This window comes from Flavobacterium sp. (assembly GCF_041392085.1).
Lineage (GTDB): Bacteria > Bacteroidota > Bacteroidia > Flavobacteriales > Flavobacteriaceae > Flavobacterium.
The window spans coordinates 288356-333288 of record NZ_JAWKMW010000006.1; the positions used below are offsets into that span (position 1 = coordinate 288356).

At 35.9% G+C, this 44933-nt stretch carries 43 protein-coding genes (1 of these 43 cut by a window edge); 18 read left to right on the forward strand and 25 right to left on the reverse strand.

The window, feature by feature from the left end; all coding sequences use genetic code 11:
- Nucleotides 1-56: the 3' portion of an acyl-CoA-binding protein gene (locus tag R2782_RS06135; RefSeq protein WP_371267204.1), read on the forward strand. 217 nt of this gene lie to the left of the window's left edge; 56 of the gene's 273 nt are visible here — the last part of the coding sequence; its start codon lies beyond the left edge, outside the window; its stop codon occupies nucleotides 54-56.
- Between the two features lie 121 nt (nucleotides 57-177).
- A complete protein-coding gene (locus R2782_RS06140) occupies nucleotides 178-831 on the forward strand; it encodes a superoxide dismutase (RefSeq protein ID WP_371267248.1) in 654 nt (217 codons plus the stop codon).
- A 54-nt stretch (nucleotides 832-885) separates the two neighbouring features.
- Here the strand turns inward: R2782_RS06140 and R2782_RS06145 are convergent, their stop codons facing one another.
- Together R2782_RS06145 and hisS are read right to left on the reverse strand one after the other, a co-directional pair.
- Nucleotides 886-1440 carry a hypothetical protein gene (locus tag R2782_RS06145; RefSeq protein ID WP_371267205.1) on the reverse strand — a complete coding sequence of 185 codons (555 nt, stop codon included), beginning with the start codon at nucleotides 1438-1440 and terminating at the stop codon, nucleotides 886-888.
- Nucleotides 1441-1514: 74 nt separating this feature from the next.
- Complete coding sequence (hisS, locus tag R2782_RS06150) at nucleotides 1515-2882, reverse strand: histidine--tRNA ligase (RefSeq protein WP_371267206.1); 1368 nt, start codon at nucleotides 2880-2882, stop codon at nucleotides 1515-1517.
- Nucleotides 2883-3033: 151 nt separating this feature from the next.
- On the opposite strand from hisS, the gene R2782_RS06155 reads away from it, so the two are divergent.
- Nucleotides 3034-4281: an ABC transporter permease gene (locus R2782_RS06155; RefSeq protein WP_371267207.1), complete on the forward strand. Its 1248-nt coding sequence runs from the start codon at nucleotides 3034-3036 to the stop codon at nucleotides 4279-4281.
- Between the two features lie 44 nt (nucleotides 4282-4325).
- On the opposite strand, the gene prmC is transcribed toward R2782_RS06155, so the two are convergent.
- Both prmC and R2782_RS06165 read right to left on the reverse strand, forming a co-directional pair.
- A complete protein-coding gene (gene prmC, locus R2782_RS06160) occupies nucleotides 4326-5180 on the reverse strand; it encodes a peptide chain release factor N(5)-glutamine methyltransferase (RefSeq protein ID WP_371267208.1) in 855 nt (284 codons plus the stop codon).
- 9 nt (nucleotides 5181-5189) lie between these two features.
- Nucleotides 5190-5666, reverse strand: a complete 477-nt coding sequence (locus R2782_RS06165) for a GNAT family N-acetyltransferase (protein WP_371267209.1) — start codon at nucleotides 5664-5666, stop codon at nucleotides 5190-5192.
- An 83-nt stretch (nucleotides 5667-5749) separates the two neighbouring features.
- Between R2782_RS06165 and ribD the strand changes: the two genes are divergently transcribed.
- From ribD to R2782_RS06185, 4 genes are read left to right on the forward strand one after another with little or no spacing between them, the layout of a single operon-like run.
- On the forward strand, nucleotides 5750-6790 hold the full coding sequence (gene ribD, locus R2782_RS06170) for a bifunctional diaminohydroxyphosphoribosylaminopyrimidine deaminase/5-amino-6-(5-phosphoribosylamino)uracil reductase RibD (protein ID WP_371267210.1): 1041 nt from the start codon (nucleotides 5750-5752) through the stop codon (nucleotides 6788-6790).
- Nucleotides 6783-7391 carry an HAD family hydrolase gene (locus tag R2782_RS06175; RefSeq protein WP_371267211.1) on the forward strand — a complete coding sequence of 203 codons (609 nt, stop codon included), beginning with the start codon at nucleotides 6783-6785 and terminating at the stop codon, nucleotides 7389-7391. Before ribD ends, R2782_RS06175 begins: the two co-directional genes overlap by 8 nt.
- Entirely contained in the window at nucleotides 7388-8248 is an 861-nt protein-coding gene (locus tag R2782_RS06180; RefSeq protein WP_371267212.1) for an EamA family transporter, read from the forward strand. Before R2782_RS06175 ends, R2782_RS06180 begins: the two co-directional genes overlap by 4 nt.
- Before the next feature lies 1 nt (nucleotide 8249).
- The gene (locus R2782_RS06185) at nucleotides 8250-8864 is read left to right on the forward strand and encodes a YigZ family protein (protein WP_371267213.1); all 615 of its coding nucleotides are present in this window, start codon (nucleotides 8250-8252) and stop codon (nucleotides 8862-8864) included.
- On the opposite strand, the gene R2782_RS06190 is transcribed toward R2782_RS06185, so the two are convergent.
- Nucleotides 8861-9277, reverse strand: coding sequence for an acyl-CoA thioesterase (locus tag R2782_RS06190; protein WP_371267214.1), 417 nt, complete (start codon nucleotides 9275-9277; stop codon nucleotides 8861-8863). The genes R2782_RS06185 and R2782_RS06190 overlap by 4 nt on opposite strands.
- Before the next feature lie 198 nt (nucleotides 9278-9475).
- Here R2782_RS06190 and dnaA point away from each other — a divergent pair, with 198 nt between their 5' ends.
- The 3 genes from dnaA to R2782_RS06205 are packed head-to-tail and all read left to right on the forward strand — an operon-like array spanning nucleotide 9476 to nucleotide 12152.
- The gene (gene dnaA, locus R2782_RS06195) at nucleotides 9476-10903 is read left to right on the forward strand and encodes a chromosomal replication initiator protein DnaA (protein WP_371267215.1); all 1428 of its coding nucleotides are present in this window, start codon (nucleotides 9476-9478) and stop codon (nucleotides 10901-10903) included.
- A 60-nt stretch (nucleotides 10904-10963) separates the two neighbouring features.
- On the forward strand, nucleotides 10964-11428 hold the full coding sequence (locus R2782_RS06200; protein WP_371267216.1) for a low molecular weight protein-tyrosine-phosphatase: 465 nt from the start codon (nucleotides 10964-10966) through the stop codon (nucleotides 11426-11428).
- A 1-nt stretch (nucleotide 11429) separates the two neighbouring features.
- Nucleotides 11430-12152 (forward strand): SAM-dependent methyltransferase, encoded by a 723-nt coding sequence (locus R2782_RS06205; RefSeq protein WP_371267217.1) that lies wholly within the window; start codon nucleotides 11430-11432, stop codon nucleotides 12150-12152.
- 1 nt (nucleotide 12153) lies between these two features.
- Here R2782_RS06205 and R2782_RS06210 read toward each other — a convergent pair whose 3' ends face one another.
- From R2782_RS06210 to dapF, 5 genes are all read right to left on the reverse strand, one after another.
- Nucleotides 12154-12792 carry a peptidoglycan-binding protein LysM gene (locus R2782_RS06210; RefSeq protein WP_371267218.1) on the reverse strand — a complete coding sequence of 213 codons (639 nt, stop codon included), beginning with the start codon at nucleotides 12790-12792 and terminating at the stop codon, nucleotides 12154-12156.
- A 97-nt stretch (nucleotides 12793-12889) separates the two neighbouring features.
- A complete protein-coding gene (locus tag R2782_RS06215) occupies nucleotides 12890-13807 on the reverse strand; it encodes a DUF2279 domain-containing protein (RefSeq protein WP_371267219.1) in 918 nt (305 codons plus the stop codon).
- Nucleotides 13808-14845 (reverse strand): endolytic transglycosylase MltG, encoded by a 1038-nt coding sequence (gene mltG, locus R2782_RS06220; RefSeq protein ID WP_371267220.1) that lies wholly within the window; start codon nucleotides 14843-14845, stop codon nucleotides 13808-13810.
- A gap of 9 nt (nucleotides 14846-14854) precedes the next feature.
- On the reverse strand, nucleotides 14855-15385 hold the full coding sequence (locus R2782_RS06225) for a GNAT family N-acetyltransferase (RefSeq protein WP_371267221.1): 531 nt from the start codon (nucleotides 15383-15385) through the stop codon (nucleotides 14855-14857).
- A gap of 1 nt (nucleotide 15386) precedes the next feature.
- Nucleotides 15387-16178 carry a diaminopimelate epimerase gene (dapF, locus tag R2782_RS06230; RefSeq protein ID WP_371267222.1) on the reverse strand — a complete coding sequence of 264 codons (792 nt, stop codon included), beginning with the start codon at nucleotides 16176-16178 and terminating at the stop codon, nucleotides 15387-15389.
- 133 nt (nucleotides 16179-16311) lie between these two features.
- On the opposite strand from dapF, the gene R2782_RS06235 reads away from it, so the two are divergent.
- The 3 genes from R2782_RS06235 to R2782_RS06245 all read left to right on the forward strand — a co-directional run bounded on the left by R2782_RS06235 (nucleotide 16312) and on the right by R2782_RS06245 (nucleotide 19788).
- Nucleotides 16312-17700, forward strand: coding sequence for a trypsin-like peptidase domain-containing protein (locus R2782_RS06235; RefSeq protein ID WP_371267223.1), 1389 nt, complete (start codon nucleotides 16312-16314; stop codon nucleotides 17698-17700).
- 146 nt (nucleotides 17701-17846) lie between these two features.
- Entirely contained in the window at nucleotides 17847-19298 is a 1452-nt protein-coding gene (locus R2782_RS06240; RefSeq protein ID WP_371267224.1) for a glyceraldehyde-3-phosphate dehydrogenase, read from the forward strand.
- Between the two features lie 130 nt (nucleotides 19299-19428).
- Entirely contained in the window at nucleotides 19429-19788 is a 360-nt protein-coding gene (locus R2782_RS06245) for a hypothetical protein (RefSeq protein WP_371267225.1), read from the forward strand.
- Between the two features lie 75 nt (nucleotides 19789-19863).
- Here R2782_RS06245 and R2782_RS06250 read toward each other — a convergent pair whose 3' ends face one another.
- From R2782_RS06250 to R2782_RS06260, 3 genes are all read right to left on the reverse strand, one after another.
- Nucleotides 19864-22131 carry an aconitate hydratase gene (locus R2782_RS06250; RefSeq protein ID WP_371267226.1) on the reverse strand — a complete coding sequence of 756 codons (2268 nt, stop codon included), beginning with the start codon at nucleotides 22129-22131 and terminating at the stop codon, nucleotides 19864-19866.
- Between the two features lie 238 nt (nucleotides 22132-22369).
- Nucleotides 22370-23488, reverse strand: a complete 1119-nt coding sequence (locus R2782_RS06255; RefSeq protein WP_371267227.1) for an acyltransferase family protein — start codon at nucleotides 23486-23488, stop codon at nucleotides 22370-22372.
- On the reverse strand, nucleotides 23463-24683 hold the full coding sequence (locus tag R2782_RS06260; RefSeq protein WP_371267228.1) for an acyltransferase family protein: 1221 nt from the start codon (nucleotides 24681-24683) through the stop codon (nucleotides 23463-23465). The genes R2782_RS06255 and R2782_RS06260 overlap by 26 nt, the downstream gene beginning before the upstream one ends.
- Between R2782_RS06260 and R2782_RS06265 the strand changes: the two genes are divergently transcribed.
- Nucleotides 24673-25764 (forward strand): hypothetical protein, encoded by a 1092-nt coding sequence (locus tag R2782_RS06265; RefSeq protein WP_371267229.1) that lies wholly within the window; start codon nucleotides 24673-24675, stop codon nucleotides 25762-25764. The two genes, R2782_RS06260 and R2782_RS06265, sit on opposite strands and share 11 nt — an antisense overlap.
- Here the strand turns inward: R2782_RS06265 and R2782_RS06270 are convergent.
- Genes R2782_RS06270 through R2782_RS06290 form a run of 5 tightly spaced genes read right to left on the reverse strand, consistent with a single transcriptional unit; the run spans nucleotide 25761 to nucleotide 32111 of the window.
- On the reverse strand, nucleotides 25761-26888 hold the full coding sequence (locus tag R2782_RS06270; protein ID WP_371267230.1) for an acyltransferase family protein: 1128 nt from the start codon (nucleotides 26886-26888) through the stop codon (nucleotides 25761-25763). The genes R2782_RS06265 and R2782_RS06270 overlap by 4 nt on opposite strands.
- 17 nt (nucleotides 26889-26905) lie before the next feature.
- Nucleotides 26906-27859 (reverse strand): AAA family ATPase, encoded by a 954-nt coding sequence (locus R2782_RS06275; RefSeq protein WP_371267231.1) that lies wholly within the window; start codon nucleotides 27857-27859, stop codon nucleotides 26906-26908.
- A gap of 37 nt (nucleotides 27860-27896) precedes the next feature.
- The gene (locus tag R2782_RS06280) at nucleotides 27897-29309 is read right to left on the reverse strand and encodes a peptidylprolyl isomerase (RefSeq protein WP_371267232.1); all 1413 of its coding nucleotides are present in this window, start codon (nucleotides 29307-29309) and stop codon (nucleotides 27897-27899) included.
- Complete coding sequence (locus tag R2782_RS06285) at nucleotides 29293-30144, reverse strand: hypothetical protein (protein WP_371267233.1); 852 nt, start codon at nucleotides 30142-30144, stop codon at nucleotides 29293-29295. Before R2782_RS06285 ends, R2782_RS06280 begins: the two co-directional genes overlap by 17 nt.
- Nucleotides 30144-32111, reverse strand: coding sequence for a peptidylprolyl isomerase (locus tag R2782_RS06290; protein ID WP_371267234.1), 1968 nt, complete (start codon nucleotides 32109-32111; stop codon nucleotides 30144-30146). The genes R2782_RS06285 and R2782_RS06290 overlap by 1 nt, the downstream gene beginning before the upstream one ends.
- Nucleotides 32112-32297: 186 nt before the next feature.
- On the opposite strand from R2782_RS06290, the gene R2782_RS06295 reads away from it, so the two are divergent.
- From R2782_RS06295 to R2782_RS06305, 3 genes are all read left to right on the forward strand, one after another.
- Nucleotides 32298-33887 carry a peptide chain release factor 3 gene (locus R2782_RS06295; RefSeq protein ID WP_371267235.1) on the forward strand — a complete coding sequence of 530 codons (1590 nt, stop codon included), beginning with the start codon at nucleotides 32298-32300 and terminating at the stop codon, nucleotides 33885-33887.
- A gap of 122 nt (nucleotides 33888-34009) precedes the next feature.
- Entirely contained in the window at nucleotides 34010-34222 is a 213-nt protein-coding gene (locus R2782_RS06300) for a signal peptidase (RefSeq protein ID WP_371267236.1), read from the forward strand.
- A gap of 47 nt (nucleotides 34223-34269) precedes the next feature.
- Complete coding sequence (locus tag R2782_RS06305; RefSeq protein WP_371267237.1) at nucleotides 34270-35007, forward strand: tyrosine-protein phosphatase; 738 nt, start codon at nucleotides 34270-34272, stop codon at nucleotides 35005-35007.
- Here R2782_RS06305 and R2782_RS06310 read toward each other — a convergent pair.
- The 6 genes from R2782_RS06310 to R2782_RS06335 all read right to left on the reverse strand — a co-directional run bounded on the left by R2782_RS06310 (nucleotide 34999) and on the right by R2782_RS06335 (nucleotide 42574).
- On the reverse strand, nucleotides 34999-37380 hold the full coding sequence (locus R2782_RS06310) for a GumC family protein (protein WP_371267238.1): 2382 nt from the start codon (nucleotides 37378-37380) through the stop codon (nucleotides 34999-35001). The genes R2782_RS06305 and R2782_RS06310 overlap by 9 nt on opposite strands.
- A gap of 3 nt (nucleotides 37381-37383) precedes the next feature.
- Complete coding sequence (locus R2782_RS06315; RefSeq protein WP_371267239.1) at nucleotides 37384-38139, reverse strand: polysaccharide biosynthesis/export family protein; 756 nt, start codon at nucleotides 38137-38139, stop codon at nucleotides 37384-37386.
- Between the two features lie 59 nt (nucleotides 38140-38198).
- Nucleotides 38199-40085 carry a polysaccharide biosynthesis protein gene (locus tag R2782_RS06320; protein WP_371267240.1) on the reverse strand — a complete coding sequence of 629 codons (1887 nt, stop codon included), beginning with the start codon at nucleotides 40083-40085 and terminating at the stop codon, nucleotides 38199-38201.
- A gap of 144 nt (nucleotides 40086-40229) precedes the next feature.
- On the reverse strand, nucleotides 40230-41369 hold the full coding sequence (locus R2782_RS06325) for a DegT/DnrJ/EryC1/StrS family aminotransferase (protein WP_371267241.1): 1140 nt from the start codon (nucleotides 41367-41369) through the stop codon (nucleotides 40230-40232).
- Nucleotides 41362-41982 (reverse strand): acetyltransferase, encoded by a 621-nt coding sequence (locus R2782_RS06330; protein ID WP_371267242.1) that lies wholly within the window; start codon nucleotides 41980-41982, stop codon nucleotides 41362-41364. The genes R2782_RS06325 and R2782_RS06330 overlap by 8 nt, the downstream gene beginning before the upstream one ends.
- Nucleotides 41972-42574: a sugar transferase gene (locus R2782_RS06335; RefSeq protein ID WP_371267243.1), complete on the reverse strand. Its 603-nt coding sequence runs from the start codon at nucleotides 42572-42574 to the stop codon at nucleotides 41972-41974. Before R2782_RS06335 ends, R2782_RS06330 begins: the two co-directional genes overlap by 11 nt.
- Before the next feature lie 268 nt (nucleotides 42575-42842).
- On the opposite strand from R2782_RS06335, the gene R2782_RS06340 reads away from it, so the two are divergent.
- Nucleotides 42843-43610 carry a hypothetical protein gene (locus R2782_RS06340; RefSeq protein ID WP_371267244.1) on the forward strand — a complete coding sequence of 256 codons (768 nt, stop codon included), beginning with the start codon at nucleotides 42843-42845 and terminating at the stop codon, nucleotides 43608-43610.
- Between the two features lie 94 nt (nucleotides 43611-43704).
- Here R2782_RS06340 and R2782_RS06345 read toward each other — a convergent pair whose 3' ends face one another.
- Nucleotides 43705-44856: a glycosyltransferase family 4 protein gene (locus R2782_RS06345; protein WP_371267245.1), complete on the reverse strand. Its 1152-nt coding sequence runs from the start codon at nucleotides 44854-44856 to the stop codon at nucleotides 43705-43707.
- Between the last annotated feature and the right edge of the window lie 77 nt (nucleotides 44857-44933).

Below are 44933 nucleotides of genomic sequence, written 5' to 3' on the forward strand. Positions count from 1 at the left end.
AAGCCAAAGAACTCTACATAGAAACTATAAATGAATTAATCAATAAAAAGAAGTAATATGAAAAAAATAAGTTTATCTATTGTATCAGTTGTATTGTTAATAAGTTGCAACAACAACAAAAAATTAGAAGAAGTTGTGGAAGTTCCCTTACCCGAAAAAGAAGAGGTTGTAACCGAAATGGGTAATCCGGCGGATGTAAAAGTAGATGAAGGAGGAGCTTTTGAGATGATTGCTTTACCCTATGCATACAATGCACTAGAACCACATATTGATGCCAAAACAATGGAAATTCACTTTTCTAAACATCATTTAGGGTATGCTAATAAATTGAACAGTGCCATTGCTGGAACTGAAATGGCAAACATGTCTATTGAAGATCTTTTAAAGAAATTAGATCCTGAAAATAAAGCTGTTCGTAATAATGGTGGTGGATATTATAACCATAATTTCTTTTGGGAAATCATGGCTCCTAACAAAGGAGGTGAACCAACCGGAACCTTGGCCGAAGCCATCACTAAGGATTTTGGAAGTTTTGCCGATTTTAAAACACAATTTACTGAAGCTGCAACCAAACAATTTGGTTCAGGTTGGGCTTGGTTAATTGTTGACAAAACCGGAAAATTAGTCATTACTACAACAGCGAATCAAGACAATCCGTTAATGACCAAATTAGGAAATTCTGGAACTCCTGTTTTAGCGGTTGATGTTTGGGAACATGCCTATTATTTAAAACACCAAAACAAAAGAAAAGACTACGTAGAAGGTTTCTTTAATGTGATTAATTGGGATAAAGTTACCGAAAAATATACGGCAGCCACTGCTGCTCAATAATAACTTAAATCAAATATTAAAAAGACTTGTTGGATATTACTCAACAAGTCTTTTTTATTGCTCCTCTTTTCTTTTTAAAATTACCTCTACCGGACGGTTGGTTCGCCGACCGAATTGCTGAGCTTGTCGTTCATTTTCAGATGAACACAAAACATACATATTAAAAGGGTAAAGTGGAATGACTTGAGTTTCAAAATAACCTCCGTTTTCTTCCCCATCTACATCTTCTATTTTAACACTAAAATTGTCTGTAGTAAAAGTATTAACAATAGAAAGCAAGTAATTGTCTTTTGCAAAAGGAAAAAACCATCTTCCGTCTGGATTACTTTCTGCTACCTTTTCTCCTTGGGAATTCAGTTTATAGTTAGGGGTAAACAAAAGCGGTTTGTTGTTATTTACCCAACTCCAGCGATTATTTTTATTGATAACTTCTGTACCTGAACTGTCTACAATCGTGATACGTAAGTTCTTAATGTTTTTTGTTTTTCCTTGCTCATGGACATCAATGACCAAATAAGAAGTAAAATCATACCCGCAATGTTGGGTACTGATAACCTGAGCTTTTACCGGAAAGACCACTATAAAAACAAAAAAAAGAAAAAAACGCATAGCTATTGGATGATATTGTAAAGATACAAAAGCAAAAATTATTCCAATCAATAAACTACACTTCCCGGTAAAACTTACAGTAGTGCTTTCCGCAAGTCCTCAAAATCTAATTTCACCTGTTCACCGGTTGCCAAATTCTTTAATCCAAAACAATTTTGTTCCAATTCTGATTGCCCGGCAATAACGGCATAAGGAATACCTCGTTTATCAGCATGTTGAAATTGCTTGGCTATCTTGCTGGCATCAGGATACAATTCTACTTTTATACCGCTTCGTCGTAATTTTGTGATAGCTGCCATCGCATACAAACTTTCTTGATTACCGTAATTGATAAAAAGAGCTTTGCTTGTAGCTGTAACTGTTTCCGGGAACAAACCTAATTCTTCTAAGACCAGATAAATTCTATCTAAGCCAAATGAGATGCCTACTCCACTCATGTTTTTTAACCCGAAAATCCCTGTCAAATCGTCATAACGACCACCTCCACCAATAGAACCCATAGCCACTTGAGGAGCGACTACCTCAAAAATGGCTCCGGTGTAATAATTCAACCCTCTGGCTAAAGTGACATCCAAATCAATGATGGCAGTTTGTAAACCTAATTTTTCAATCGTTTCGCATATAAATTGCAACTCGGCTACTCCTTTTTTTCCTTCATCGGAAGAAGACAATAATGCGTTCAATTTTTCAATTTTATCCGCAACTGTTCCTGTAAATTGAAACAGCGATTCCACTTTTTCGATGGCGGATGCCGAAATTCCTTTTTCCAGCATTTCTTTTTTCACACCATCCTCGCCTATTTTGTCTAATTTGTCTAACGCAACCGTAAAATCGATTAATTTGTCTTTCGCACCGATTACTTCCGCTATTCCGGACAAAATTTTGCGGTTATTAATTTTGATAGTGGCTCCACCCAAATCCAATTCCGTAAAAACGGCATCGTACAGTTGAACCAATTCCACTTCTTGCCATAAAGACGTAGAACCCACTACATCGGCATCACACTGGTAAAACTCTCTGAAACGTCCTTTTTGAGGTCTATCTGCCCGCCAAACCGGTTGAATTTGGTACCGCTTAAACGGAAATTCAATTTCATTTTGGTGTTGCACTACATAACGTGCGAAGGGAACAGTTAAATCGTAACGAAGGGCTTTTTCGGAGATTTTAGAAGTTAGTTTTTTATAATCAATATTTGATAATTCTTCTTGACTTATTTTATCCAAATAATCCCCCGAATTCAAAATCTTAAAAATCAATCGGTCCCCTTCTTCCCCGTATTTGCCCATCAAGGTTTCTGAATTTTCAAACGAAGGCGTTTCAATCGGCTGAAAACCAAACACCTCAAAATGGTGCTTCATAATCGAACTGATGTAATTGCGTTTCGCCACCTCTGCCGGTGAAAAATCTCTGGTACCTTTTGGAATACTGGGTTTTTGAGCCATTTTTTTATTTGATAAATTTATTTTTTATTAAACTTCTATCAACAGATAACCGAGAACAGTCAACTGACAACTTCTCTGCAAATATCTTACTTTTATAATAATTTTCCTTGTCGCCTGTAACAAAATATAGAAAAATGTGACAAATAATAACATGACCGGATTAGTAAAAGAAAACATCAAAATTGCATTGGGTTCCATCAAAACACAATTGTTGAGAACCATTTTGACGATTATCATCATTGCAATTGGAATTACGGCATTGGTAAGTATTCTAACGGTGGTTTCTGCACTGGAAAATACGCTGTCATCCAATTTTGCCTCCATGGGAGCCAATACCTTTACCATTAGACAATACGAACTGGAAGTACGAATTGGTAATGGCCCGCGAGGAGAACGGGAAAAAATAAACCCAATCATTTCCTATCCGGAAGCCAAAGATTTTCAAGAAAAATACAATTATCCGTTTACGTATTCTTCTCTGTCTTTTTTTGCAACCTCAACAGCCGAAGTAAAATTTGAAAACAAAAAAACCGATCCGGAAATTACTGTAATGGGTGTAGATGAATATTATGCTCCTAATTCAGGTTTAGAAATAGCAAGCGGACGAAATTTTACGGGGTTTGATATTGAAAACAACAATTATGTCTGTGTAGTTGGCTCAGATTTTGAAAAAGGATTATTAAAAGACGTCAATCCGATAGACAAAACAATTTCTATCAGAGGAGCCAAATTCAAAGTCATAGGTGTTTTAAAAGAAAAAGGCTCTACTTTTGGCAATAGCCAGGATTTAAGGGTAATGATTCCGATTCAAGTAGCCCGTTCCCTTTTTACCCAACCAAACATCAATTACAATTTAAGTGTCATGGTTGAAAAAAAAGAGTTGTTAGAAGCAGCAATCGATCAAGCCATTTTAACGATGCGACAAGTACGCAAACAAAATCCGGTGGAGGAAAACAACTTTGGTATCATTCGTAGCGATGAGCTCATTAACCAAATTCTCTCACTGACCTCGGTATTGAGTGCATCGGCATGGGTAATTGGCATCATCACTATATTTGGATCGTCTATTGCTTTAATGAATATTATGCTCGTTTCGGTAACAGAAAGAACCCGAGAAATTGGGGTACGTAAAGCCTTGGGAGCCAAACGTAAAACTATTGCCTTCCAGTTTTTTACAGAAACAATTGTGATTGGTCAATTAGGCGGTTTGGTTGGAATTATATTGGGGATTACCATTGGTTCACTTTTTGCCTCAGTCTTAGAATTTGATTTTATCATCCCTTGGATGGCTATTTTGGCAGCAGTTATTACAAGTTTTGTGGTCGCTTTAGTATCAGGATTGTATCCGGCAATCAAGGCATCTAAACTAGATCCTGTAGAGGCGTTGCGGTATGAGTAATCAATTGATGTTGATAAAAAAGTAAAAACTTCTATCGTTATTCCTTAATCAATTTTAGCTTTAATCATTCTGTCGTTACCGTAAATATCCTTTCGCAATTCAATGGTTGCAAAACCTAAATCATGTAAGAGAGTAACTGTTTCTTTTCCTAAATATTGATTGATTTCAAAAAACAATAAGCCATTAGGTTTTAGCTGTTCTTTTGCCAAAACTGCAATTTTACGATAAAAAATCAGCGGATCTTCATCCGAAACAAAAAGAGCCAAATGGGGCTCAAACACCAAGACGTTAGGACGAATTTCTTTCTTTTCTAATTCCCGAACATAAGGAGGATTTGAAATAATAACATCATATTGATTTTCCAAATCTGAAATTTCTAAAATATTACATTGCCTAAAATGAACTTCAACGTTATTAATCTCAGCATTTTCTTTGGCAACTTTCAGGGTTTCTTCGGATATATCAATAGCAAAAACAGTCGATTCAGGTAAATTCTTCTTTAAGGAAATTGGAATACACCCGGTTCCGGTTCCAATATCCAAAATAGTTGAATTTAATATATTCTGCCTTTTAATCTCGTTTAAAATCCAAGCTACCAATTCTTCCGTTTCATGTCTTGGAATTAAAGTATTCTCATTTACTTTAAACCTTAAATCATAAAAAAATGCTTCTCCTAAAATATACTGAATGGGTTTTTGGGTTTTTAATTGTTCCAACACCAAATGCCAATGTTCCAATTCAATTGTTGGAACGTTTAAATCGGGTTGCAAAGCCAAATCAATTCGCTTCAATTGATGGTGTTTTTCTAAAACCATATAAAAGAAACTATCGATTTCCTGCTCATCATAATAAGACGACAATGTGCTTTGAAAGGATGATTTTAAGTCTTTAAAAGTCATATATCCCATTTATAATTCTTTCAACATCCAAACCGGACACGAAGTATGTCCCGTGCATCCCATTGGGGAATCTAAATAGTGAAATCCATATTTTAAGTATAATTTTTGAGCCGCATGCATATAGGGCATGGTTTCCAAATAACATTTTTCAAACCCAACCGATTGAGCAAAAGCTAAACATTTCTCCATCATAGCTGTACCAACTCCTAATCCTCTGGCTTCCGGCAAAAAATACATTTTTTGCAATTCGCAAATAGTAGCAACTTCATTTTCCAGCGGACTGATTCCGGCTCCACCAATGATTTTACCTTCCTTTTCAACAACAAAATAGCAACTTCTTGGTGCAGTATATGTTTCAAACATGCTATCGAGCGATACATCAGCATAAGCTGTTCCCACTTTGGGCACATTGTGTTCAATTAATACGGAACGAATGACTGTCGCTATCGAGACATTATCAGTTTGTTGAATAGTTCTAATTTGCATCTTAACGATTCCTTGCGAATAATACGTTGTAAAAGTAAAACTATTTCTACTTTTTTAAGCAAAAAGCGTAATTTTGTGTTAAGATGGAACACGAAAAATACATGCAACGTTGCCTTGAATTAGCCGAAAAAGGTTTTGGGAATACTTATCCCAATCCAATGGTAGGCTGTGTAATTGTCTATAAAAATACAATCATCGGAGAAGGTTGGCATCAAAAAGCGGGAGAGCCTCATGCTGAAGTAAACGCAATCAATGCTGTGAAAGACAAATCGCTTCTTGCTCAATCCACTATTTATGTTAGTTTGGAACCTTGCAATCACTATGGAAAGACTCCGCCGTGCAGCGATTTGATCGTTCATCATAAAATTCCAAATGTAGTTGTAGGTATGGTCGATCCAAATGAAAAAGTTGCCGGAAAAGGAATTGAAAAGCTGCGGCAATCCGGAGCTAATGTTACCGTCGGTATTTTAGAATCACAATGTCTTGCACTTAATAAAAGGTTTATTACCTTTCATAACAAAAAAAGACCTTATCTCATTTTAAAATGGGCCGAAAGTGCCGACGGTTTTCTTGCACCGTCAATAAAACAGGAACAAAAACCGGTTTGGATTACCAATGCCTATTCCAGACAATTGGTACATAAATGGCGAACAGAAGAACAAGCAATTTTGGTTGGTACAACAACTGTTTTGGCTGATAATCCTAGATTAGACAGTAGAGATTGGAAAGGTAATAATCCCATACGAATTGTATTGGACCGTACAGGAAAAATTACCCCTGATTTTGAAGTAAAAAACGGAAAACAACCAACAATTTTTATTACCGAAAAAGAAAATTTTATAACCACTGAAAATTGTATTGCTGAAACTATTATCTTTGATAGTCACCTTGCAGAAAATAGTTGTAAAATACTCTTTGAAAAAGGAATTCAATCGGTTATTATCGAGGGCGGACTGCAAACACTACAAACCTTCATTGATGCTGATTTGTGGGATGAAGCTCGAATTTTTAAGGGAGATTTAGTTTTTCAGCAAGGAACAAAAGCCCCTTCCCTTTTTGGCAAAACCGTGAAACGAACAACAATAGTAAATGATGAACTTTTAATTCTTAAACGGTATGATTAATACAATTATTTTCGATTTTGGGGATATTTTTATCAATCTGGATAAATCTGGTGTAGAAGAAGCATTCCGCAACCTTGGCTTAAAGGAATGGTATGCCGATTTAGATGAATTAAACAAACGATTTGAAATAGGTAAAGCAACTGAATTAGAATTCATTCAAGGGTTTCAAAAATACCTTCCCAACGCTACAATAGAAGATATTCGAAAAGCATGGAATGCCGTTTTGGGAGACTTTCCTGAACATCGATTGGAATTTTTACAAAGTTTAAAAGGAAAATACCGCCTGTTTTTACTCACCAATACCGATATGATTCACATTGACCACTTTGAACATAAAGAAGGCATGTCGGTTACAAGAGATTTTTATAATTGTTTCGAAAAAGTATATTATTCTTATGAGTTGGGAATGAGAAAACCCGATGTAAATATTTTTACTTACTTAATCAATAAACACGACTTAAATCCAAAAAGAACTTTGTTTGTAGATGATAAAAAAGAAAATACAGATGCCGCTGCTTCCGTTGGAATTGAAGTTTGGAACTTACAAGTTGGTCAAGAAGATGTAACAGAACTATTCTCTAAAAAAATAATTACGCTTTGATTTACATTTTTTTAAGTGTTTTTTTTAATGCTATTCTTTTTATTATTCTTAAGCTTTTCTCCCGATTTAATATCAATACTCTCCAAGCATTGGTTGTTAACTATATCACTGCTTTTACTGTAGGTTTATTTTTTACTGACGAGACATTTGAATATGCATTACTTATTAAAAAAAAATGGTATTTAGGGAGTGTATTACTCAGTTTTTTGTTTATTACCGTATTTTATGCAACGGCATTAACTTCTCAACGAAACGGACTTTCGGTGGCTTCAGTCGCCTCGAAAATGTCTGTTATCATACCAATCTGTTTTGGAGTTTTACTTTACAATGAAAAATTAGGTATCTTTAAACTATTGGGTATTGTTTTAGCATTATCAGCGGTGTATTTGACCTCAAAAAAAGAAGAAGGAGCTTGGAGTGATTTAAAAAATGTATACTTCCCGATAGTGGTCTTCTTTGGTGCAGGTTCAATAGATACTGGATTGAAGATTTTACAAGCTGATTTTTTACCTGAAAATGAAATTGCGTTATTTTCATCGCATACCTTTTTTATGGCATTTGCCATTGGAGCAATAGTAATAGGAATAAATGTAATTAAGAATAAAACAAAAATATACGGTAAGAATTGTATTGCCGGGATTATTTTAGGGATACCCAATTATTTTTCACTCTATTTTTTAATCAAAATGCTAGATAGTGAAGTCTTTGAAAGCTCAACTATTTTTACAATTCACAACGTAGCAATTGTTACCTTGACAACCTTGGTTGGTATAGTTTTTTTTAATGAAAAAATTTCATTGCGAAACGGCATTGGAATTATGGCAGCATTGATAGCCATTTTACTTGTTACCAATTGATATGACAGAGCAAAAAGATACCTATAAAACCATAACAATACCATCTGAAGAAGTACTGTTTAAAGATAAAAACAGTAAATTTTTTGGTTATGCTTTTCCGGTTTCACAGGAAGAGGAGATAAAAATGCATTTGGAACAACTTAAAAAGAAACATTTCTCAGCCAGACATTGGTGCTATGCTTATCAAATCGGTACGGAAAAAATTAGTTTTAGAGCCAATGATGATGGCGAGCCCAACAATAGTGCCGGAATGCCTATTTATGGGCAAATTCAATCCTTCGAAGTAACTAATATACTTGTTGTCGTGGTTCGCTATTTTGGCGGCACAAAATTGGGTGTAGGCGGACTAATATCGGCTTACAAAAATACAGCTCAATTGGCGTTAGAAAAAGCTACAATAGTAGAAAAAACGCTGGATGTATTTTTCATACTGACATTTGACTACAAAAACATGAATAAAGTAATGCGTGTGATTAAAGAAAAAAATTTGAACATCACTGCACAAAAAATGGAATCGGATTGCAAAATCACCTTCTCTATCCGTAAAAAAAATGCCGAAATGATTTTCGACATCTTTTCTAATTTATTTGAAATAAAAATTGAAAAACTGGATTAGTTTTCCATCGCTTCTATTTCTTGAATTATCGATTTAATGTTTTCGGGAGGCAAAGTTGGTTTTCCGGTCTGAATGTCTACAAAAACCAAAACAAAATCTGCAGTTGTTAATAACTCTCCTTTTTCATTTTCAATTTTACATTCAAATTCTATCTTTACAGAGCTTTGATTTTTGTATTTAGTTTTTACAGTAAGTAAATCATCGTAACGAGCTGGTTTTTTGTAATTTATATTAATATTCACAATAGGAAGTGCTATACCACTCTCCTCCATGCTTTTATAAGAAATCCCTTTATTTCTTAACCATTCCACGCGTCCAATTTCAAAATAAGGCAAATAATTCCCATGATATACCACTCCCATTTGATCAGTTTCTGAATAACGCACTCGAACGTGCAATTGATGTTCTTTCATAATTTTCTGTAATATTTTTCTTTATACGTCTTGGAAGCCTTAAAGCATCTTTACAACATTTTTTTTATAAAATCAATAGCAATTTATTTTTTTTTACGTTTTTTTGTTCACATATTTGTTATCCCGAAAAATTGATAAAGAAACACTCTGTTTTCTTTGTAAGATAACCTTTAGTAAACAAAAAAATTTATAGAATTTATGAGCAAAACTGCGGAATCGGTATGGGAGAACTGTCTATCATTTATAAAAGACAATATTCAGGAGCAAGCTTACAAAACTTGGTTCGAACCGATTAAGTCAGTAGAACTCACAGACAATGCTTTATACATTCAAGTACCCAGCAAATTTTTCTATGAATGGTTAGAAGAACACTATGTAAAATTACTTAAAGTGGCCTTAACCAAAGAACTTGGAAAAAATGCAAAGTTACTGTATAAAATTAAAATGGAAAACACCTATGGCAATAAACAACCGTTCACGGAACAATTGCCTAGTACTCATCGTAGTCCGGTGAAACCTCAAGATGTTGATGCTCCTCTTAAAAACTTAAGCCCTGAGCTAAAAAATCCATTTGTAATTCCCGGAATCAGAAATTTAAAAATCGAATCGCAGTTAAATGCAAATTACAGTTTTGATAATTTTTTAGAAGGCGACTCTAATCGATTAGCTCGTTCGGCCGGGATGGCTGTGGCAAATAAGCCGGGAGGAACCTCCTTTAATCCTTTATTGATCTTTGGTGGAGTTGGACTTGGAAAAACCCATTTGGCTCATGCTATTGGAGTGGAAATCAAAGATAAATACCCGGACAAAACGGTTTTGTATATTTCTGCAGAAGTGTTTACACAACAATATATTGATTCGGTTAAAAAGAATACCCGTAATGATTTTATTCACTTCTATCAATTAATTGATGTATTGATTATTGATGACGTACAATTTTTATCCGGTAAATCGGGAACTCAAGATGTATTTTTCCACATTTTTAACTTCCTACACCAAAACGGCAAACAGGTTATTCTAACTTCTGATAAGGCTCCCGTTGATATGCAGGACATTGAACAACGTTTGTTGTCGCGATTCAAATGGGGTCTATCGGCAGAATTACACCAACCCGATTACGAAACAAGAATTTCTATACTAAAGAACATTTTGTATCGTGATGGAGTTGAAATGCCGGATGAAATTATTGAATACGTTGCCCGAAACATCAAAACTAATGTTCGCGAGTTAGAAGGAGCCATCATTTCGTTAATTGCACAGTCTTCGTTCAATAAAAAAGAAGTAACACTAGAACTGGCAAAAGGGGTAGTTGAGAAATTTGTTAAAAACGTAAAAAGAGAAATTTCGATAGATTATATTCAAAAAGTAGTTTCAGACTATTTCCAATTGGATATTGACACTTTACAATCCAAAACAAGAAAACGTCACGTGGTGCAAGCAAGACAGTTAGCCATGTTTTTTGCGAAAAAATTCACAAAAGCTTCATTAGCCAATATAGGCTCTCAAATTGGTGACCGTGACCATGCCACGGTGCTTCATGCTTGTAAAACCGTAGACAATTTAGTGACTACTGACAAACAATTCAGAAAATTTGTGGAAGACATCAATAAAAAACTTTCTTTATAAAAATAATTTCAGTATTCTTTTTACCTTTGGATACTGAATTTTTTAAAGAATCTACTTGTTATGCCAATCAAAATAATAATGGTTTGTTTAGGGAACATCTGCCGCTCACCCTTAGCAGAAGGTATTTTATCAGCCAAACTTCCTGAAAACGATTTTTTTGTTGATTCCGCCGGAACCGGACATTGGCATGTTGGCAATCCACCCGATAACCGTTCAATACTCACAGCCAAAAAAAATGGTATTGACATTACCCATCAACGAGGCAAATTATTTAAACCTTCTTTTTTTCAAGAATATGATTATATCTACGTGATGGATACCAATAATTATGCTGATGTAATCGCTATGGCCAAAAGCGAAGCCGATAAAAAGAAAGTGCAACTGATTTTAGATGAACTCTTTCCGGGTGAAAATGTAGATGTACCGGATCCTTATAATGGCATGCAAAGTAATTTTGATCAAGTCTTTGAAATGTTAGACGAAGCTTGCGAAAGCATTGCCAACAAGCTCTTAGAAAAAAAATAATATGAAACCCATCACATTTTTAGGAAAATTATACTTAATTCCAACTACTTTAGGTGAAGTTGCTCCCGATGATGTGTTACCACAAACCGTTAAAAGAACAATAGATTTTATCAACGACTATGTAGTTGAGAATGAAAAAACGGCTCGCCGATTTATCAAGTCAATCAATCCAGAAAAAATACAAGCAAATTTACGAATCAGTGTTTTAAACAAGCATACCGATGTCGCAGAACATACTGCCATGATTAAACCCTGTTTAGAAGGCAAAAACCTTGGATTAATGAGTGAGGCCGGTTGCCCCGGTGTTGCCGATCCGGGAGCTGTGATAGTCAAATTGGCTCATGAAAAAGGGATTCAAGTGGTGCCGTTGGTTGGACCATCTTCTATCCTACTCGCCTTAATGGGCTCAGGCATGAATGGTCAAAACTTTGCTTTCAACGGCTACCTACCCATTGATAAAGGAGAAAAAAAAGCGACTTTAAAAAATTTGGAAAGATTATCGTTTGAAAAAAATCAAGCCCAACTATTTATTGAAACGCCCTATCGGAATAACAAACTATTAGAAGATATTTTGCAGTCCCTTCAAAACGCTACACGACTTTGTATAGCAACGGATATTACTTTACCAACCGAATTTATTAAAACACTTACTGTAAACGATTGGAAAAAAACAAAGGTCGATTTACACAACCGACCTACTATTTTTATTATTCAGAAATCATAATTTACTTCACCTTCGCATTTTTATTGGCAACAATTGGCGAAGTATCGTACCCTCCAAATTTTTTGATATAACTTTTGATGGAGGTTCCAAAACCATCTTTAATACTTCGATTTCCGTTACTTTTTAAAAACTTCTTAACCGAACCCGCTCCGCCTAAATGAGCAGCAGCTAACAATCCGGATTCAGTAATGGTAACACCTTTGATTACTTTACCTTCATATTTTTCTATTTCATCGCGAAGAATCCACTTGTTTATAGACAATAAAGCATTAAACGCTTTTTCTTGTAACGGAGGAGATTGAAGAAAATGCAAACTATCCCGCACACCAATCGTTCGTAAAGTTGACATTCCAAACTGGTATTTACCCAAATAACCAAAAGTATTCACCAAATGATACTTTCCTTGCGATTCTTTAAATGCTATAGCTTGTTTAAAACCGGCGTACGTTTTTCCGGTTTGCGGGAATATAATATTTGTATATTCCAATTCTGCTGCAGTGGGAACGGTGTAATGTAAAACCTCATCTGATTCATTTACATAAAACCAATTCAAATTTTCAAATTTATATGGTTTAAAACCTGTACTTATTACGCCTACGATTAAGGCAATACAAGAATAAAAATACCATTTTTTTGTCATAAAAGTTAATTTCTCAAGTGCTGTCACCATCTTGAATTTCACCGGTGCAAAGGTACACTTTTTTTTATATTTATGAAAATCAACAAGTTAAACTTTTCTAAAAGTATAAAATATGGAATTTAGCCTTTCCTAAACCATTGATTTCAAACGTTGGAGAAGGAATCTTAATAGTATTAAAAAGTGAAAAAATGGTCTTTAAAAAGTGTGATTTTGTTTGAATTTTCGACAAATCAACGTCTAAACTCAAATAAAATTGACGAAAACGGTCGTTAGTTGAATGTAAAATTGATTCATTCGTACTTTTCCCGGAAGAAAGCATCCCCTCTGCTCCGTAACCAACAGCTAGATTTAACCAATTTGGTATTTTGGATGATTTAGCAAAAGAGTGAAGATTAACTGACAGCCAATAGGTTTGCCCGTTGTAATCTTTTAAAATTTGCTCACTAACACTTTCCCCTAATAATTCAGGTCGTTGATTGGCATAGTGCGTAGTGTGAAAAGAAAATTTCGGAATAATACGTTGTTCATTCCACAATAATTCCTGTGAAACATATAAGGCAGTTCCGGTTGCATTGGCCGCAACATCTCCCCATGAAAAACCCCACTCTGCCGAGTAACCGTCAAAAACCTCAACGGCTGTGAGAAATACAAAACCATATCCGGCTCCGTAAAGCAATTGGTCTTTCTTTGAAACACCACTCCAAGCTAGCATTTCGGTACTCATCCGACCTAAATGATAGGAGGAAAAAACGTGCCCGCCTTTGTCCATTTGAAGCCAATCGCTATTATCGTTTTTAAATTGAAAGGATGACTTTTCATAATCGGCATACCAAAGTTGATGTAACCCAATCAAGGCGGCTGATGTAAAAACGGCCTCAGAAGTCAGAACTAAATTTCTTCTCTGAATTGATAAGGAATCGGATGGTTTAAAAAATGGATTAAAGGCTGACTGTGCTTGTAAACTATTTGAAAATAGAATGGTTAATATACCGGATATGAACAATAAATACTTCAATTAATTTCCGGTTTGTGCGTTTAACCAAGCTGCATATTTTTTTGCATTCACGTTATGGTCGGCCAAAGTGGTGGCAAATTCGTGATAACCAAATCGTTCAACACTGGCACAGAAATAAATAAAATCATGCTGCTCCGGATTCAAAACAGCATCAATCGCATTAATGTCAGCCATAAAAATTGGACCGGGTGGCAAACCGACTTTTCGGTAGGTATTATAGGGTGATTCAACTTCCAAATGTTTATAATATACACGTTTTATCACTTGATTAAAGTCATTTGAGGCCAATTTATAAGCAAAAATCACGGTTGGATCTGCTTGCAATGGCATACCCATAGCCAATCGATTCAAATAAACTTTTGCTACCTTAGGTCGCTCCTCTATTTTTGAGGTTTCCTTGTGAACGATAGAAGCTAAAATTGAAACTTGAACAGGAGTTAAACCCAATTGTTCTGCTTTGGCTTTGCGTTCATCATTCCAAAAACGGTAGTATTCTTTTACCATTTGATTTCTAAATTTTTCTGCAGAAGTATCCCAATAAAATTCAAATGTATTGGGCAAAAGCAAGGTAAAAACAGTCTCTTCGGTGAATCCATTCTCATCTAAAAATTTTGGATCTTTGAAAGCTTGCAACAAGTGTATACTGTCTGCCTCAATTTGCATAGCAATTCTTCCTGCAAAATTTTCTAACCGTTCTTGATTGTTAAAGGTTACTCTAACAGGAATACTTCTTCGCAAAGCGGAAACAATCGCATTGGAATTCATATTTTTTGTTAATTCGAACTTGCCGGCTTTCACCTGCGAAGAATAACCTCTGCGATTGGCTAAAGTTTCAAACTTATCCATATCATTTATATAAGGAGAAACTATCTTTTTAACTTCCTCAAAATTGGCATTTGTAGGGATAAAAATACTTACTTTATCTTCCGAAAAAGTTGTGTTTGGTGTAAAAACAATTTGATAGACTTGAAACCCAAAATAAGCAATTACCCCTAAAACCAAAAGGGATATAGAAAGTATTATCTTTTTAAAATTCATTTGAATACTTTATTTTTTAATAATTAATTGATAGAAAGCTTCGTCTGTATAGTTCCCATCAGTAAAAATCCAATCTTTTTTTATGCCAATTAACGCAAAGCCAAAGGAAGTAAATAACCTTTTACTAGCCAAATTACTTACAGCAATATTGGCATAAAGTTGATGAATATAGAGGTGCTTTTTTGCGTATGCAATGAGTAATTCCAACGCCTCTTTTCCGTAACCCGAATTTCTGTTTTTCTGATTTTGAATAACTATCCCAATGCCTGCCCGATTATTTTTTGGGTCAAAATCAAATAAGTCAATCAAACCTATGGCTTCAAACGTTTCAATCTTACAAATGGCTAAACGTAATTGCTTGGCTTCGTAAATATCTTTGTGAGCATTTTCCAGATAACTTTTAAGTAAAAACATACTATAGGGTACTTGAGTTTGACTAACTTCCCAAATTGAAGTGTCATTTTCAAGACTATAGATGAAACCCAAATCGTCTGGCTCTAAAGCTCTCAAATAAATATTTTTTCCTTTTAGTGTACTCATGTTAGGTTGTAGCTAATTCAATTTTTCCTTCAAATACAAAGGTAGCCGGCCCAATTAAAAAAACATCCGTATACTTTTTTCCGTCCTTTTTGAAAATGACTTTCAATTCGCCACCTTCAACCAACAGTGAAATTTCATTGGAGGTCGTCTTTCCGATGGCATGCATAGCAATTGCTACGGCTGTAACGCCGGTTCCACAGGATAAAGTTTCATCTTCAACTCCTCTTTCATACGTTCGAACAGCAAAAAGGGAATCTGATACTGCTTCCACAAAATTTATGTTACTTCCTGTCTTTCCATACAAATCACTGTAGCGAATTTGACTGCCAATTTCTTTCACCTTAACCGATTTCACATCGTTAACCAATGTAATATGATGTGGCGAACCGGTATCTAAAAACACATAGTCAGCAGCCATCTTAACCTCATCCACCTCTTTCATTTGTAAAGAGACTATTCCTTCTACTGAAATTTTGGCATAATGTTCTCCGTCAACAGCCATAAAAGTAGTTTCATTTTCAATCACTTGTAACTGTTTAGCAAAGGCAACAATACACCTACCTCCATTTCCACACATCGAACTTTCATGGCCATCCGAATTAAAATAAACCATTTTAAAATCTGAAAATTTGTCATTTTCCAGTAGTATCAATCCGTCAGCACCTATTCCAAATCGTCTGTCACAAAGTTGCTGGATAAGTTTGGTATTATTTTTGGGAAAAATAAGTTGACGGTTATCAAGCAGAATAAAGTCGTTTCCTGTTCCTTGGTATTTATAAAATTGAATATTCATTTGCTTAAGTTATACTATACAAAAGTACAATTATTTTAAAGAAAAGTTAAGAGCTGTTAAAGAGCGTTAAACAATATGAATTGAAATAATAATTCGAATAAATTTACATTGTTAAACTAAATTTAGATGACCTATGAAAAATGTAACCAATTTATTTTTAGTATCCTTATTAAGTGGTGTAACCACCTTGGGAGCGTACAAATTATTTTTTGAAGAGACGTTCGTAAATAAAAAGAACATCGTTACAACCGCTCCCCAAATTCAAACCAGAAATATTGGTTTAACTGCAGAAAATATTGATTTTACTGAAGCCGCTGAATCGGCCATTCATCAAGTAGTTCACGTAAAAAATGTTACTTATCGTACCGTATATAATCCAATTGATTTCTTTTATGGCAACAGAGGCGGACAAGCACAACCGCAAATTGGTACAGGTTCCGGGGTAATTATTTCTGAAGACGGATATGTGGTGACCAACAATCACGTAATTCAAGGGGCAACAGAATTGGAGATTACCCTGAACAATAAAAAATCTTATCCGGCCAAATTAATTGGGTCTGACTCCAAAATGGATATTGCTTTACTGAAAGTAGAAACCGATGAAAAATTACCTTATGCTGTTTTTGCAGATTCTGATCAGGTGAAAATAGGTGAATGGGTTTTGGCTATCGGTAATCCCTATAATTTAAATTCAACGGTAACAGCCGGAATTGTTTCGGCTAAAGCAAGAAATTTAGACACGAGTGGAATACAATCTTTTATACAAACCGATGCCGTTGTGAATCCGGGTAACAGCGGTGGAGCACTCGTCAATACTCGAGGCGAATTAGTAGGCATCAATACGATGATTTCATCCAATACAGGGAGTTATGTAGGGTATTCATTTGCTGTTCCTTCAAATATTACTCGAAAAATTATTGAAGACATCATGGAATATGGAAATGTGCAAAGAGGAATATTGGGTATTGAAGGAAGAGAATTAAACGGTGCTGCTTCCAAAGAACTTAACATCACGGAAACACAAGGGTTTTATGTACACAAAGTAACCAAAAACTCAGGAGCCGAAAAAGCAGGTATCAAATCAGGAGATGTAATTGTAAAACTAGACAATCAAAACGTAACCTCTTTTGCAGAACTCTCCGGTTATGTAAACACCAAACGACCAAACGATGAAATAAACGTAACCGTAAATCGTGACGGAAAACAATTGGTTATTCCGGTTAAACTAACCAAGAAAGAATTATTGAACTATGAATTTTACGGATTAGAGTTAGAAGATTTGGAACCAGCAGATAAGCAACGTTTTAAATTAAAACAAGGGGTTAAAATCAAAGACATTACCAATGAAAAATTAGCTCCCTATGCAGAGGAATTGAAAGGAAGTGTAATATTAAGTATCGATGGAGTAAAAGCTACCGATGTGGAAACTATCTCTAGAGGATTAGGAAGTAAAACCGAAAAAGAAGGTGTTCGTGTAGAATTAATGCTTCGAAACGGGCAAGTAATGCGAATCATACTATAAGTCAGGTTAATAGTAAGTTAGTCCTGCAAAGTCATTTAGATTTTGCAGGATTTTTTTATTTAAAAAAAATAAAAAAAAAGTTTACGAAAACGTTTGAAATCTATACTTTTGCACAAAATTTCACAACACCAACTAATAAATAAAGTATGAGTAACAATCCTTCTTTGTACGAAAAAGAGCTTTCATTTCAAGCAGACCGCAGAAGAGCCGGAGTAGAATTTATTAAAATTATAAGCGATTTATGGTATGATAAATCGATTGAAATGGTTCTCTTCCGCAATCAATTAATTGACAAAAACGTTTCTGAAATTCTAAACCTGCATGAATACGCCGGTGAATTTGTAGGCAAACCCATTTCCATTTTTGATTCGGTTGAAATTGCCAGAGAAATATTGTCATTAGATTTACCTCCATCAAAATTAGACATTGGGAAACTAACATATGAATATCACCTGGAAGATGATAAAAATCACAACACCAAATCTTTTGTGATTGACAAATTGCGAAAAGCCAAAGAGTCAAACTCAATTAAACCAAAAGATGTTGTATTATACGGTTTTGGTAGAATCGGACGATTATTAGCCAGAGAATTAATGTCCAAAACCGGAAAAGGAAATCAACTGCGTTTACGGGCTATTGTTACAAGAGACAAAAACGATGCAACCATTTTAGAAAAAAGAGCTTCTTTGTTACGATTTGATTCAGTCCACGGAGATTTTCAAGGCTCAGTAGTGGCTGATTCAAATAATAACGCTTTACTCATTAATGGAACTACGGTTCACATTATATCAGCTAATTCTCCCGAAGAAATTGATTATACCGCTTATGGTATTGAAGATGCCTTGGTAATTGACAATACAGGTGCTTTTACTACGGAAGAAGCATTAAAAAGACATCTTACCTCAAAAGGAGCAGCAAAGGTTTTACTAACTGCACCCGGTAAAGGCGTTCCTAATATTGTGTATGGTGTAAACCATAAAGACCACAATCCGGATAAAACAGATATTTTTTCAGCGGCATCTTGTACAACCAATGCCATTACTCCTATTCTAAAAGCTGTTGAAGACACTTTAGGTGTGGTAAAAGGTCATTTAGAAACCATTCATGCTTATACGAATGACCAAAACTTAGTGGATAATATGCATAAAAAATACCGAAGAGGTCGTGCTGCCGCTTTGAACATGGTAATTACCGAGACAGGTGCAGGAAGTGCTGTGGCAAAAGCATTACCAAGTTTAGCAGGAAAATTAACCTCCAATGCTATTCGTGTTCCGGTTCCTAATGGTTCCTTAGTTGTTTTAAATTTAGAGGTAGGCAAAGAAACTTCGGTTGAAGAAGTAAATGAAATTATGAAAAAATATGCATTAGAAGGTCAATTAGTGGAGCAGATTAAATATTCACTAAGTAATGAATTAGTATCGTCAGATATTGTGGGAACAAACGCTCCTTCCATTTATGACAGTAACGCCACCATCGTATCAGCAGACGGAAAAAATGTGGTGCTATATGTTTGGTACGACAACGAATTTGGTTACAGTCACCAAGTCATTCGTTTGGCAAAATATATTTCTAAAGTACAACGTTACACCTATTACTAAATTATACATCACTTTAAAAAAATCCGCTTCAGAACTGAAGCGGATTTTTTTTTCAACAAAAAGTTAAAGCTAAACACAATTATTCCAGACATTTACGTTATATTGCAAACGATTTAACCCAAAATCTAATATGAAATACCTACTCATCTTGGTGATATTCACCTTCAATTGGTCGTATGCCCAAAATACATCAATTACTTACCAACACGGTCAAAATGGAATGGAATTAATTGCAACAACCAAAACAGGTACAATCGTTGTAAGTACATTTAATGCCAAAATGGCAATTAGGCAAGATATTGCATACAAAATTTTTAAGCTCTATCAACAAAACAGTATTCAACACAATACCTTGGTAACTGTTTTTGGTAATGAAGCAAAAGTGTTAGGTAAATGTTTTGTAAAAAAAAGAAACAACCTTACCAGTATTGAATTCTATTATAACAAAGTTTTTTGGCATAATGGAATTGTGGAAGTACACGGAAAATAGAAGACAACAACATTGTTTATAACAAAAAACTCCCAATTACATGGGAGTTTTTTGTTATAAACAGAAATCAAAAATTTAAGCTTTTCCGGCGGCGGCTATTAAGTTTAAAGCAGAACCGGCAACAAACCAACCAATTTGACTTTCGTTGTAAGAATGATTGGCCATAATCACATCTTTACTTCCATCCGCATGAACAAATTCTAATGTCAATGGTTTACCGGGTGCAAAATCAACTAAATCTACAAAATTGATTGTGTCATTTTCTTGGATTTTATCATAATCTGCTTCATTCGCAAAGGTTAAGGCTAACATTCCTTGCTTTTTCAAATTCGTTTCGTGAATACGAGCGAACGACTTTACTAAAACAGCCTTTACGCCTAAGAAACGAGGTTCCATAGCCGCATGTTCTCTGGATGAACCTTCCCCATAATTGTGATCGCCCACAACTATTGAAGGAACTCCGGCTGCTTTGTAGGCTCTTTGTACTGCAGGAACAGCATCATAGTCACCGGTTAATTGATTTTTAACGGAATTTGTTTTCTGATTAAAGGCATTCACTGCTCCAATCAACATATTATTAGAAATATTATCCAAATGACCTCGAAAACGCAACCAAGGACCAGCCATCGAAATATGGTCGGTTGTACATTTACCGAATGCTTTGATTAATAATTTTGCCCCCATAATATTTTTTCCGTTCCAAGGAGAAAACGGTTCTAATAATTGTAAGCGTTCTGAGGTTGGGCTTACTGCAACTTGTACATTAGAGCCATCTTCCGCAGGAGCTTGATAGCCGGCATCTTCCGCATCAAAACCTTTTGGAGGCAATTCGTTTCCGGTTGGTTCATCTAACCTAACTTCCTGTCCATCTTCATTAATTAAGGTATCAGTAAGCGGATTAAATCCTAAATCTCCGGCAATGGCCAAGGCAGTTACCAATTCAGGTGAACCCACAAAGGCTAATGTGTTCGGGTTTCCATCTGCACGTTTAGAAAAGTTTCGATTAAAGGAATGAACAATTGTATTGCGTTCTTCTTTCTCTGCCCCTTCTCTATCCCACATCCCGATACATGGTCCACAAGCATTAGCAAAAACAGTAGCTCCAATTTTATCAAACGCATTGATAAATCCATCGCGTTCTATGGTATAACGAACTGTTTCAGAACCTGGTGTGATGGTAAATTGTGCCTTTGTTTTAAGATTTTTATCAGCCACTTGTTTGGCCAGCGAAGCTGCACGAGCAATATCTTCATAAGAAGAGTTAGTACAAGAACCTATCAAACCCACTTCAATTTTTAACGGCCAGTTATTTTTGATGGCTTCTTCCTTCATTTTAGAAATTGGCGTTGCCAAATCCGGTGTAAATGGTCCGTTTAAATGAGGTTCTAATTCTGATAAATTGATTTCAATTACTTGATCAAAATATTTTTCCGGATTAGCATATACTTCCGGGTCTGCTGTTAAATGTTGTGCCACCTTATTAGCTGCATCCGCCACATCAGGTCTTCCGGTGGAACGCAAGTAACGATCCATCGAAGCGTCATAACCAAAGGTTGAAGTAGTAGCTCCAATCTCTGCTCCCATATTACAAATTGTACCTTTTCCGGTACATGACATGGATGTTGCTCCTTCGCCAAAATATTCAACTATTGCTCCCGTTCCACCTTTTACTGTTAGAATACCGGCAACTTTTAGAATAACATCTTTTGGAGCTGTCCAACCCGATAATTTTCCGGTTAATTTAACTCCAATTAATTTGGGGAATTTTAATTCCCAAGCCATTCCCGACATAACATCTACGGCATCGGCTCCTCCAACGCCTATGGCCAACATACCTAAACCTCCTGCGTTAACCGTATGTGAATCGGTTCCAATCATCATTCCTCCCGGAAAAGCATAGTTTTCCAAAACTACTTGATGTATGATTCCGGCTCCCGGTTTCCAAAATCCGATACCATATTTATCGGAGACAGAAGAAAGAAAATCAAAGACCTCATTGCTTTGTTGTTTGGCACGAGCCAAATCAGTCTTTGCATCTACTTTTGCTTGTATCAAGTGATCACAATGTACCGTTGTAGGAACGGCTACTTTGCTTTTTCCGGCATGCATAAATTGCAATAAGGCCATCTGAGCAGTAGCATCTTGGCAAGCCACTCTGTCCGGTGCAAAATCTACATAGTCTTTTCCTCTGGTAAATGCTTGGGTAGGGTTTCCTTCCCAAAGATGTGAATATAAAATCTTTTCTGATAACGTGAGTGGACGACCAACTAACTCGCGAGCTTTTTCAACCCGTTCCGCCATGTTGGCATACACCTTTTGAATCATTTCAATATCAAAAGCCATAAATATGTGTTTTTTTGTTTGTGCTGCGAATTTACGAAAACGTTAGAACATTGTAAAATTATTAGCAAAATATATCTTTTAGAACTCATTTTTTACACAAATTCTATTTTTTAAAAATTATTTTCAATAAAACACAATAATTTGCCATAAAAATACAAAATCAACAAAATTAGAAACCAATATTGCTAATATCGCAAAATGGAATCCCTCTAAATTGTACAGGAAGTACTTCCCAATATTATTTTGGAGTTTTTAAATCCATCAAAGACTTTTCAAAAAACCGGTAAAGCAAGGTGGACGCTAAAATTGTGAGGCTCAAATAAATCACCACACAAAAATGCAATTGAAAAGTCGATAAGGAGTTGGTTGGAAAATAATAAACCAATAATTGCAGTATAACACTGTAATGCAATAAATAAACAGCATAAGCAATCTTACCGGTAAATGAAAACAGTTTGGGGATAAAACTAATGTTAACCTGATTCCATTGCGATAAAAAAGGCAAAAACAACATACAGGTAAATGAAGTAAGCGGCAGGTAGATAATACTCCAAAAATTGGGAAAAGTATCAATCGTTAACTGAAAAAATCCTATCCCTATAAACATAAACCCAAATAAAAGTACTCCAAAAACAGCGAAAAGAAACCTGCTTTTTTCCCAAAAATATTTTCTATTCAACGAAACCCAACCTGCTAAAACCCCAATAAAAATGGCATCTAAACGATAAACAACAACCGACTTTAAATCTAAATTCCATTCCGCTATGGTTGGAGCTGGGTTTGTCAAAGCATAATACACTTTCGTAAGGGTAAAAAACAAGACGAGTCCTAAAACCACTGCTAAAAAAAACAACGGTTTATTTTTTGGTTTGACAAGTTTAGTTTTGATGAAAAGAACAAATGGAAATAACAAAAAGGCAAACACACCTATTGGAATTGACCATGATTCCGGAAAAAAAGGTGGTGGTGCTGAACTGAAATTTTGAACAAAGAAAAAATATTTCCACCAATGCGAAACCTTATATCCAACAAATAAACTAATGATTAAATTTAAAATCAGTACTAAATAATAGTTGGGTAAAAAACGAATTCCTTTTCTCTTGAAAAAAGCAAGAATAGATTGCTTAGAAAATGTCTCTTCAACATACATTCGATAAACACTTCTTCCTAAAAAAAAACCGGCTAAAACAAAGAAAATTTCTACCCCAAAAAAACCACAAAAAAGACCGGTCTGATAAACGATTCCTTGACTGGGCGGATAAAGCATCGCACTATGCCCAAACAACACTAGCACAATAGCTAATGTTCGCATGAAATCTAAACCAAAAACATTATCGTGTAAAGATTTTTTTTCCATTCAGTTTAAAATTGGATACTCTGAAAGCGTTTATCGGTTTTTCAAAATAGGTATAAAAAAAATAACCTAAGGTAAAGGTAATCAAAAGATAAACAAGTGTAAAAAGATGCAATTGATTCACCGAAAAAGAATGCGTATCAATAAAATATTTCATCAAAAAAAGTACAATACTATAATGAATCAAATAGACAGAATAAGACAAATTACACAAAACGGTAACCGTAGTACGAAACTTTTGTGAAGCCTTATTCCAAGACAATAGCGTGGGTAAAAAACATAAAACAATCAGCGAAATAAAAGGAAGAGCCATAACATTCCAAAACCAAGCGATTGTATTCAAATTAAAAAACAAGAGTAATAAAATAAAAGTAAGCAGAAGAAAAATTCCTATAGCCAACAAAAAATTGCTTCGTTGCTCAAAAAATGTTTTGTATTCCGCATAATAATAACCAAACAAAATACCAAACATTACCGAATCCATTCTGTAAATAACCACAGAGCGAACTTCTGCCGTCCAGGTAAGTAATGAAAAAACCGGATTATCGAAATGGTAAAGAACTTTCAGAAAAATGGAAAGCACCAACAATCCATAGACGATAAACAAAAAAAAGGATTTTCTCAAGTGCAAACGGATTTGCTTCGCAAAAGCAAAAAGAATAAATACAACCAAAAAATAGCTCAGTTCCTTAATGGGTAAACTCCATGATTCGGGAAACAAAGACGGAATGGGCGTTGTAAAATTTTGAAAAAACAAAAAATACAACCCCCAATCAGCAATGGAAAGTCCAATCACTAAGGCAATAAGTATATTAATAACCAAAATGAGATAATAGCTTGGAAGAATTCGGAATAATCTTCTTTTCACAAAATTACCCACTTCTTTTAAACTGTATTGCTGAGTTAAAAATTGTTTCAAAATAATACTACCCACTAAATAACCACTCAACATCAAAAACAGTTCAATTCCAATTAAGCCGGAGAAATCTTGCATTTTACCTAATAAACCTTCCGATTGATAAATCCAGGAAATGTGCGAAAAAAGAACCATTAAAATAGATATTGCCCTAAGGAAATCTAATCCGAAAATTCTTTTCGAGGCAACAATTTGATTATCAATCATGGAAATAGTTACATTTGCGACTATGCAAAGAACAAAGATATATAAAATTGTAACACTCCTAATAATGCTTGCCATAGTGGGCGGACTACTTTGGTATTCGCAATTACCCACTCGGCACAAAGCAATTGTGAAAACCACTTTGTTACACAAAACAGGCTTGGTGGATAGTGATTGGCAAGTAGAAAACCAGGCCAAAGAATACAAAATGCTTTCACCAACATTTATTGTAGATGATATATATAAATCCATGGAAGGACCGAAAGCTTCTAACTATGTCATGTTATCACAAGACTCAACTTTGCTTTGGATTACCGGATTTAAAGTAGAGGCTCATGATGCGAAAACAGGCCAAAAAATGTCAAATGATTTTATTTGTCACATGAATGTCGATATAAACGATACCAAATATTATAGTCATTTTGGATTAGAAGACAGAATCGGAAAGCAATACCCACGCTTAACTTCACTTTCACACGGAATGGAAAGTTTTGATTTTCCGCAAGGTTTTGGTGTACCCATGAAAGGAAATGATATTCTTTTTGTAACCACGCAAACGTTAAACCACAATATCAAAGATGCCTATTTCAAAGTAAAACACAAAGTTGCAATCACCTATCAGGAAGAAGACCATAAGATAAAACCCTTGATGAGCAAAACCGCTTTTATTATGTTGCCGTATGACAAACACGACCCATATAAAAGTCCAACAGACCCGGGTACGGATTTCTGCATTCCCGTAGAAACCAAAAACCACAGTTATGATGACGGAACCGGAAATAAATTATCCGGACATTGGGTAATTCCAACCGGAAAAAACACCTATCGCAGCAACATTAACCATCAATTAGCCATCAAGGATAGTTTACGGCTACATGCAGCGGCCATTCATGTGCATCCGTTTGCAACGCAAATTATGTTGTTCAACAAAACCACAAAAAAACCGGTGTTTGTGAGTAAGGTAACAAACCATAAAAACAGCATTGGTCTTACCAATATTGAAAATTTCAGTTCAAAAGAAGGTATTTGGCTTTTTGCCAATCAGGAATATGAAATTGTATTAGAGGTTAATAACACCTCTAAAGAAGACCAAGACATGATGGGAAGCATGTTTTTGTTTTTTTATGATAAAGAAATGGATGCAATTTTAAAAAATTAACGCGTATTGCTATCCCTCAAATCCGTCATAGGTCGCTCAAAAAAGCGATACAGTAAATACGAAAAAACCAGAATCAAAACCCAATACGTTAGCGTATAAAGTAACAATGGAATTCCTTCTAAATGGTCAGAAGGCACCAACACTTTCATGCTGTGCAAAATAATGGTATAATGCAACAAATAAATGCTGTACGATAAAACACTCAGTAAAGTAAGTCCTTTTAAAACCTTGGTTGAAGAAATTGTAACTGTAAACAAATAGGGCATTAAACTGCAAATAGAAACAGAATTCAACGACAAATAAAAGACATTAAAAAAACCGGGGTGTGTTTCAAACGAAATACCCCAATAAAAAATAAACAAATGAAGGGTAAATATTCCCAAAATACCCAATACAAAAAACAACTTGGTTAAACTGGCAGAAATAGGGAAATTAACGTAGAGATAATACACTAAAAAACCATAATAAATAGCATCCAATCGATACATGGAAACTTTTCTGAGGTTTTCATTCCATTCATAAATAGAAGTCAATTGATGAGTTTCGTGAAACCAAATGCGAATGAGTAGAACCGCCAAAATAATACCGCTCGATACACCAAAGAATAGCTTTTTACGGTTGATGTTCGGCATAAAACGGACAAACAAATACAGTAAAACAGGACCTAAAATATAACAGAATTGCTCTACCGATAAACTCCAAGAAATTCGCGAAAAATCAGGAGAATGCGAAAAAAAGTTTTGCAGATAAACAAAATACAACCCAATGCGTTCCGGAATTTTTCCGTAAATCAAGTACCATAAAACAATATTAATTAGTAAAACAAGGTAGTAATTCGGTAAAGTTCTATACCACCTGCGTTTCCAAAATGTGCGAACATCTTGAAAGGAAAAATCATCTTTTAGCAACATGCGATAAACAATTTTTCCAATTAAAAATCCGCTTATAGCAAAAAAGATTTCTACACCAATGGTTGCTGTAAAATGCATCAACCATTTCACCAAAGGAGGATACTTTTCACTAATCCATAACGAATGCGAAAAAACGACTAAAAAAATAGCGACAGCTCGGGCTAAATCTAACCCGGGAACACGTTTTGCTAAATTAATGTCTAGTCCAAACATCCATTATTGGTTTGGATTTAATATAAAGATTCAATAATTTTTTCGATGGAAAGTCCTTCTGCATCGGCTTTATAGTTTTTAACCACACGATGACGCAATATTCCTTCGGCAACCGCCTTTACATCTTCAATATCCGGTGAAAATTTACCATTAAAAGCAGCATGAGCTTTCGCCGCTAAAATCAGGTTTTGTGAAGCCCTGGGTCCAGCCCCCCAATCGATATAATTTTTGATAAAATCAGTCGCTAAATTACTCTCCGGACGGGTTTTAGAAACCAGCGTCACGGCATATTCAATGACATTATCGGCCACCGGAATACGACGAATCAAATGTTGAAAAGCAATAATCTCTTCAGCGGTAAACAACGAATTTACAACGGGTTTATCATCCGTTGTGGTACTTTTAACTACTTGAACTTCCTCGGCAAACGAAGGATAATCCAATTTAATAGAAAACATAAAACGGTCTAACTGAGCTTCAGGCAACGGATAAGTTCCCTCCTGCTCTATCGGGTTTTGTGTAGCCAATACAAAATAAGGTAAACTCAACTTATAATTATGTCCGGCAATGGTTACGGCACGCTCCTGCATAGCTTCCAACAGTGCCGCTTGGGTTTTAGGAGGCGTACGGTTGATCTCATCGGCCAAAATGATATTGGAAAAAATAGGCCCTTTAATAAATTTAAACGTTCTGTTTTCATCTAAAATTTCACTTCCTAAAATATCCGAAGGCATTAAATCCGGTGTAAACTGAATACGTTTAAAATCTAATCCAAGTGCTTGAGCAATAGTATTCACCATCAATGTTTTGGCTAAACCGGGCACACCGACCAAAAGAGCGTGACCGCCGGAAAAAATACTCAACAATATCTGATCAACCACAAGGTCCTGACCAACAATGATTTTAGAAATCTCCTGTTTGAGGTCTTTTCTTTTTTGAACTAAATTTTGAATTGCAGTTACATCAGACATAATAAAAATGGTATATAGATTTAAGAAATGTAATTGATTATTTTTTTAACCAGTTATTCATAAACTGGCAATTTCGGTAATCACCATTGATTTTAATATAGGTTTCCATAATTTTCTCATTCGACCATTTTCCGATGGCTTCAAATTGTTTTTCTTTTAAAGCCAAATCTTTGATTTTGGTATAATCGGTAGCATAATCTGCCACATGAGAATCAATGCGGTTAGTCACCATCAACAACTTGTATTTTTTCATGCCGCGTTGGTCTTCATCTAAAATAGGGACAGAGACTTCATTTTCTTTTAAATTGGAAACTTGTCCGTACAAAGTCGGATCCATTTTAGTCAACTCAAATTTTGAATCCATCGTTTTCGGATTTAATAAAATTCCTCCATTGGCTCGTGTTTCTTTCTCGTCAGACATGCTTCGGGCAGCATCGGCAAAGGATAATTCACCATCCATAATACGTTGTCTTACTAATTGGGCTCTTTCTTTGGCCTCTTTAAGAGCGTCGTCTGTGACTTTTGGGGTAAGCAAAATGTGTCGCAAATCAACTTCTTGACCTCGGATTTTCTCTACTAAAATGATATGATAACCAAATTCTGTTTCAAAAGGTTTAGAAATTTCTCCTTCATTCAAACTAAAAGCAACTTCTTTAAACTCTTTCACAAACTGTGTTTTTCTGTTCATCTTATAAAATCCACCGGTTGATGCAGAAGCCCTGTCTTGAGTAAAAATCACAGCCTTGGTTTTAAAACTGGCTCCGTTTACCAAAACGTCATTTCTGATTTCGTTTAATTTATCAATCACTTTTTGCTTCTCTTCTTGGGAAATTTTAGGTTCAAAAACAATTTGCGACACCTCCATTTCAGCACCAAAAGTTGGCAAATCTTCTTTGGGAATTTTTTTAAAGAAGGTACGAACCTCTTCCGGCGTAATCTCCACTTCTTCCACTACTTTGTTACGCATTTCGGTAGATAGTTTGTTTTGCTTCAATACATCAAAAAAGAACGAACGAAAATCTTCCTCACTCTTTTTATTGTAGAATTTCAACATTTTTTCCATCGAACCAATTTGACTCAGCATGTACGCAATACGCTCTTCCATCATATTGTTGATTTCAGAATCTTTTACCACAATGGTACTGTCTTGCAAGGCTTGATGGGCATACAAACGATCTTCCATTAATTTACCCAACAACTCACATCGCGAGACATTTTCTGTAGAAATACCTTGGCTGGAAAGCTCAATATATTCCATATCAATGTCGGAATCCAAAATAATATATTCACCGACTGTTGCAATAATACCGTCTATTTTCTTTCTTTTGAAGGGTTCTACACTATCCTTTTTTACCGGAGCATCTTCAACGATAATTTCTTGTGCTTCACTTGAAAACGCAAAAGAGACTAGTAAAATTAAGGCTATTGCTGTTTTATTTATAAATTTCATACTTGTTGTTTTTAATGGCATCATCAGTGATTTCCTTCTCAAATTTTTTAATTAAATCTAGTTTTCTCTTATTAATTATTAACTCTTTAATAGTTGGTTTTACGTAGTCAAAAGGGCTAACTTCATTTTTATCAATAACATCTCTGATTTTAATAAAATAAACGTTAAGCGAATCAGGGTGCTGAATGGCTTTTCCTTCCGCAATAAAATTATCTCTGTTTTCCGGAGTAATAAAAGGTAATTTTTTATACACTTGGTTCATTTCTACCCAAACAGAATCATTTAAGGCAGAACTTTTAAACTGTAATTGATAGGTTTCCCAAAAGTTAGCGTCAATTTTCTTAGCATCAAAAAATTTACCCTTAATCAATTCAAACTTTGGATGATCTTTTGGTAAATTGATATAACGCAGTTTGATTAAAGTACCATTCGTTCTAAAATTATCTTTATTTTCTGCATAATAGGATTTTAACTCAGCTGTAGAAACCATCGTATCTACCTCTCGCTTTACAATTTGTTCCAAGTAGGCCTTTGTGTACAAATCAACCTTGTATTGTTGAATGAGCTTATCAAACTCCGCTTGTTGCACTTTATCAATATTAATTTCTGCCGCTGTAATCAATAACTTTTGGGCAGCCCATCGGTTAATAAAATTGTGAACAATTGAAATACTGTCTTCCGGTGATACGTCCGTCAAAACTAAATTTTCAAGGTCACTTTTAAATAAATAAGAGTCGCCAACCCTAGCCACAGCCTCCGGCTTTTCTTCCGCCTTAAAATAAGAACATGAAGTAATAATACAACACAGCAATGCCAGAATCTGAATCTTATTCATTACTTTTTAATTTGCTTTTTTACTTCCTCAAAGACCGCTCTATTAATTTCTACAGTAAATTCCTGCTTAAGATTTGCCACCCAATTCTCTTCTAAAAACTGTTGGTAATCATTAATTACTCTTCCTTTACACTCTTCTAACAATTTCGGTCCGGCTTCTTTAATGTCGTTCACTTGAACTACATAGAAGTAGTTTCCTTCTTGCGTTACATTAGAAAGTCCTTTTTTAAACGGAACGGTTTTGGGCAATGCATCATGATCTTCTTCAAAAACACCGCTGGTAACCATGACATTTACCATGCCATCCGTATTGAGCATTTTCTTAATTTCATCACCGGTTTTACCTTGTTTCAATAATTTGTGGGCTTTTTTGGCAATTGCCTCTTTGGTAGAAGAAATAATGATTAAATCATAACGTTTTTTCCACAAATAATTCATTTTTTTTGCTTCATAAAAGGATTCTAATCCAACAGTATCGGTTTTTGCTTTCTCCCAAATCTCCTTTTCCATCAAATCAAACAACAACAAACCATCCCGGTACTCTTCCATGACGGCTGCAAATTCAGGAAACTCATTTTCTAAATTCTCGTTATAATACTGATTTAATTGCGTATCTACAAAATTGGCATAATGAAAGTCTACCAACCTGCTAATAGGTTTGGGTTGATTTGGACCTTTTTGTTGTGAAAGAAGGTAATTCAAAAATTGTGTCCCACTTATTTTAGCAGTTCCAAAGGAAATAAATTCTCCATCATATGCTTTGGTGTCTGAAGGCAACTCCCATCCGGAAGTGTAATACTTGTCATTCACCGCTTTTTTTATCTTACCGTAAAGTGCTTCATTACGTTGAATAGGATATTTTGCACGTAGTTTTTCATTTAAAGAAGCTGTTATCTTTCTCGAACGCTCATCGCGACTAATTTTACTTTCCATTTCAGCTTTGGCCTCTTCAAACGTTTTTACCGGATGCTTTTCAATCAGCTTCATAATATGCCAACCAAATTGCGTTTCAAAAGGCTGAGAAATAGCATTGGGCTCTTGCAAAGAAAAAGCTACTGATTCAAACTCTTCGGAACTCAACTGACCGGAACCGAAACGATTTAAAAGTCCACCCTTTGCAGCAGAAGACTTATCTTGCGAAAATTGTTTGGCCAACGCTTCAAATTCTTCCCCTTGCTGAATTTTACTGTAAATTTCCTGAATGGTTGTTCTGTTTTTTGCAGCTTCCTCTTCATTACCATCTGCCGGGTGCATTAGCATAATGTGAGCAACGGTTACATCGCCACGATTATCACGAATAGCTGTTACTTTAATCAAATGATAACCAAAACGTGTACGAACCGGTTTAGAAACCGTTCCATTAGGGGTTTCATAAGCAGCAGATTCAAAAGGATAAACCATTCGAAAAGCAGAAAAATAACCCAAATCGCCCTTGTTTTCTTTCGCACTCGGATCTTGTGAATACTGTTGAGCCAACTGGCCAAAATCCTCCCCTTTATCTGCCCTCTTTTTTAATTCTAAAATTTGTTGATAAACCGCTAGGGTATCCTCCGGTTTGGCATTCTCATCAAGTGTCAAAAGCAAATGAGAAGCTCTAATCTCTTTTAAAGAACGGGCATAACCTTCTTCTAACAGCTCCAAAGTAACTTTAGAGTCGGTTAAATAATTTTTAGCCAGTTGTGTTCGATACGATTTTAATTCGTTTTGATACTTCGTATTGTTTTGTAAGCCAAGTTTGTTTGCTTTATTGATCTTTAATTTATAACCCACAAAAAGTTCCAAGTAGTGATCTAAGTCCTTTTGTGATTCATCTTTAACCAAATCTAAATTTTTGTTGTAAACCCGAACAAACTCATCCGTATAATAAGGACTTTTATCTATTGTAAAAAGTACTTTTTTGGGCGATTGAGCAAATGCAAATACAGCTAAAAGTAGTGAAATGCCAAGACAAAAATGGTTCTTATTCATTTTCAAAAAAAATTAATTTAAAAAGGTTATCAAGTAACGATAGTTTCACCTATTGCAACCCACAAAATTAACAATTCATATACATTAAACAAGTATAGGGGTTACTATTAACAAAAATTTATTAACGAAAAATGTTTATACTTTTTTTACCAAGAAATAGTATTTTTGCACACTTTAAAGAGAGTCATGAGTTTTACAGAAGAAATTAAACGAAGAAGAACATTTGGAATTATTTCACACCCGGATGCCGGAAAAACAACACTAACCGAAAAACTACTGCTTTTTGGAGGTGCAATTCAAGAAGCCGGAGCCGTAAAGAACAACAAAATCAAAAAAGGAGCTACCTCCGATTTTATGGAAATCGAACGGCAAAGAGGAATCTCTGTAGCTACTTCGGTACTGGCATTTAATTACAAAGAAAAAAAAATAAACATCCTAGATACACCGGGACACAAAGATTTTGCAGAAGATACATTTAGAACTTTAACTGCAGTTGATAGTGTAATTGTGGTGATTGACGTAGCCAAAGGGGTCGAAGAACAAACAGAAAAATTGGTCGAAGTGTGTCGCATGCGAAACATTCCCATGATTGTTTTCATCAACAAATTAGACCGGGAAGGAAAAGATGCGTTTGATTTAATGGACGAAGTAGAGAAAAAACTCAAACTAAGAGTTACACCATTGAGCTTTCCTATCGGAATGGGTTATGACTTCCAAGGAATCTACAACCTTTGGGAGAAGAACATCAATCTCTTCAGTGGCGATAGTAGAAAAAATATTGAAGACACCATTGCGTTTTCAGACATTAATAATCCGGAGTTAGATAAAATTATTGGCGAAAAACCGGCTGTCAAACTTCGCGAAGAATTAGAACTAATTGACGAAGTATATCCTGCTTTTAAACGAGAGGAATACCTTGATGGAAATTTACAACCCGTATTTTTCGGTTCTGCTCTAAATAATTTTGGCGTTCGGGAATTATTAGACTGTTTTATCGAAATTGCTCCCTCACCCCGACCAAAACATTCCGATACTCGATTGGTTGACCCTACCGAAAATAAAATGTCCGGTTTTGTGTTTAAGATTCACGCAAACATGGACCCTAAACACCGTGACCGATTGGCGTTTATCAAAATTGTTTCCGGAACTTTCGAACGTAACAAACCCTACGCACACGTTAGATTAAACAAAAGTTTAAAGTTTTCCAGTCCAAATGCTTTTTTTGCAGAGAAAAAAGAAATTGTAGACATCTCCTATCCCGGTGATATTGTTGGCCTACACGACACCGGAAATTTTAAAATCGGCGATACATTAACCGAAGGGGAACAAATGAACTTCAAAGGTATTCCGAGTTTCTCACCCGAGCATTTTAGATACATCAACAATGCCGATCCAATGAAAGCAAAACAACTGGAAAAAGGAATTGACCAATTGATGGACGAAGGAGTAGCCCAGTTATTTACCTTGGAAATGAACAACAGAAAAATCATCGGAACGGTTGGAGCTCTTCAATATGAAGTGATTCAATACCGCTTAGAACACGAATACGGTGCAAAGTGTACTTACGAAAACTTTCCTGCTCACAAAGCCTGTTGGATTAAACCACAAGACCCTAAAAGTGAAGAATTTGCTGAGTTCAGGAGAATTAAACAAAAATTTTTGGCCCATGATAAATACGGACAATTAGTTTTTTTAGCCGATTCTGAATTCACTATTCAAATGACACAAAGTAAATTTCCGAATGTAAAAATGTTTTTTACTTCCGAAATGGAGTAACGTAAAAGAAGGCAATCAATGTTAATATAAAATTAATTTTGTAAGACATATTGGGAAAAAACAAAATGAATCGTTCTTTTTTACAAAAATGATTTATATATTTGCAACTTATTAAAAGATTTATGAAAAGTATTTACAAATTTTACATCGTATCATTTCTATTATTGTCTGATTTTATAGTGTTTGCCCAACCGGGTGACGATGATGGAAGTGGCGGCTTAGAAGGGGATGATACTCCGGCAGCTCCTATTGACGGAAAGTTAATATGGTTGGCAATCGTAAGCATACTATTTGCTTTTTACTATTTCAATAAAAGAACGCAAAAAGCTGACTAATACCAAACCCCTTTTAAGGGGTTTTTTTATAACCAATTACTACTGCTTTGATTTTCTTCACCAAAAAAAAATCGTTTTTAAAAGATTTAATTCCCGATAACTTTGTTGATATTCACTCACACCTGATACCAGGCATTGATGACGGAGCTAAAACAAAGGAGGAATCATTCGAGATTATTACGGAATTAAATCGCATTGGTTTTAAACAATATATCACTACACCACACGTAATGCATACCGTTTGGCCAAATACAAATGAAACAATCAAAAATGGGGAAAAGGAGTTACATGATTTTGTAGCAAAAAAAGAAAATATTCCCTCAATTAAAGCAGCCGCAGAATATATGATGGACACCTACTTTTTGGAACTTCTGCAAAAAGAAAAACTGCTTACCCTAAAAGAAAACTACCTCTTGGTAGAAATGTCTTATTTAAACCCTCCACTGCAACTTTCAGAAATCATTTTTGAAATCCAAGTGGCCGGCTACAAACCTATTCTGGCTCATCCGGAACGATACCTCTTTTACCACAATAATGTTGACAATTACCAAAAACTTAAAAAAATGGGTTGTCTTTTTCAGTTAAATCTATTGTCTGTAACCGGTTATTACGGTAAAAATGTTGCTAAAACAGCAGAAAAATTACTCAACAATAAGTTAATTGACTTTGTGGGCTCCGATGTGCATAACCTCAATCAAGCACAAAATTTCCAAAACCGTCTGATAATTAAAGAAGAAGAGGAGTTAAAACAAGCTATTCAAAACAATCAATTATTCCTATTTTGATTTAAATAGGGTTTTATACCAAGGCTGTTTTTCAGTTTCAACACCGTAGCCATAGCCATAACCATAGCCATAACCATAGCCGTAGCCATAGCCGTAGCCATAACCGTAGCCATACGTTTTCTTCCAATCGGTATCATTTAATACGATAGCCATATTAGGTAATTTCTTTTCTTTATAAAGGTTATCTGCAAACTTCAACATACGTTTATCTAAATAATTAGCACGCATCACATAGATAAAAGCATCTGCATTTTTAGCCACCAACAAGGTATCCGTAACCATACTAACCGGTGCAGTATCCACCACTATATAATCGTATTCCTGTTTTAATTTTTCAAACAACTCATTTAATTTATCGTTCATCAACAATTCTACAGGATTTGGAGGAATAACCCCGGATGGTAAGGCATAAAAATTCTCATACCCATCCAGTTTAACAATATAATCCTTGCTATCCGCATTGTTCTTAGTGAGGTAGTTTGTTAAACCTTTGCCGGGCAAATCAACATATTGCTCCAATTTAGGATTACGAATATCCAAACCTATCAATAATACACGTTTGCCTGAAAGTGCTATGGTTGTGGCTAAATTAATTGAAACAAACGTTTTTCCTTCTTTAGGAATCGAAGAGGTAACAAAAATAGTTTTGCACTTTTCATCAGGTACATGCGATAAAATGAACTCTAAATTGGTACGAACAATCCGTATGGCTTCTGCCGAACTCGAACGACTGTTCGCTTTAATAATTTGATCACTCGAATCAGACTTAGGAATATCACCCAAAATAGGAATGGAAACTTTACCCTCAATATCCTGACGATTTTTAATTTTAGTATCCAGTAAAAAGAGCAAGTAAATAATTCCGAAAGGAATCAAAAGACCTAATACAATAGCTCCAAGATAGAATATTTTGCGGTTCAAAGTAACCTGACCTGTTGCAAATGCAGCATCTATAATCTTGGCTTTCGGAGAGGTTACGGCCAAAGAAATGGCTGTTTCTTCACGCTTTTCTAAGAGATACAAATACAATGATTCTTTGATTTGTTGCTGCCTGGAAATTCCTTTAAAAATACGGTCAATCGTAGGTACTCGCCCTACCTTGCTGTTATAACGACTTTCTTGACGGGCTAAATTATTTTTGGTAATTCGTAGGGTTGACAATTGACTCTTTAAACCATCCATGATGCTCGATTTTAAGCCGTCTAATTGCTTATCGATGTTTTTTACTTGCGGATTAGAAGTTGTTCCACTCTTCAACAAACGTTGCCGTTCTAATATCAACTTATTGTGCTGTTCAATCAAACCTGCAGCAGGATTCGTAGGCAAATAAATAGAGGGAACCAACTCTTGTGAATCGGCAGTTGAAACAGACTTTAGCAACTCATTCACAATACTTATCTCGGTTTCGGTCTCCACAACAGAACGCTCGTATTCGGCAGCACTGCTTAAATTCAACGAGGCATCTTCTTCCAAATTCGTTAATCGGTTTTCACGCTTAAAGGTTTCGGCATTTTTTTCAACTCCTTCTAGTTCATTTGTAATGATTTCCAAACGCTCATTGATAAACTTTTCTGTCGATTTGGCAATTTGATTTCGGTCGGCAACAGCATCTTCATTGTATTTCTGAATCAACATGTTCAAATAGTCAATCCCTTTTTGCTCCACATTATCCACTATACTCAACTGGATAACATTGGTTTTGTTCTGATTAACAATTTGAACCCGATTACTGTAATCATTCGCCTTGGTGGTCAACTTAGATTTAATCACAAATATATCGTTGTCAAACTTCTCAATGTTTGCTACTTTTTCTACACTAAAACTGCCTAAGTTGGAGGTAATCACTTGTCCGTAACGATAGGTTTTTCCTTTGGTTTTATCAAAACTTAAAATCTTGAATTCCGCATTAGAAACCGGAGAAATAACAAACGATGTATCAATAGAATAAAACCGGTTTGACTTTTCGTTAAATTGAATCATTAACGGTAAATCTTTATACAATTCCGGATTAATCACACGCCCCTCAACATAATACGTCAAATCCAATCCCAACTCAGAAACCACTCCTTGCGACAATGTTTTAGACTTTAAGATGGCAATTTCATTATCTACATTATTCTTTCCGGCAAAAATATTCAAATCACTAAATGCGGATAGCTCACTAGACCCTCCTTTTTTCTCATCCTTTATCAAGATGGTTGCACTTACTCCATATTGCGGAACAGAATAACGCAAATAGAAATAAATACCTACCAAACATAAGAAAACACCCAACACAAACCATTTCCAATAAGACAAATAAATAAACAATTGCTCTTTAATGTCTACACTTTTTTGCGTGGTATCAGAGGTGGGTAAAGGAGAATTTTGCATACTTTATCGTGTAACTAATAGCGTTAAGGTAACCAACAAACTAACAACCGACAGTGTCAAAGGCAGATTGGCTCCAACAACTGAAGATTCGGGCTTGGTAAAGCGAGGCTCTACAATGATCAAATCATTTTGTTTCAGATAGTACATCGGCGATTGCAATAACGCCGTATCGGTAAGATTGATTCGGTGATATGATTTTATACCGGATTCTTCTCGAACAATCAAAATGTTTTCCCGATTAGCTACCGGTGTCAAATCACCGGCTTGAGCCAAGGCTTCCATCAAGGTCATTCGATCCGATTGAATGGTAAAACTGCCCGGATGTTTCACTTCGCCCATTACGGTTACTTTAAAATTTATAACACGTACTATCAATATCGGGTCTTTTAAGTATTCTTCAAGCTTCTGTTGCAATAAATCGTGTAAAGCTGTTTTTGTTAAACCGGCTACTTTAATAACGCCCAACACCGGAAAAGTAATCTCTCCTTGGTTATTCACCAAATAACTACTGTATTGAACGGCATTTCCGCCTACTGTTTGCTCAGCTTGACCACGCAAATTAAAGGGTGCTGCGGCTTCGATAGACTCAGCCGAAACATTGATGTAAATAATATCATCCAACTGAATTTTAGGTTCATACTTTACTATTTCCGAAGCCGAAGTTCCGTCAACACCTTGTAAATAAATCATTTTCTTTTTAGAAGCACAAGAAGTAAGTAAGAAAAAAACACCTACTATCAGTAAAAATTTAATTTTCATAAATAGAACAGAATTTGGGCAAAGATAGGAGTAAAAAAAGGAATTTCTAAACATAATCGCTATTTCATATCTAATTCCTGAAAAACGGAATTCATACTTTTAAATTCCGGAACAATTTTTTTCATTTTAGATACAATTTGATTATTGGGTTTCAAATGAGACAGGATAATCAAATCTTCTACTTCGTCGGCAAGCTGATGAAAATCTTTGCAAATTTCCTCCGCTATCATTATTTTTTCGTGATGAGTTGGCAAGTTCTTTGCCGAATTGTTCAATAATTCTTCGTACAATTTTTCACCGGGTCGTAGCCCTACAATAGCTATCTTTATCTCTTTGTCGGGTGTATAGCCGGCCAATCGAATCATTTTCTTAGCCAAATCAATAATCTTAACCGGTTTACCCATATCAAAAATAAAGATTTCACCGCCTTTTCCCATAGCTCCGGCTTCCAAAACTAACTGACAGGCCTCCGGAATAGTCATAAAATACCGTATAATTTCAGGATGGGTAATGGTAATCGGACCTCCTTCTTGAATTTGCTTCGTAAATAAGGGCACTACAGAACCATTCGAACCCAACACATTACCAAATCGGGTAGTAATAAACTTGGTTTGTTGCGACGATTTACTTTCAGCACTTTTAAAATGAAGCGATTGCACATACATCTCCGCAATTCGTTTACTGGCTCCCATAACACTGGACGGATTAACAGCCTTGTCGGTAGAAATCATAACAAAATGCTCTACCTTGTATTTTTTAGACAAATCCGCTAAATGCTTTGTCCCCATCACATTGGTAAAAATGGCCTGAGCCGGATTCTCTTCCATCAACGGAACATGTTTATAGGCTGCCGCATGGTACACAACCTGAGGTTGATAGGATTTAAAAACCTTTTCCAACATTTCTACATTTCGAATATCGGCTACAATGTTTCGAATGATAACGTCTTTGTCTTTACTGGCTATTTCCAAAGACAAACTATGTAAAGGGGTTTCAGCTTGATCGAGTAAGATTATTTTTTTGGGATTAAATTCCAATACCTGCCGTACAATCTCACTACCAATAGAACCGGCTGCTCCGGTAATCAATACTGTTTTCTCAAACAACTGATTTGAAATGGCCTTCGTATCCAAAACGATAGGCTTTCGCTCCAACAAGTCGTGAATTTCAAAACTCTTGATATTTTTTGAGATTTCTTTTTGATCATCCCAATCCGTCACTAACGGAATGGTATATACTTTGAGGTTAAACTCCAAACATTCATCCACAATCGTAGAACGTTCTTCTTTACTTAGACTTTTATCAGCTATAATCAGAGCATCCGCTTTAATAAAACGCATCAACACCGGTACTTTCCGATTCAAATTTAAAATTGGTAAATCCAAAATACGTTTGGTGGTATTTTGATTATTTTTATCAATAAACCCAATCAATTGAAAACGACGCGGTATTTCCGATTTTAATGCATTGGCTACGGCAATTGCATTGGCATCGGAACCATAAATAATGGCTCTCGTTAAATCCTTTTTATCTTTGACGTTAAAGAATTTTTCAAACGATTGTTTAACAATAACGCGGTAAAAAAATAAGAACGAAAAAGACAAGACCGCATTAATAAAAAGACCGGTATTGAGAAATAATTTATCGCCATCGGCCAGCAGATAAACAAAATTAATGAGTACCATCACCATCAAGGTGGCAGACTGGGCAAAAAACAATTTTAAAGCATCGATATACGAAGAGTGTCGGATGATACCGGAATACGTTTTAAAAACCCAAAAGAAAAAAACAGCAATACTAATATAAACCACAAAAGCAACCAGCTCATCGGCGGCCTGAATGTATGCTAACTTAACCCCGTTAAATAACAAATACGTTAAAACACCTGAAAAAGCAACCGTGAATGTATCCAACAATAAAACAATCCAACGGGGCAAATAGCCCATGTTTTTAAAGCTAAAACGCAAGTTGAGCCCCGAGACAAACTGCGAGAATTCGTAGAGAAAATTCTTTTTTTCAGAATCGTTCAATGTGGTTTAGTTTTAGTTCAAGCAAGTAAAGATATAAAAAAAATAAATCTTAAAAAAATCTTAATTTTTAAATCGTTGCAAAACATCCAAAATACGATTTCGTTCCTCGTCGGTTAAATTTGACCCCGAAGGTAAACACAAGCCATTCGCAAATAAATGTTCGGAAACACCTCCGCCAAAATACAAACAGTTTGCAAAAACCGGTTGTAGGTGCATCGGTTTCCAAAGCGGTCTACTCTCAATATTTTCGACTTCAAAAGCCAAACGTAAATCTTCACGCGTTTTGCCGTTGCATTTTACAGGGTCTATGACAAGAGCAGAAAGCCAATGATTGGAATAAAAATCACTGCTGGGCTCAGAAAAAACAGTAACGCCCTCTACGCCTTTTAACGCTTCTTGGTAAAAAGTATGCATACGGCGACGTAAAGCAATATGCTTGTCCAAGACTTGCATCTGACCCCGACCGATACCGGCACAAATATTACTCAATCGGTAATTGTAGCCTATTTCAGAATGTTGGTAATGCGGAGCCGTATCACGGGCTTGTGTGGCTAAAAAAACAGCCTTTTCCTTTAACTCCTTCTTATGAGCAACCAATGCACCTCCACCCGAAGTGGTAATAATTTTATTTCCATTAAACGACAACACCCCAATAGCACCAAATGTACCACATTTTTTTCCTTTATAGGTACTTCCTAACGCCTCCGCACTGTCTTCCAAAATCGGAATATCATACTGCTTAGAAATAGATAAAATGGACTCCACCTCAAACGGCATACCATACAAGTGAACAGCAACGATTGCTTTTGGTTTCTTTCCTTTACTCAAGCGGTCTTTAATTGCGTCTTCTAAGGCATTCGGACAAATATTCCACGTGTTGGGTTCACTGTCTACAAAAATGGGCGAAGCCCCTAAATAAGCGATAGGATTTGCCGATGCAGAAAAAGTCATACTTTGACAAATAACCTCATCACCGGGCTGCACACCCAATAAAATTAACCCTAAGTGCAAAGCAGCTGTACCGGAACTCAGTGCTCCTACATAAACGTCTTCTTCCAAATACTGCTCCAAATCAGTTTCAAATCCGGTTACATTGGGTCCCAACGGAGCCACCCAATTCGCAGCAAACGCCTCGTTTACAAATTGTTGTTCATTTCCGCCCATGTGTGGCGAAGAAAGCCATATCTTTGATTTATTCATCTATTGTCGTATATTTAATTATTTTTCCGGGATTGCCAACTACTACAGCGTAATCCGGTACGTCTTTTAGAATGACCGAACCTGCTCCAATGGTAGCCCATTTTCCAATGCGTACGCCTTGAATGATACTGGCACCTATACCAATATGTGCTCCTTCCATTACATGTACATTACCGGCTAAGGAAACATTAGGCGAAAGATGTACAAAATCAGCAATCACACAATCATGCTCCACAACAGCACCCGTATTAATAATACAATGTGCTCCAATAGTCGTAGCCGGATTAATGACTGCACCCGCCATCACAACCGTACCTTCGCCTAAACGGCTATGCTTTGATAGAATGGCCGTTGGATGAATGGCTTGGGCAAAAATACAATTCATTTTTTGCGACAATGCTTTTCGCACCCTATTATTGCCAATCGAAATAATCACACTGCTACCATCTACCGTATCAACTGCAGTGGGTTTTGAAATCGGATAGGTTAATAAGGCTTTCAAATTCGGATTATCATCCAAAACAGTTGCAATGCCCACACCCATGGATTCAAGTATATCAATGATTACTTTTCCATGTCCGCTGGCTCCGTACAAAGTAACTTTATTGTCCATCAAAAGGCTCTATTGTGGCCGCATCTGCGGCGTTAATACCTTCACTCTTTACCACTTTCAGCACCGTTTTAATCAATATTTTAACATCCAAGCCAAACGAAAGATGATCTACATACCAAACATCATATTCAAATTTTTTATCCCACGAAATGGCGTTTCTACCATTTACTTGTGCCCAACCTGTGATACCCGGCTTTACTTCGTGCCGGCGATTTTGAAAATCGTTATACAAATGCAAATAATGTGTCAACAACGGACGTGGCCCAACCAAACTCATGTCGCCCTTGAGTACATTAAGTAATTGCGGAATCTCATCAAGTGACGTTTTGCGAACAAATCGGCCTACTGGGGTCAAACGATCAGCATCCGGAAGTAAATTACCATCACTATCCTTCTTGTCGTTCATGGTCTTGAACTTCACAATTCTAAAAACCTTGCCGTGTTTACCCGGTCGTTGCTGAAAAAAAAAGGGCTTACCTTGGTTCGAGAAGTATAAAAAAACTGTAATACAGCTAAAAATGGGCAACAAAAGCAGTAATCCTATGAGAGCTGCTATAAAATCCAACAAAGGTTTAATCCCATTTTTATACATAAAAAACAAGTATTACGCGTGGCAAAAGTAAACAATATTTGTTAAATAACAGTTTTATGGTAAGTTAAGAAATTAGTTCTTGTGTTTAATCAGGTACACATTACACAGCAAAGTTTACAAATTCATAGTAAGTTGGGAGTTTTCAGTCCCAGTCCCAGTTTTCAGTTTCAAAATCCAACAACAGACAACCGACAACCGACAACAGACAACACCCCCCCTTGCATATCCAAAATCATTTTAAGATATTTGAAAACCTAAACCATAAACCATGGCAATCGTTTCTGCTCCCTATACCATCACAGGAACATTAGGAGACTTGATCTTCTATGTAGACCAAGACAATGTAAACCGAGTAAAAACAAAAGGAAATCCCGGTATTACCAAAGAACAATTTAAAACCAACCCCATTTTCGACCCCATTAAAAAACACGGAAAAGAATTTGGTCAAGCCGCTAAGAAAAGTAGAATCTTTCGCTTTTTAGCCAATCGCTTTTTTATGAGAGCAAAAGACGTGAGCACTGCCGGAAGAGCAAACAAATTACTTTTTGAAGTATTGGAAGAAGACACCGCCAATGAAAGAGGAATGAGAACCGTAGAAAACGGATTAAACACCAAAGAAGGTGTAAACTTATTAGTAGGTTATGAAGGAAACAGAAGCAGACCGCTTTACAAAACACTCAAAAAAAGAGGAGAATGGAATCCCAAAACAGAAACCTTTCACCTTCCTAACCTATCAATTATAGATGACATCGAATGGCCCGAAAATGCCTCAAAAGTACATTTGGCTGTGGCTCAATCAAATTGGGACTACATCAACGACACCTTTGAAACCGCCTACAGCGAAGAAGTGGTCTACGACAAAGAAGATAAAACAATAGACATTACTTTAAAACCCGAAAAACTAAAAGGAGACAAACTGGTCTTACTATTCGTTTTCATTGGCTTTTCAGAAAACTACAAAAAGAAAATCAGACCACTTAAACGAAGCTTCAATTCCGTCATCATCCAACAAATCCTCAAACACAACCCTATTTAATCAAAAACCACCAAACCTCTTCCATCCCCAATTCTTAATTCATAATTCATCATTCAAAATTCATAAGTCATCATTCAAAATTCATCAACCCCATTCACCTCAACCTCGCATACTCCTCCAACAACGCTTCCCAAACCACCCGTTGCTCATAACGCTCCACAATCATCGAGCGGGCCTTAGTCGTTAATCGCTCCCGCAGAGCCTCCTCCGAAAGCATCAATTCCATGGCTTCTAGAAGTGCCTGTTCCGACTTAGCAGGAACAATAAGTCCATTTTCACCCGGTACAATAATCTCATTACAGCCATTGATATCCGAAACAATAGAAGGCAATTCCATTGCTCCCGCCTGCATCACCACATTCGGAAATCCTTCCCGGTAGCTCGGAAATACTAAACAATCTGAAATAGCAAAATAAGGACGTACATCCGACTGATAACCCACTGAATGAATAGACGTACAATGCGTAATCGCTTCCAAGGTTGTGGCCTCCAAAGGGTCTAACGCACTCTCCAACGGACCTACCAAAAGTAATTTTGCATGGGGATAGGTAATCCGTAATTTTGTAAAAGCACTAACCAATTCGTTAATCCCTTTATCGCTTACCAAACGTCCTACAAAAACAAAAACAAAATCAGTATCCGAAATTTGTAACGATTCCTTTAAAGTCGCTTTTTGAGCAAAAGAAAAATGAATGTTCGAAAAATAAGCCGTATCAATGCCGTTTGAACTACCGTTAGCCAAAACCTTTATTTTTGTTGGAGATGTAAACTGTAAATCAAGAATAATATCTCTAAGACCATTTGAATTCGGATAAACATGGGTAGCACAGCGATACGTAAGCTTTTCTACAAAATCCAATAATTTTCGCTTTTTTCCTTGTGCCTCCAACAAAGGTAACCCGGCAACGGTATGTAAACGATGCGGAACACCGGCCAATTTGGCTGCCAACATACCAACAATACCCGCTTTAGGGGTATGTGTATGTACGATAGGAGGTTTGGTTTTTAAAAAAAAGAACCATAGTTGAAGTAAAGCCCATAAATCCTTGTGGGGGGTAATTTTTCGGGTCATTTCCAAGTGATGAGTCGCTACTCCTTCACGCTCACCTACTCTTTCTAGATAATCTCTCTCAGAGGATATAGCAATAACAGTATAATACTGCTGCATAAAACGCAACTGACCTTGCAGTAGCTTATCAAGAGACAACGGCACAGTTGTGATACGAACAAGAGTGGGTTTACGCATTAATTCTTTTGATTAATTTAGCTGGAATGCCACCATAAATACTATTCGATTCAACAGTTGACGTCACAACGGCTCCT

Coding starts and splice junctions, on each gene's coding strand:
- R2782_RS06140 (WP_371267248.1), top strand. CDS start 178: ATGGGTAATCCGGCGGATGTAAAAGTAGATGAAGGAGGAGCTTTTGAG.
- R2782_RS06145 (WP_371267205.1), bottom strand. CDS start 1,440: ATGCGTTTTTTTCTTTTTTTTGTTTTTATAGTGGTCTTTCCGGTAAAA.
- hisS (WP_371267206.1), bottom strand. CDS start 2,882: ATGGCTCAAAAACCCAGTATTCCAAAAGGTACCAGAGATTTTTCACCG.
- R2782_RS06155 (WP_371267207.1), top strand. CDS start 3,034: ATGACCGGATTAGTAAAAGAAAACATCAAAATTGCATTGGGTTCCATC.
- prmC (WP_371267208.1), bottom strand. CDS start 5,180: ATGACTTTTAAAGACTTAAAATCATCCTTTCAAAGCACATTGTCGTCT.
- R2782_RS06165 (WP_371267209.1), bottom strand. CDS start 5,666: ATGCAAATTAGAACTATTCAACAAACTGATAATGTCTCGATAGCGACA.
- ribD (WP_371267210.1), top strand. CDS start 5,750: ATGGAACACGAAAAATACATGCAACGTTGCCTTGAATTAGCCGAAAAA.
- R2782_RS06175 (WP_371267211.1), top strand. CDS start 6,783: ATGATTAATACAATTATTTTCGATTTTGGGGATATTTTTATCAATCTG.
- R2782_RS06185 (WP_371267213.1), top strand. CDS start 8,250: ATGACAGAGCAAAAAGATACCTATAAAACCATAACAATACCATCTGAA.
- R2782_RS06190 (WP_371267214.1), bottom strand. CDS start 9,277: ATGAAAGAACATCAATTGCACGTTCGAGTGCGTTATTCAGAAACTGAT.
- dnaA (WP_371267215.1), top strand. CDS start 9,476: ATGAGCAAAACTGCGGAATCGGTATGGGAGAACTGTCTATCATTTATA.
- R2782_RS06200 (WP_371267216.1), top strand. CDS start 10,964: ATGCCAATCAAAATAATAATGGTTTGTTTAGGGAACATCTGCCGCTCA.
- R2782_RS06205 (WP_371267217.1), top strand. CDS start 11,430: ATGAAACCCATCACATTTTTAGGAAAATTATACTTAATTCCAACTACT.
- R2782_RS06210 (WP_371267218.1), bottom strand. CDS start 12,792: ATGACAAAAAAATGGTATTTTTATTCTTGTATTGCCTTAATCGTAGGC.
- mltG (WP_371267220.1), bottom strand. CDS start 14,845: ATGAATTTTAAAAAGATAATACTTTCTATATCCCTTTTGGTTTTAGGG.
- R2782_RS06225 (WP_371267221.1), bottom strand. CDS start 15,385: ATGAGTACACTAAAAGGAAAAAATATTTATTTGAGAGCTTTAGAGCCA.
- dapF (WP_371267222.1), bottom strand. CDS start 16,178: ATGAATATTCAATTTTATAAATACCAAGGAACAGGAAACGACTTTATT.
- R2782_RS06235 (WP_371267223.1), top strand. CDS start 16,312: ATGAAAAATGTAACCAATTTATTTTTAGTATCCTTATTAAGTGGTGTA.
- R2782_RS06240 (WP_371267224.1), top strand. CDS start 17,847: ATGAGTAACAATCCTTCTTTGTACGAAAAAGAGCTTTCATTTCAAGCA.
- R2782_RS06245 (WP_371267225.1), top strand. CDS start 19,429: ATGAAATACCTACTCATCTTGGTGATATTCACCTTCAATTGGTCGTAT.
- R2782_RS06250 (WP_371267226.1), bottom strand. CDS start 22,131: ATGGCTTTTGATATTGAAATGATTCAAAAGGTGTATGCCAACATGGCG.
- R2782_RS06255 (WP_371267227.1), bottom strand. CDS start 23,488: ATGGAAAAAAAATCTTTACACGATAATGTTTTTGGTTTAGATTTCATG.
- R2782_RS06265 (WP_371267229.1), top strand. CDS start 24,673: ATGCTTGCCATAGTGGGCGGACTACTTTGGTATTCGCAATTACCCACT.
- R2782_RS06260 (WP_371267228.1), bottom strand. CDS start 24,683: ATGGCAAGCATTATTAGGAGTGTTACAATTTTATATATCTTTGTTCTT.
- R2782_RS06270 (WP_371267230.1), bottom strand. CDS start 26,888: ATGTTTGGACTAGACATTAATTTAGCAAAACGTGTTCCCGGGTTAGAT.
- R2782_RS06275 (WP_371267231.1), bottom strand. CDS start 27,859: ATGTCTGATGTAACTGCAATTCAAAATTTAGTTCAAAAAAGAAAAGAC.
- R2782_RS06280 (WP_371267232.1), bottom strand. CDS start 29,309: ATGAAATTTATAAATAAAACAGCAATAGCCTTAATTTTACTAGTCTCT.
- R2782_RS06285 (WP_371267233.1), bottom strand. CDS start 30,144: ATGAATAAGATTCAGATTCTGGCATTGCTGTGTTGTATTATTACTTCA.
- R2782_RS06290 (WP_371267234.1), bottom strand. CDS start 32,111: ATGAATAAGAACCATTTTTGTCTTGGCATTTCACTACTTTTAGCTGTA.
- R2782_RS06295 (WP_371267235.1), top strand. CDS start 32,298: ATGAGTTTTACAGAAGAAATTAAACGAAGAAGAACATTTGGAATTATT.
- R2782_RS06300 (WP_371267236.1), top strand. CDS start 34,010: ATGAAAAGTATTTACAAATTTTACATCGTATCATTTCTATTATTGTCT.
- R2782_RS06310 (WP_371267238.1), bottom strand. CDS start 37,380: ATGCAAAATTCTCCTTTACCCACCTCTGATACCACGCAAAAAAGTGTA.
- R2782_RS06315 (WP_371267239.1), bottom strand. CDS start 38,139: ATGAAAATTAAATTTTTACTGATAGTAGGTGTTTTTTTCTTACTTACT.
- R2782_RS06320 (WP_371267240.1), bottom strand. CDS start 40,085: ATGGGCTATTTGCCCCGTTGGATTGTTTTATTGTTGGATACATTCACG.
- R2782_RS06325 (WP_371267241.1), bottom strand. CDS start 41,369: ATGAATAAATCAAAGATATGGCTTTCTTCGCCACACATGGGCGGAAAT.
- R2782_RS06330 (WP_371267242.1), bottom strand. CDS start 41,982: ATGGACAATAAAGTTACTTTGTACGGAGCCAGCGGACATGGAAAAGTA.
- R2782_RS06335 (WP_371267243.1), bottom strand. CDS start 42,574: ATGTATAAAAATGGGATTAAACCTTTGTTGGATTTTATAGCAGCTCTC.
- R2782_RS06340 (WP_371267244.1), top strand. CDS start 42,843: ATGGCAATCGTTTCTGCTCCCTATACCATCACAGGAACATTAGGAGAC.
- R2782_RS06345 (WP_371267245.1), bottom strand. CDS start 44,856: ATGCGTAAACCCACTCTTGTTCGTATCACAACTGTGCCGTTGTCTCTT.